This window comes from Polaromonas sp. CT11-55, assembly GCF_047303325.1.
GTDB lineage: Bacteria > Pseudomonadota > Gammaproteobacteria > Burkholderiales > Burkholderiaceae_C > Polaromonas.
Genome location: NZ_JBKBEX010000001.1, coordinates 109016 through 164073, shown reverse-complemented (window position 1 = coordinate 164073; position 55058 = coordinate 109016). Strand labels below are relative to the sequence as shown.

59 protein-coding genes (2 of these 59 running past the window's edge) are annotated in these 55058 nt (G+C 65.4%); 35 read left to right on the top strand and 24 right to left on the bottom strand.

What is annotated here, in order from left to right; all coding sequences use genetic code 11:
- The 6 genes in view from ACEN8I_RS00915 to ACEN8I_RS00890 are tightly spaced (at most 49 nt apart) and all read right to left on the bottom strand, a layout consistent with a single transcriptional unit that may run on beyond the window.
- A protein-coding gene (locus tag ACEN8I_RS00915) for a translocation/assembly module TamB domain-containing protein (RefSeq protein WP_413325318.1) crosses the window boundary here: on the bottom strand, positions 1–2995 show its 5' portion. Its footprint begins 974 nt before the window's first position; only the first 2995 of its 3969 coding nucleotides appear in the window; the start codon lies at positions 2993–2995; its stop codon lies off the left edge, out of view.
- A gap of 7 nt (positions 2996–3002) precedes the next feature.
- Positions 3003–4997, bottom strand: coding sequence for an autotransporter assembly complex protein TamA (locus ACEN8I_RS00910; RefSeq protein WP_413325316.1), 1995 nt, complete (start codon positions 4995–4997; stop codon positions 3003–3005).
- 49 nt (positions 4998–5046) lie between these two features.
- Positions 5047–6261 (bottom strand): vWA domain-containing protein, encoded by a 1215-nt coding sequence (locus ACEN8I_RS00905; protein WP_413325314.1) that lies wholly within the window; start codon positions 6259–6261, stop codon positions 5047–5049.
- A gap of 28 nt (positions 6262–6289) precedes the next feature.
- Positions 6290–6877 carry a GNAT family N-acetyltransferase gene (locus ACEN8I_RS00900; protein ID WP_413325312.1) on the bottom strand — a complete coding sequence of 196 codons (588 nt, stop codon included), beginning with the start codon at positions 6875–6877 and terminating at the stop codon, positions 6290–6292.
- Between the two features lie 2 nt (positions 6878–6879).
- Entirely contained in the window at positions 6880–7107 is a 228-nt protein-coding gene (locus tag ACEN8I_RS00895; protein WP_413325310.1) for a hypothetical protein, read from the bottom strand.
- A gap of 16 nt (positions 7108–7123) precedes the next feature.
- A complete protein-coding gene (locus ACEN8I_RS00890) occupies positions 7124–7978 on the bottom strand; it encodes an AAA family ATPase (protein WP_007863108.1) in 855 nt (284 codons plus the stop codon).
- A 136-nt stretch (positions 7979–8114) separates the two neighbouring features.
- Here ACEN8I_RS00890 and ACEN8I_RS00885 point away from each other — a divergent pair, with 136 nt between their 5' ends.
- Positions 8115–8768 carry a c-type cytochrome gene (locus ACEN8I_RS00885; protein ID WP_413325307.1) on the top strand — a complete coding sequence of 218 codons (654 nt, stop codon included), beginning with the start codon at positions 8115–8117 and terminating at the stop codon, positions 8766–8768.
- Between the two features lie 55 nt (positions 8769–8823).
- Here the strand turns inward: ACEN8I_RS00885 and ACEN8I_RS00880 are convergent, their stop codons facing one another.
- Positions 8824–9258, bottom strand: coding sequence for a DUF1841 family protein (locus ACEN8I_RS00880; protein ID WP_074576501.1), 435 nt, complete (start codon positions 9256–9258; stop codon positions 8824–8826).
- Between the two features lie 191 nt (positions 9259–9449).
- Here ACEN8I_RS00880 and ACEN8I_RS00875 point away from each other — a divergent pair, with 191 nt between their 5' ends.
- Positions 9450–9671 carry a hypothetical protein gene (locus ACEN8I_RS00875; RefSeq protein ID WP_007863113.1) on the top strand — a complete coding sequence of 74 codons (222 nt, stop codon included), beginning with the start codon at positions 9450–9452 and terminating at the stop codon, positions 9669–9671.
- Positions 9672–9677: 6 nt separating this feature from the next.
- Here the strand turns inward: ACEN8I_RS00875 and ACEN8I_RS00870 are convergent, their stop codons facing one another.
- Positions 9678–10481, bottom strand: a complete 804-nt coding sequence (locus ACEN8I_RS00870; RefSeq protein ID WP_413325304.1) for an IclR family transcriptional regulator — start codon at positions 10479–10481, stop codon at positions 9678–9680.
- 116 nt (positions 10482–10597) lie between these two features.
- On the opposite strand from ACEN8I_RS00870, the gene ACEN8I_RS00865 reads away from it, so the two are divergent.
- The 6 genes from ACEN8I_RS00865 to ACEN8I_RS00840 all read left to right on the top strand — a co-directional run bounded on the left by ACEN8I_RS00865 (position 10598) and on the right by ACEN8I_RS00840 (position 17654).
- The gene (locus ACEN8I_RS00865; RefSeq protein WP_413325302.1) at positions 10598–11314 is read left to right on the top strand and encodes a 3-oxoacid CoA-transferase subunit A; all 717 of its coding nucleotides are present in this window, start codon (positions 10598–10600) and stop codon (positions 11312–11314) included.
- A complete protein-coding gene (locus ACEN8I_RS00860; protein WP_413325300.1) occupies positions 11311–11958 on the top strand; it encodes a 3-oxoacid CoA-transferase subunit B in 648 nt (215 codons plus the stop codon). The genes ACEN8I_RS00865 and ACEN8I_RS00860 overlap by 4 nt, the downstream gene beginning before the upstream one ends.
- A 50-nt stretch (positions 11959–12008) precedes the next feature.
- Positions 12009–13211, top strand: a complete 1203-nt coding sequence (pcaF, locus tag ACEN8I_RS00855; protein ID WP_413325298.1) for a 3-oxoadipyl-CoA thiolase — start codon at positions 12009–12011, stop codon at positions 13209–13211.
- A 106-nt stretch (positions 13212–13317) separates the two neighbouring features.
- On the top strand, positions 13318–14073 hold the full coding sequence (locus ACEN8I_RS00850) for a sulfite exporter TauE/SafE family protein (RefSeq protein WP_413325296.1): 756 nt from the start codon (positions 13318–13320) through the stop codon (positions 14071–14073).
- A 163-nt stretch (positions 14074–14236) separates the two neighbouring features.
- Positions 14237–15127, top strand: a complete 891-nt coding sequence (locus ACEN8I_RS00845) for an adenylate/guanylate cyclase domain-containing protein (RefSeq protein WP_413325294.1) — start codon at positions 14237–14239, stop codon at positions 15125–15127.
- Positions 15128–15326: 199 nt separating this feature from the next.
- On the top strand, positions 15327–17654 hold the full coding sequence (locus ACEN8I_RS00840; RefSeq protein WP_413325292.1) for a protein kinase domain-containing protein: 2328 nt from the start codon (positions 15327–15329) through the stop codon (positions 17652–17654).
- A 41-nt stretch (positions 17655–17695) separates the two neighbouring features.
- Here the strand turns inward: ACEN8I_RS00840 and kefC are convergent, their stop codons facing one another.
- Together kefC and ACEN8I_RS00830 are read right to left on the bottom strand one after the other, a co-directional pair.
- Positions 17696–19546: a glutathione-regulated potassium-efflux system protein KefC gene (gene kefC, locus ACEN8I_RS00835; protein ID WP_413325290.1), complete on the bottom strand. Its 1851-nt coding sequence runs from the start codon at positions 19544–19546 to the stop codon at positions 17696–17698.
- A complete protein-coding gene (locus tag ACEN8I_RS00830; RefSeq protein WP_413325288.1) occupies positions 19546–20250 on the bottom strand; it encodes an NAD(P)H-dependent oxidoreductase in 705 nt (234 codons plus the stop codon). Before ACEN8I_RS00830 ends, kefC begins: the two co-directional genes overlap by 1 nt.
- Positions 20251–20297: 47 nt before the next feature.
- Between ACEN8I_RS00830 and ACEN8I_RS00825 the strand changes: the two genes are divergently transcribed.
- Both ACEN8I_RS00825 and ACEN8I_RS00820 read left to right on the top strand, forming a co-directional pair.
- Entirely contained in the window at positions 20298–20915 is a 618-nt protein-coding gene (locus ACEN8I_RS00825; protein WP_007863135.1) for a ParA family protein, read from the top strand.
- 51 nt (positions 20916–20966) lie between these two features.
- Positions 20967–21422, top strand: coding sequence for a MaoC family dehydratase (locus ACEN8I_RS00820; protein ID WP_413325286.1), 456 nt, complete (start codon positions 20967–20969; stop codon positions 21420–21422).
- Positions 21423–21443: 21 nt separating this feature from the next.
- Here ACEN8I_RS00820 and ACEN8I_RS00815 read toward each other — a convergent pair whose 3' ends face one another.
- The 3 genes from ACEN8I_RS00815 to ACEN8I_RS00805 all read right to left on the bottom strand — a co-directional run bounded on the left by ACEN8I_RS00815 (position 21444) and on the right by ACEN8I_RS00805 (position 23241).
- Positions 21444–21764 (bottom strand): hypothetical protein, encoded by a 321-nt coding sequence (locus ACEN8I_RS00815; RefSeq protein ID WP_413325284.1) that lies wholly within the window; start codon positions 21762–21764, stop codon positions 21444–21446.
- Between the two features lie 177 nt (positions 21765–21941).
- Complete coding sequence (gene trmL / locus ACEN8I_RS00810; protein ID WP_413325282.1) at positions 21942–22418, bottom strand: tRNA (uridine(34)/cytosine(34)/5-carboxymethylaminomethyluridine(34)-2'-O)-methyltransferase TrmL; 477 nt, start codon at positions 22416–22418, stop codon at positions 21942–21944.
- Between the two features lie 31 nt (positions 22419–22449).
- Positions 22450–23241: a ComF family protein gene (locus tag ACEN8I_RS00805; protein WP_413325280.1), complete on the bottom strand. Its 792-nt coding sequence runs from the start codon at positions 23239–23241 to the stop codon at positions 22450–22452.
- Between the two features lie 47 nt (positions 23242–23288).
- Between ACEN8I_RS00805 and ACEN8I_RS00800 the strand changes: the two genes are divergently transcribed.
- The 8 genes from ACEN8I_RS00800 to ACEN8I_RS00765 all read left to right on the top strand — a co-directional run bounded on the left by ACEN8I_RS00800 (position 23289) and on the right by ACEN8I_RS00765 (position 29919).
- Complete coding sequence (locus ACEN8I_RS00800) at positions 23289–24191, top strand: class I SAM-dependent methyltransferase (protein ID WP_413325671.1); 903 nt, start codon at positions 23289–23291, stop codon at positions 24189–24191.
- 189 nt (positions 24192–24380) lie between these two features.
- Entirely contained in the window at positions 24381–24881 is a 501-nt protein-coding gene (locus ACEN8I_RS00795) for a DUF2244 domain-containing protein (RefSeq protein ID WP_036836849.1), read from the top strand.
- Between the two features lie 137 nt (positions 24882–25018).
- Complete coding sequence (gene coxB, locus ACEN8I_RS00790; protein WP_413325669.1) at positions 25019–26194, top strand: cytochrome c oxidase subunit II; 1176 nt, start codon at positions 25019–25021, stop codon at positions 26192–26194.
- A gap of 91 nt (positions 26195–26285) precedes the next feature.
- Positions 26286–27920 carry a cytochrome c oxidase subunit I gene (gene ctaD / locus ACEN8I_RS00785; RefSeq protein ID WP_074576535.1) on the top strand — a complete coding sequence of 545 codons (1635 nt, stop codon included), beginning with the start codon at positions 26286–26288 and terminating at the stop codon, positions 27918–27920.
- A gap of 24 nt (positions 27921–27944) precedes the next feature.
- Positions 27945–28058, top strand: a complete 114-nt coding sequence (locus ACEN8I_RS00780) for a cytochrome oxidase small assembly protein (RefSeq protein WP_217631815.1) — start codon at positions 27945–27947, stop codon at positions 28056–28058.
- Between the two features lie 41 nt (positions 28059–28099).
- Positions 28100–28711 (top strand): cytochrome c oxidase assembly protein, encoded by a 612-nt coding sequence (locus ACEN8I_RS00775; protein WP_413325277.1) that lies wholly within the window; start codon positions 28100–28102, stop codon positions 28709–28711.
- The gene (locus tag ACEN8I_RS00770; RefSeq protein ID WP_074576540.1) at positions 28708–28923 is read left to right on the top strand and encodes a DUF2970 domain-containing protein; all 216 of its coding nucleotides are present in this window, start codon (positions 28708–28710) and stop codon (positions 28921–28923) included. The genes ACEN8I_RS00775 and ACEN8I_RS00770 overlap by 4 nt, the downstream gene beginning before the upstream one ends.
- 78 nt (positions 28924–29001) lie before the next feature.
- A complete protein-coding gene (locus ACEN8I_RS00765) occupies positions 29002–29919 on the top strand; it encodes a cytochrome c oxidase subunit 3 (protein WP_413325275.1) in 918 nt (305 codons plus the stop codon).
- A 95-nt stretch (positions 29920–30014) separates the two neighbouring features.
- Here the strand turns inward: ACEN8I_RS00765 and ACEN8I_RS00760 are convergent, their stop codons facing one another.
- Complete coding sequence (locus ACEN8I_RS00760; protein WP_413325273.1) at positions 30015–30251, bottom strand: twin transmembrane helix small protein; 237 nt, start codon at positions 30249–30251, stop codon at positions 30015–30017.
- 18 nt (positions 30252–30269) lie between these two features.
- On the opposite strand from ACEN8I_RS00760, the gene ACEN8I_RS00755 reads away from it, so the two are divergent.
- The 5 genes from ACEN8I_RS00755 to ACEN8I_RS00735 all read left to right on the top strand — a co-directional run bounded on the left by ACEN8I_RS00755 (position 30270) and on the right by ACEN8I_RS00735 (position 34586).
- The gene (locus ACEN8I_RS00755) at positions 30270–31031 is read left to right on the top strand and encodes an SURF1 family protein (protein ID WP_413325271.1); all 762 of its coding nucleotides are present in this window, start codon (positions 30270–30272) and stop codon (positions 31029–31031) included.
- A complete protein-coding gene (locus tag ACEN8I_RS00750; protein WP_413325269.1) occupies positions 31028–31744 on the top strand; it encodes a hypothetical protein in 717 nt (238 codons plus the stop codon). The genes ACEN8I_RS00755 and ACEN8I_RS00750 overlap by 4 nt, the downstream gene beginning before the upstream one ends.
- A 139-nt stretch (positions 31745–31883) precedes the next feature.
- Entirely contained in the window at positions 31884–33017 is a 1134-nt protein-coding gene (locus ACEN8I_RS00745; RefSeq protein WP_413325267.1) for a COX15/CtaA family protein, read from the top strand.
- 9 nt (positions 33018–33026) lie between these two features.
- On the top strand, positions 33027–33947 hold the full coding sequence (gene cyoE, locus ACEN8I_RS00740; protein WP_413325265.1) for a heme o synthase: 921 nt from the start codon (positions 33027–33029) through the stop codon (positions 33945–33947).
- Positions 33948–33953: 6 nt separating this feature from the next.
- Positions 33954–34586 carry an SCO family protein gene (locus ACEN8I_RS00735; protein WP_413325263.1) on the top strand — a complete coding sequence of 211 codons (633 nt, stop codon included), beginning with the start codon at positions 33954–33956 and terminating at the stop codon, positions 34584–34586.
- A gap of 9 nt (positions 34587–34595) precedes the next feature.
- Here ACEN8I_RS00735 and ACEN8I_RS00730 read toward each other — a convergent pair whose 3' ends face one another.
- The 3 genes from ACEN8I_RS00730 to ACEN8I_RS00720 all read right to left on the bottom strand — a co-directional run bounded on the left by ACEN8I_RS00730 (position 34596) and on the right by ACEN8I_RS00720 (position 38556).
- A complete protein-coding gene (locus ACEN8I_RS00730; RefSeq protein ID WP_413325261.1) occupies positions 34596–36395 on the bottom strand; it encodes a 7TM diverse intracellular signaling domain-containing protein in 1800 nt (599 codons plus the stop codon).
- 213 nt (positions 36396–36608) lie between these two features.
- Positions 36609–37571, bottom strand: a complete 963-nt coding sequence (rpoH, locus tag ACEN8I_RS00725; RefSeq protein ID WP_074576556.1) for an RNA polymerase sigma factor RpoH — start codon at positions 37569–37571, stop codon at positions 36609–36611.
- A gap of 208 nt (positions 37572–37779) precedes the next feature.
- Positions 37780–38556, bottom strand: coding sequence for an IclR family transcriptional regulator (locus ACEN8I_RS00720; RefSeq protein WP_413325259.1), 777 nt, complete (start codon positions 38554–38556; stop codon positions 37780–37782).
- 95 nt (positions 38557–38651) lie between these two features.
- Here ACEN8I_RS00720 and ACEN8I_RS00715 point away from each other — a divergent pair, with 95 nt between their 5' ends.
- The 9 genes from ACEN8I_RS00715 to ACEN8I_RS00675 are packed head-to-tail and all read left to right on the top strand — an operon-like array spanning position 38652 to position 47368.
- On the top strand, positions 38652–39623 hold the full coding sequence (locus ACEN8I_RS00715; RefSeq protein ID WP_413325256.1) for a Bug family tripartite tricarboxylate transporter substrate binding protein: 972 nt from the start codon (positions 38652–38654) through the stop codon (positions 39621–39623).
- 44 nt (positions 39624–39667) lie between these two features.
- Entirely contained in the window at positions 39668–40351 is a 684-nt protein-coding gene (locus tag ACEN8I_RS00710; protein WP_413325254.1) for an RraA family protein, read from the top strand.
- Positions 40348–41286 (top strand): NAD(P)-dependent oxidoreductase, encoded by a 939-nt coding sequence (locus tag ACEN8I_RS00705; RefSeq protein ID WP_413325252.1) that lies wholly within the window; start codon positions 40348–40350, stop codon positions 41284–41286. Before ACEN8I_RS00710 ends, ACEN8I_RS00705 begins: the two co-directional genes overlap by 4 nt.
- 11 nt (positions 41287–41297) lie before the next feature.
- Positions 41298–42377 carry a cyclase family protein gene (locus ACEN8I_RS00700; protein ID WP_413325250.1) on the top strand — a complete coding sequence of 360 codons (1080 nt, stop codon included), beginning with the start codon at positions 41298–41300 and terminating at the stop codon, positions 42375–42377.
- Between the two features lie 42 nt (positions 42378–42419).
- Positions 42420–43415, top strand: coding sequence for a Bug family tripartite tricarboxylate transporter substrate binding protein (locus ACEN8I_RS00695; RefSeq protein ID WP_413325248.1), 996 nt, complete (start codon positions 42420–42422; stop codon positions 43413–43415).
- A gap of 30 nt (positions 43416–43445) precedes the next feature.
- Positions 43446–44432 carry a Bug family tripartite tricarboxylate transporter substrate binding protein gene (locus tag ACEN8I_RS00690; protein ID WP_413325245.1) on the top strand — a complete coding sequence of 329 codons (987 nt, stop codon included), beginning with the start codon at positions 43446–43448 and terminating at the stop codon, positions 44430–44432.
- On the top strand, positions 44433–45407 hold the full coding sequence (locus ACEN8I_RS00685) for a Bug family tripartite tricarboxylate transporter substrate binding protein (protein WP_413325243.1): 975 nt from the start codon (positions 44433–44435) through the stop codon (positions 45405–45407).
- 25 nt (positions 45408–45432) lie between these two features.
- The gene (locus ACEN8I_RS00680; RefSeq protein ID WP_413325241.1) at positions 45433–46422 is read left to right on the top strand and encodes an amidohydrolase family protein; all 990 of its coding nucleotides are present in this window, start codon (positions 45433–45435) and stop codon (positions 46420–46422) included.
- 28 nt (positions 46423–46450) lie between these two features.
- Positions 46451–47368 (top strand): SMP-30/gluconolactonase/LRE family protein, encoded by a 918-nt coding sequence (locus tag ACEN8I_RS00675; protein ID WP_413325239.1) that lies wholly within the window; start codon positions 46451–46453, stop codon positions 47366–47368.
- A 74-nt stretch (positions 47369–47442) separates the two neighbouring features.
- Here ACEN8I_RS00675 and ACEN8I_RS00670 read toward each other — a convergent pair whose 3' ends face one another.
- The 7 genes from ACEN8I_RS00670 to ACEN8I_RS00640 form a co-directional block, all read right to left on the bottom strand.
- Positions 47443–47736 carry a hypothetical protein gene (locus ACEN8I_RS00670; protein ID WP_413325237.1) on the bottom strand — a complete coding sequence of 98 codons (294 nt, stop codon included), beginning with the start codon at positions 47734–47736 and terminating at the stop codon, positions 47443–47445.
- Between the two features lie 69 nt (positions 47737–47805).
- Positions 47806–48288 carry a DUF962 domain-containing protein gene (locus ACEN8I_RS00665; RefSeq protein WP_413325235.1) on the bottom strand — a complete coding sequence of 161 codons (483 nt, stop codon included), beginning with the start codon at positions 48286–48288 and terminating at the stop codon, positions 47806–47808.
- Positions 48289–48400: 112 nt separating this feature from the next.
- Positions 48401–49375, bottom strand: coding sequence for a Bug family tripartite tricarboxylate transporter substrate binding protein (locus ACEN8I_RS00660; RefSeq protein ID WP_413325233.1), 975 nt, complete (start codon positions 49373–49375; stop codon positions 48401–48403).
- Positions 49376–49396: 21 nt separating this feature from the next.
- Positions 49397–50422 (bottom strand): Ldh family oxidoreductase, encoded by a 1026-nt coding sequence (locus ACEN8I_RS00655; protein WP_413325231.1) that lies wholly within the window; start codon positions 50420–50422, stop codon positions 49397–49399.
- On the bottom strand, positions 50423–51349 hold the full coding sequence (locus ACEN8I_RS00650; RefSeq protein ID WP_413325229.1) for a hydroxyacid dehydrogenase: 927 nt from the start codon (positions 51347–51349) through the stop codon (positions 50423–50425).
- Positions 51350–51362: 13 nt separating this feature from the next.
- Positions 51363–52538, bottom strand: a complete 1176-nt coding sequence (locus ACEN8I_RS00645) for a UxaA family hydrolase (RefSeq protein ID WP_413325227.1) — start codon at positions 52536–52538, stop codon at positions 51363–51365.
- 148 nt (positions 52539–52686) lie between these two features.
- A complete protein-coding gene (locus tag ACEN8I_RS00640; RefSeq protein WP_007862870.1) occupies positions 52687–52968 on the bottom strand; it encodes a UxaA family hydrolase in 282 nt (93 codons plus the stop codon).
- Between the two features lie 112 nt (positions 52969–53080).
- Here ACEN8I_RS00640 and ACEN8I_RS00635 point away from each other — a divergent pair, with 112 nt between their 5' ends.
- From ACEN8I_RS00635 to ACEN8I_RS00625, 3 genes are all read left to right on the top strand, one after another.
- On the top strand, positions 53081–53881 hold the full coding sequence (locus tag ACEN8I_RS00635; RefSeq protein ID WP_413325225.1) for a GntR family transcriptional regulator: 801 nt from the start codon (positions 53081–53083) through the stop codon (positions 53879–53881).
- A gap of 2 nt (positions 53882–53883) precedes the next feature.
- Positions 53884–54663, top strand: coding sequence for an inositol monophosphatase family protein (locus tag ACEN8I_RS00630; RefSeq protein ID WP_413325223.1), 780 nt, complete (start codon positions 53884–53886; stop codon positions 54661–54663).
- A gap of 68 nt (positions 54664–54731) precedes the next feature.
- Positions 54732–55058 carry the start of a YeiH family protein gene (locus ACEN8I_RS00625; RefSeq protein WP_413325221.1) on the top strand. 678 nt of this gene lie beyond the right edge of the window, so only the first 327 of its 1005 coding nucleotides appear in the window; it begins with the start codon at positions 54732–54734; its stop codon lies off the right edge, out of view.

The window sequence follows — 55058 nt, the reverse complement described above, 5'->3', positions numbered from 1 at the left end:
TGGCGCTGAGCTGCACCTGCGGCTTGCCGTCCACCCAGCCGGCTTCGCCTTGCGCGCTAAGAATGCCGCCCGTGCCCTTGTCGCCCGCGCCCTGCAGCGTGAACTCGTTGATGCGCATGCGGGTGCCGTCGAGTTTGGAGCGCAGCCGGCCGTTGCCGAATTCAATGCCGTCGACCACCGAGCGCAGCGCCAGGTCGTCGGCCTGCAGGTCGCCGGCCAGCTGCGGCGCGGCGCGTGTGCCGCTGATGGCGACGTCGGCACCCAGCGAGCCGCGCAGCCGCCAGCCGGGCGGTGCCAGCACCGACCACACGCCTATGCGCGGCAACTGGGCGCGCAATTGGCCGGCCAGGGGCGCGTCCGCGGGCCAGAGCCAGCCGCCGCCGGCCGCGGCGGGCGCGCGTGCCAGGCGTGTGCGCAGCTGGCCCTCGGCCGTGCCCGCGCGTTCGCTGTCCCAGCGCAGCGCCACAGTGACAGCCTCACCTTCGCTTTGCAAGGAGAGCCGCGCCTCCTTGACGCCGGCCGCAACGCGCGCCGAGGTGCCTTGCGCGGTTTCGGCCTGCACCGTGATGTCGCCGCTGCTGCGCGCCAGGCTGGCTTTGAGGCGCAGGGTGTCGCCCAGCGTGGCGTCCCAGTCGCCGTCGAGCAGCAGGGTGCCGCCCAGGCCGGCGCCGGCCATTTGCGGGCCGGCAAAAAGTTCTATCCAGGCCAGGGGCAGGCCGCTGAGTTTGCCGGCGGTGACGAGTTCGCGGCCCGGCCGCCAGCGCAGGGGCTGCCAGGCCAGTGTGGCTTGTGAGGGTGTGGCGGCGCCCGAGGTGCCGGAAGCACCCGAAGCCGGCGCGATCAGCAGCGCCTCGCCGGCGCCGCTTTCAAACGCGCCGCCGCTGCGCGCCGGTGTCCATTTGAGCGGCACGGCGCCTCGTGTCTTGAGCTGCCAGGCGCCTGTGCCGAGCGCGGGGTCTTGCACGCCGAGGCTCAGTTGCTGCAGCAGGCCTTGCCAGGGCGACTCGGCCAGCGGCGTGTTGCGCGCCGCGCCGCCGCGTCCGCCTTGGGCCGCCAGTTGCAGGGTGTAGCGGCGCGTGCCGGCTTCGGCGCGGCCTTGGGTGTTGAGCTGCGCTTCGCTCAAGCGGCCCGAGAGTGTGGCCTGGAAGGCGCGGATCTTGAGCAGCCCGGCGTCTGCCGTTGCGGTCGTCGTTGCGGCGGCGGGCGTTGGCGTTGCCATGATGCGCCAGTCCAGCGAGGGCAGGTCCAGCCGCGCCTGCAGGGCCGGGTCCTGCCAGCCGCCTTGCCAGCTCGCCTGCAGCTCGGCGCTGCCGGTGGCTGAGGCGGACTTGAGCGCATCTGGCATGCCCGGCAGCTTTTGCAGCCAGCGCAGGGCTTGTGCCATGTCGCGGCCGCGCAGGCTGATATCGCCCTTGCCGCTGGCGGGGCGCAGCTCGCCCTGCACTTGCGCGTCCAGCCCGGGCGCGGTGAGTGTGAGCTTGCCTTTGCCGGCTTGGGCTGCGGGTTGGGCTTCCAGGTTTCCGCTCAGTTCGGCGTCATCGCTGCGCACGCGCAGGGCCGAAAGCAGCAGGGTGCCGCCGGCCTGCTCGCCATTCCAGCTGCCGCTGGCGCTGGCGTCGCGCAGGCGCAGTGCGCCCAGGGGATTGTTCTTCGTAGCCGCATCGTTGCGCGCGGCCTGCAGGGTCGCGTCGAAGGCGATGGCCTTGCCACTGTCCCCCTGGCTGTGGGCCTGGGCCTTGCCGTCTAGCGGCAGCGGCGCGAGCTGGCTGTGCAAGAGGGCGGGGTTGACCTGTTGCAGGCTGGCCTGCATTTTCCAGGCGGGGGGTTTGGCCGTAGCAGTTCCCGCGGGCGCATCGGCCCATTCACCGCTGGCCAGCAGCTCGCCGCCGCCCAGCCTGGCCTTGAGTGTGCGCACCAGGGCCGCGCCGCCGCGCCATTCGCCTTGGGCCTCGAGGCGTTCCAGCGGCAGCTTGTGCTGGTCCCAGGGGCCGGGCTGGCTGTTGGCGAGCTGCAGTTGCAGGCCCCATGCGGAAGCGGATGACACCGGCGCGCTGTCCGCCGGCCGCACGCTGGCGCTGCCTGTGAGCTGGGTTTGTGGGCCGTCGGGCCAGAAGGCGGCGACGTCAAGGTCGCGAAAGCTCGCATCGGCCTGCGGCAGCGGCTGCGCGGCCCAGGGCATGACGCGGGCCGTGGCGCTGGCCTGGGGACGCGGCTGGTTTTTTTGCGCGGCGGCGTTTTCCATTTGCAGCTCGGCCTTGAGCAGCAGCTCGGTGAGCGGGCCTTTGGCTGTGGCCTTGAAGGCCAGCGGCACCCTGGTCTTGCCTCCGGGCAGGGCTGCGTCAAGCGCGCCGTTGAGGCTGGCATCGAGCTGCAGCTTGCCGTGCGCTGCCAGCGTGGCCTTGCCGCTGTAGCGCCCTTGCGCGACCTGCGCGCCCAGCAATTCAAGCTGGTGCGAAAAGCCGTTGAAAGAATAGTTTCCGCGTATGCCCGACGCGGAAAACTCTGCGCCGCCGTGCCATTGGAATTGCCCGATGGAGAAACCTTCGAGCAGCACCGGCAGCGGCAAGCCGAGTGCCGAGGGCGGCACCGAAGGCTCGGTGGAGGGCGGTCGCTGGTCGTCGACCTGCACACTGGCCGCGGCCAGGCGATTGACCTTGAGTGTGCCGTGCAGCAGTGACCAGGGCTGCCAGGCCAGTGTGAGCTCGCGCAGGTCCACACGCAGGCCGTTTTGTTGCCAGACCAGTTGCTCAATGCGGCCGCCGGCGCGCAGCGAGCCTGTGACACCTTCGGCGCCCAGCGGTTGCGAGCGCGCGATCCAGCCCAGCGCGGTGGCCAGCGAGCCATCGGTGCCGGCCCACCACCAGGCCCCGCCCGTCGCGGCAACGGCCAGCGTGACGACGCTGCCCGCCGCCCAGGCCGTGGTGCGCAGCCAGCGCCGCGGCGGGCGTGAGGGGACCGGCGGGGTGCGCGGGGTGGGTGTGTCTGGCGTGTCCATCAGGAAATCAGAAAACAAATCCCACGCTGACGTGCAGGCGCAACTGCTTGGGCTTGACGCCATAAGCCACATCCATTTGCAGCGGGCCTATGGGGCTTCGCCAGCGCACGCCCGTGCCTATGCCGACGGAGGGCTTCATGTCCTTGGGGTTGTCGGCCACGGCGCCGGCGTCGATGAAAAAAGTGTTCTCCCACTCGCTGGGCCTGCCGTCGCGCAGCAGGGGGCGCTGGTATTCGACGCTGCCCACGGCCATGTAGCGGCCCGGCCCTGTGACGCCGTTGTCCAGCTTGATGCCGATGTCGCGGTAGCCGTAGCCGCGCACGGTGGTGTCGCCGCCGGTGCGAAACAGCAGGGTGCCGGGAATGCGGGCCGAGTCTTTCGCAATCACCGCGCCGCCCTCGGCGCGCATCGCGATGCGGCCGCGCTCCAGCGGCACAATGCCCAGCCAGCGACCCACGGCGCGTGTGAAGGGCAGGTGCTGCGTGCCCATGGTGCTGCCGCCGCCGAGTTCAAAGCCCAGGCCGTAGCCCTTGTTCGGAAAGGGCAGGCTGTCGAAATAGCGGCCTGTCCAGACGTAGTTGACCGACAGGGCCGAGCCGTCGCCGATGTCGGCGGCGCTGCTGTTGAGCTGGCCGCTGCCGCTGACGCTGGCCCTGTCGTACTGCACATACATGTTGCGGTCTATGCGATCGCCGGCCTGGGTGCGGCCAAAGCGCAGGCGGCTCGAGCGTGTGACGAGGTCGTCGTCGTCGACGCGCTCGGTGCGCGCCAGCGCCACCCAGCGCCAGTTGGATTCGTCGGGAATGGACGTCCATTCGGTCTGCGCAAAGGGAGCCTTCTTCTCAAGCTGCAGCTTGGTGACGGCGCGCCAGTTGGTGCCCGGCACGCGCTGGTGGGTGTGCTCGACAGAGGCGCGCGGGCCGCTGTCGGTGGTCACGCCCACACCGAGGATGATTTTTTGCAGCCTGGCTTCGCGCACCTGGACCTGCACGGGCGCGGCGTTCGGGTCGCTTTCGGGATCGACAAAGATATAGGCCGAATCGAAGTAGCCGCTGGAGGCCAGGCGCAGCTGCGCTTCGTTCAGCTGGTTCTGGTCGTAGGGCGTGCCCGGTGTCAGGCGCGCCAGGCGCGGCACCAGCACCGGGTCGTAGCGCTCCACGCCGCTGACCTGCAGCGGGCCCAGGCGGTAGAGCGGTCCGGAGTCCAGCTTGAGGCTGAGCGCCGCGCTGTTGGTGGGCGCGTCCACGTCGGCCAGGCTGCCGGCCAGCTTGCCGGCCGGGTAGCGGCGCGCCACCAGCTCGCGCAGGGCTTGCGTCTTGGCGCCGTCCCAGGCGTCCTGGGTGAAGCGCTGGCCCGCGGGCAGGCGCCAGTCGCGCTCGATTCCCTCGCGCTGGGCTTTGGCGTCCGGGTCGGAGGAGTCGGCGATGTCGCCCGCAAAATTCATCGCCACCCCGCCCACGATGGTGGCCTGGCCGGGCTCTACGGCCACCACAATGGTCGGCTTCTGGTTGGCGCCGCCTTCGCGCGTGATGTTGATGCTGGGGCTGAAGTAGCCCAGCGTGCCGGCCAGGTTGCGCACATTGCGCTCGGCCAGCACGATAAGGCGCGCGAGTTCGGCCTCGTCAAGGTCGGTCACGGCGCGGTAGCGCTGCAGCTCCAGGTGTTTGTCGAGCAGGTCCTTGAGGGGTTGGGGGGCGCGCACCGCGATGTCAAAGGCCGTGACTTCGGGCTGGGCGCTGGTGGGGCCTGTGGAGCCCTCGGGCGTGGGCCCGGGAGAGACTTTTTCAGGCGGCGGTGGCGGGGCAGGTGCGGTCTGCGTGACGCTGGAAGGCGGTGTTGTGCTGCCGCTGTTGTCCAGGGGCGCAGCCGTCTGCGCGCCGGCCAGGGGCGCCAGCAGGATCGCAAAGAGGGCGAAAGCAGGGGTGAAACCGGCGCTGGGAATCCGTCCTGCCGGGGTGGCCTTCCGTGCGCAGTGACGACTGTGAATGCTGGGAGGGGTCACGAAGGCAGTTTACTTGAGCACCCTGGCACTCAAGCGTAGGAGGCCAGCGCTATTTGGACAGCAGGCGCATGGCCTCTTCGAGACCCTTGATCGTCAGCGGGTACATGCGCTGGTTGACCAGCTGCTGGATCACGCCAATGCTTTGCCGGTATTGCCAGACGCCTTGCGGCTCGGGGTTGATCCAGGCGAACTTGGGAAAGGCGTTGGTCAGGCGCTGCATCCATTCGGCGCCGGCTTCCTCGTTGTTGTATTCCACGCTGCCGCCGGGCTGCAAAATTTCATAAGGGCTCATGGTCGCGTCGCCGACGAAGATGAGCTTGTAGTCCTTGTTGTACTTGCGGATGATGTCCCAGGTCGGGAACTTTTCGCTGAATCGGCGGCGGTTGTTCTTCCACATGAAGTCATAGACGCAGTTGTGGAAGTAGTAAAACTCCAGGTGCTTGAACTCGGCCTTCACGGCCGAGAACATTTCCTCGACGCGGTGGATGTGCTCGTCCATGGTGCCGCCCACGTCCATGAGCAGCAGCACCTTCACGTTGTTGTGGCGCTCGGGCACCATCTTGATGTCCAGCCAGCCGGCGTTGGCCGCGGTGGAGCGTATGGTGTCGTCCAGGTCCAGTTCTTCGGCATTGCCCTGGCGCGCGAATTTGCGCAGGCGGCGCAGCGCGACCTTGATGTTGCGTGTGCCCAGCTCCTGGGTGTCGTCGTAGTCCTTGTAGGCGCGCTGGTCCCAGACTTTCACCGCGCTCTTGTTGCGGCTTTTTTCCTGGCCTATGCGTATGCCTTGCGGGTTGAAGCCGTTGGCGCCGAAGGGCGAGGTGCCGCCCGTGCCTATCCATTTGCTGCCGCCTTCGTGGCGCTCTTTCTGCTCTTCAAAACGCTTTTTGAGCGTTTCCATGAGCTCGTCCCAGCCCATTTTTTCGATCTTGGCCTTTTCCTCGGGGCTCAGCTCAAGCTCCAGGTTTTTGCGCAGCCATTCGAGGGGGATGTCTTTCGTGAAGTCAGCCAGCATCTCGACGCCCTTGAAGTAGGCGGCGAAGGCGCGGTCGAACTTGTCGTAGTTTTTTTCGTCCTTCACCAGCACGCAGCGGCTCAGGTAATAGAAGTCGTCGATCTTCCAGGCGCCTTCACCCTGTTGCCCCTCGAGCTTGTCGCTGTTGGGCCCAACCACGCCGGCCTCCAGCGCCTCGAGCAGCATCAGGTATTCCTTGACGGAGACCGGCAGCTTGGCCGAACGCAGGGTGTAGAAAAAATCGATGAGCATGGTGAGCTACTCCTTGGCGGTCGGCGCTTCAGGCTCGAGGTTTGTCCAGTAGATAGAGCAGCTGTGCCTTGACTTCCGGCCACTCACCGGCCGCCAGGCTGTACATCACGGTGTCGCGTATGGTGCCGTCGCGGCGCAGCGCATGGCCGCGCAGCACGCCGTCCTTGCGCGCGCCCAGGCGCTCGATGGCGCGCTGCGAGGCGTGGTTGAAGTTGTCGGTGCGCCAGCCCACGATGTTGCAGCCCAGGGTCTCGAAGGCATGCGTGAGCATCAGGAGCTTGCAGGTGGTGTTGACATGGGTGCGCTGGCAGCGCGCGGCGTACCAGGTGTAGCCGATCTCGACGCGCTTGAGGTTGGGCACGATGTCGTGGTAACTCGTGGAGCCCAGCACCTCGCCGCTGGCGGCATCGGTCACCGCGAAGGCGAAGCGGTTGGCCGTGGCCAGCGCCGTTTCGATGTAGCCGCGGGTTTCATGCGGCTCGGGCACGGAGGTGATGCGCAGCTTCCAGAGCTCGCCGTCGGCGGCCGCGGCCTTCAGGCCTGCTTCGTGTTCCAGCGCGAGGGGCAGCAGGCGCACGCCGCGCGCCTGCAGTGTTACGGGTTCGACAAAAGCCATTCTCAGTTCTCTCCTTCGGGTTTTTGCCGCTTCCTCCAGCGCCTGGCCAGCTGCAGGCCCAGGCCGCCGCCCAGGCCCACCAGCACGATGCCGCCTATGGCGGCGTTGCCGTAGCCGTCCGCAAAAATATCCAGGCCCAGCAGCCGGCCGGCCCAGAAGCCCAGCAGGGCGCCGCCGACAAAACCGACCGCGTCGGACAGGCCTTCGAGCAGCAGGGATTTTTGGTTCATCAAGAGTGCCCCGCGTTCAGCGATTGTTGCGCTGCATGAAAACCAGCTTCTCGAACAGGGTCACGTCCTGCTCGTTCTTGAGCAGCGCGCCCACCAGCGGCGGCACGGCGACCTTGTCGTCCTTGCTTTGCAGGGCGTCCAGCGGGATATCCTCGGCGACCAGCAGCTTGAGCCAGTCCAGCAGCTCGCTGGTGGAAGGTTTCTTTTTGAGGCCGGGCAGGTTGCGCACGTCGTAAAACGTTTTCATCGCGGCGGTCAGCAGTTCTTTCTTGAGGTCGGGGAAGTGCACGTCCACGATCTGCTTCATGGTGTCGGCGTCGGGGAACTTGATGTAGTGGAAGAAGCAGCGGCGCAAAAACGCGTCGGGCAGTTCTTTTTCGTTGTTCGAGGTGATGAACACCAGCGGGCGGTGCCTGGCCTTGATGAGTTCGCGTGTTTCATACACATAGAACTCCATGCGATCGATTTCGCGCAGCAGGTCGTTGGGAAATTCGATGTCGGCCTTGTCGATCTCATCGATCAGCAGCGCTACCGGGGTTTCCGAGGTGAAGGCCTGCCACAGCACGCCCTTGACGATGTAGTTGTGGATGTCCTTGACCTTCTCGCCGCCGTCCACGGTGGACAGCTGCGAGTCGCGCAGGCGCGACACCGCGTCGTATTCATAAAGGCCCTGCTGCGCCTTGGTGGTGGACTTGATGTGCCATTGCAACAGCGGCAGGCCCAGGGACTGGGCCACTTCCTCGGCCAGCATGGTCTTGCCGGTGCCGGGCTCGCCCTTGACCAGCAGCGGCTTTTTCAGGGCGGCGGCGGCGTTGACCGCGAGCATCAGGTCCTGGGTGGCGACGTAGTTTTTTGAGCCTTGAAATTTCATGTTCTTGGGTCAGGGAGGTGAAGGTGGAGCGGGCTTTTGTGGGGCCTGGCCGGCAACGGGTGCCTGGCCGCGGCGGGCCCAGATATAATCCAGGGTTGTTTTATACGATGAATCCCCACCTGATTGTGCGCGCAAAATGAATAAGCTGTTCACCACGATATTCGCCGTTGCTGTCTCTTGTGCGACGGCTGCCAGCCTGGCCCAGGAGATCAAGGGCGACGCCAAGGCCGGCGAAACCAAGAATGCCATGTGCATAGGCTGCCACGGCATCAAGGGCTACCAGGCCTCTTTCCCCGAGGTCTACAAGGTGCCCATGATTTCCGGCCAGGGCGCCAAATACATCACCGCCGCGCTCAATGAATACAAAAAAGGCGAACGCAAGCACCCGACGATGCGCGCTATCGCCGACTCCCTGACCGACCAGGACATCGCCGACCTCGCCGCCCACTACAGCGCCGACGGCGCGGGCGAGCCGGCCAAGGCCGCCACGGAGCCCAGCACCGAAGTCAAGGCCCTGCTGGCCAAGGCCAATTGCGCCTCCTGCCACGGTGACAATTTCAGCAAGCCCATTGACCCGGCCTACCCCAAGATCGGCGGCCAGCATGCCGACTACCTGTTCGTGGCGCTCAAGGCCTACAAGACCGAGAACAACCCCAAGGTCGGCCGCGGCAACGCCATCATGGCCGGCATGGCCAAGCAGTACACCAATGCCGAACTCAAGCAGCTGGCCAACTACCTGGCCTCTGTGGATGGCGAGCTGAAGACTATTCCGCAGAAGAAGTTCCGCTAAGCCGGATTTTCCCGCCCAAACAAAAAGCCGCTTCATCAAGCGGCTTTTTTATTGTCTAGTCGCGAGTTGCGCGGCGCTGCACGCAGTCGATATAAGCCGCGCCATCGGGCGGTCGCCCCGCGCGCTGGCTTTCCCAGACCATCTGCCCCAGGCAGTCCATGGTTTCGTGGTGGGCGTCATGCAGGGAGTTGCGCCTGGCCGTCAGCAGTTCCACGGCCTGGCGTATGCCGCGCGGCTGGTCTATGGAGCATTGCTCGCTGATGGACAGGTGCATGGACAGGTGCAGGAACGGGTTGGTCTTGCCGGCCTCCACGTCGTACATTTTTTCGAGCGCGGCGTCGGCATCGGCAAAATCCGCGTGGTACTCGGGGTGCTCTTCGATCCACTGGCTGGCGATGGTTTCAATCGCCTCCATGGGCTGGCCGGCGCGGGCCTTGGCATAGACGGAACAGAAGAAGCGCCGGACGTCGGCTTGGGAGGGCGTGAACATGGGCGAAAGCGTATCACGCAGGGGTTTTCCATGGCCGGCGTGTGCCTGTTATCAGCGCTTGGGCCACAGGGGCCGCGGGCTGCGTCCTACAGACAGTTTGCGCGTCCCTGCCTACGCTGCTACCAGCGAGTGGCGCAGTTCCGGGGCGGGGCCACTCCCACCATTCACAGCCCGGCGAGGAGATCAACACCATGAACGCAGCACGCATCACAGGCATAGTCCTGATTGTTTTGGGCCTGGCCGGGTTTTTCACCGGCGGCTTCAGTTTCACCAAGGACACCACGGCCGCCAAGATAGGCCCGATACAGCTGACCGTGAAGGAAAAAGAGTCGGTCAATATTCCGCAGTGGCTGAGCCTGGGTGCTGTGGTGCTTGGTGCGGTGGTCCTGGTCCTCGGTTTTAAAAAGTCCTGACCGACCCTAGCTGCGTTGAACGCTGAGCATGCGCGAGATTGCCTGAGCCGCCTCTAGCAATTGCGGCAGCATGGTCTCCTGCATGGCCTTGGCGCTGGTGCGGTTGGCCTGGCCGCTGATATTGAGGGCGGCCACGGTTTGGCCGGCGCGGTTGGTAATGGGCGCCGCCATGGATACCAGACCCTCCTCGAGTTCCTGGTTGACCAGCGACCAGCCCTGCTTGCGCGCCTGGGCGACCTTGGCCGCGAGTTCTTTCACGTCAGTCACGGTGTATTTGGTGCGCGCCTCCAGCGTGGAGGCCTGCAGGCATTTCATGAGTTCGACCTCGGGCAGGGCCGACAGCAGCATGCGGCCCATGGAGGTGCAATACGCCGGCAGGCGCGAGCCCACGCCCAGGCTGATGCTCATGATCTTGTGTGTGGGCACGCGCAGCACATAGACGATGTCCGTTCCGTCCAGCACGGCGGCCGAACACGATTCCTTGACCTCGGCGACCAGCGCTTCCATGACCGGCTCGGCCAGGTTCCAGATCGGCATGGACGACAGATAGGCAAAGCCCAGGTCCAGGATGCGCGGCGTGAGGCTGAAGAGCTTGCCGTCGCTGCTGACATAACCCAGCGTTTCCAGCGTCAGCAAGATGCGGCGCGCGCCCGCGCGGCTCAGGCCGCTGCGCCCGGCGACTTCGGTCAGCGTCTGGCGCGGCGCGTCGGCGCTGAAGGAGCGTATGACCTCCAACCCGCGCGCGAAGGACTGCACATAGCCGTCACCCGGCTTGTGGGCTGTGATGGGCGTGGATGCGGCGTTTGCCATGGTGCGGGAAATCTCCTAAAATTCATTATACGAACTCTTGTTCTAATGTCGAACAATATTTGGTGCTCGCCCATGTTCTGTTCATGGATGCGGCCGCCGTACCTGGAGACGATTCAATGATCAACAAGATTGCCGCTTCCGTCGCCGACGCGCTGGCGGACGTGAAAGACGGCGCCACGGTGCTGATAGGCGGCTTCGGCACCGCGGGCATTCCCAATGAGCTGATCGACGGCCTGATAGAGCAGGGCGCCAAAGACCTCACGGTGGTGAACAACAACGCGGGCAATGCCGAAGTGGGCCTGGCCGCGCTGCTCAAGGCCGGGCGCGTGCGCAAAATCATCTGCAGCTTTCCGCGCCAGGCGGACAGCCAGGTGTTTGACGGCCTGTACCGCAGCGGCAAGCTCGAGCTGGAACTGGTGCCGCAAGGCAACCTGGCCGAGCGCATACGCGCGGCGGGCGCGGGCATAGGCGCTTTCTTTTGCCCCACGGGCTATGGCACCGAACTGGCCCGCAATGCCGACGGCAGCGCCAAGGAGACCCGCGAAATCAACGGCAGGCAGTATGTGCTCGAGATGCCGATCCATGGCGACGTGGCGCTGATCAAGGCCGAGCGCGGCGACCGCTGGGGCAACCTGACCTACCGCATGGCGGCGCGCAACTTCGGCCCGGTGATGGCGACGGCGGCGAAGAAAACCGTTGCCACCGTGCATGACATTGTTGAGCTCGGCGAGCTTGACCCTGAAACCATCGTGACGCCGGGCATCTTTGTCCACCACATCGTGAAGATTCAACGCACCGCTACGCAAGCGGGCGGTTTCAAGAAAGCGGCATGACCATGACTTACCAACGCCGCAGCAAGGACCAGCTCGCCGCCCGCGTCGCGCAGGATATTTTTGACGGGGCTGTCGTCAACCTCGGCATTGGCCAGCCCACCCTGGTGGCCAACCATTTGCCGGCCGGCCGCGAGGTCATCCTGCAAAGCGAAAACGGCATACTGGGCATGGGCCCGGCGCCCGCCGAGGGCCAGGAAGACTACGACCTGATCAACGCCGGCAAGCAGCCGGTGACGCTGCTCAAGGGCGGCGCCTTTTTCCACCACGCCGACAGCTTCGCGATGATGCGCGGCGGCCACCTTGACATCTGCGTGCTGGGTGCCTTCCAGGTCTCGGCCACCGGCGACCTGGCCAACTGGAGCACCGGCGAGCCCGGCGCGATTCCGGCCGTGGGCGGCGCCATGGACCTGGCCATAGGTGCGCGGCAGACCTGGGTCATGATGGACTTGCTGACCAAGCAGGGCGCCAGCAAGCTGGTGAGCCAATGCACCTATCCGCTGACCGGCATAGGCTGCGTCAAGCGCGTGTATTCCGACCTGGCGACACTTGAATGCACGCCGCAGGGCCTGAAGCTCATCGACACCGTTGAAGGCCTCACGCACGCCGAACTCGAAAAACTGGTCGGCCTGCCGATCGCGGCCTGACGCCTCACATCCGACGCCTGATATTCCCACCCTCTTCGAAAAGACACACCATGACCCAAGCATTTATCTGCGATGCGATACGCACCCCCTTCGGCCGCTACGGCGGCGCGCTCAGCAGCGTGCGCACCGACGACCTGGGCGCGATCCCGCTCAAGGCGCTGATGGCGCGTAACCCCAAGGTGGACTGGCAGGCGGTGACCGATGTGATCTACGGCTGCGCCAACCAGGCCGGCGAGGACAATCGCAACGTGGCGCGCATGGCGGCCCTGCTGGCCGGCCTGCCCATGGATGTGCCGGGCGCCACCATCAACCGCCTGTGCGGCTCGGGCCTGGACGCGCTGGGTACGGCTGCCCGCGCCATCAAGTCGGGCGAGGCCACGCTGATGATCGCCGGCGGCGTGGAAAGCATGAGCCGTGCGCCTTTTGTGATGCCAAAGGCCGAAAGCGCCTTCAGTCGCGCCAATGCGGTCTACGACACGACGATTGGCTGGCGCTTCATCAACAAGCTGATGAAGGAAAAATACGGCGTCGACGCCATGCCCGAGACCGCTGAGAACGTGGCGACCGACTACAAGATCAGCCGCGAAGACCAGGACAAGATGGCGCTGGCCAGCCAGCTCAAGGCCGTGGCCGCGCAAAAAGCCGGTTATTTCGACGCCGAAATCACGCCGGTGACGATCGCCCAGAAAAAGGGTGACCCCATCGTGGTCGGCAAGGACGAGCATCCGCGCGAGACTTCGCTGGAGGCACTGGCCAAACTCAAGGGGGTGGTGCGGCCCGACGGCACGGTGACCGCCGGCAATGCCAGCGGCGTGAACGACGGCGCCTGCGCGCTGCTGCTGGCTGATGAAGCCACGGCCGCAAAGAATGGCCTCACGCCGAAGGCGCGAGTGGTTGGCATGGCAACTGCCGGCGTCGCGCCGCGCGTCATGGGCATAGGCCCTGCGCCCGCAACGCAGAAAGTGCTGGCGCTGACCGGCCTCACGATGGCGCAGATAGATGTGATCGAACTGAACGAAGCCTTTGCCGCGCAAGGCCTGGCGGTGCTGCGTTTGCTGGGTGTGCAGGACGACGACCCGCGCGTCAACCCCAACGGCGGCGCCATCGCGCTGGGCCACCCGCTGGGCGCTTCGGGCGCGCGGCTGGCCACCACGGCGGTCAACCAGCTGCACAAGAGCGGCGGGCGTTATGCGCTGGCCACCATGTGCATAGGTGTGGGGCAGGGCATCGCGGTCATCCTCGAGCGCGTCTGAGCGGCGGCGTGAGGCGCTGCTGCCGGATTTCCGGCCGGCGGATAACATGGCGCCTTTCTTTCCTTGCGCCTGCACGCCACGGCCTGGGTAAACCGAAAGACACGCCGTGAGCTTCCCGCTGATCACCGACCCCTTTTTCTACGCCGTGGCGATTCCCGCCGTGCTGATGCTGGGCATCAGCAAGAGCGGCTTCGGCGCGGGCTTTGGTTCGCTCGCGGTGCCGGTGATGGCGCTGGCCGTCACGGTGCCGCAGGCCGCCGCCATCCTGATGCCGGTGCTGCTGCTGATGGACCTGCTGGGGCTGGCGGCCTTTCGCCGCGACTTCGATTTCAAGTTCCTGAAGTTCCTGGTTCCTTTCGGCCTGCTGGGCACGCTGGTGGGCGCCTTGCTGTTCAAAGTGCTGGACGCCAAGGTCGTCGCGGCCCTGGTGGGAATATTCACCTTGTTGTTTTTGGCGCAGCGCCTGCTGTTCCCGCCCCGGCCCGACAGCCCGCCGCCGCCGCGCTGGCTGGGCGCGATCCTGACCGTGACTTCGGGCTTCACCAGCTTTGTGTCGCATGCCGGCGGGCCGCCGCTGAGCGCCTATGTGATCCCCATGCGCCTCTCCCCGGTGAAGTTCACCGCCACCATGGCGGCGTTCTTTTTTGTCATCAACCTGTCCAAGTGGATTCCTTACGCCTGGCTGGGCCTGCTGGACCTGCGCAACATGGCGACCTCGCTGGCCCTGCTGCCGCTGGCGCCGCTGGGCGTGTGGATGGGCGTGCGCATGGCGCGCAGCATCAGCCCGGTGCTGTTTTACCGTTTGCTCTATGTGGGCATGCTGCTCACCGGGTGCAAGCTGCTCTGGGACGGCTTTCGCTGAGGGCGCCCATAGCGCGATTCGCCTGCCGCGTCCAGCCAGCCCCCTTGGCCCCGCGGGGTTTTGGGCCCAGACCCGGGACTTTTACCCGCCTTCATTCCGCGAATTTCTGTGAGAATCGCGAGCATGAGAACAATATGCTTACTCCGCGGCTGACCTTTCTTTCATGACCACTGTTGTTTTCGCCGATCTTGTGGGCAGCACCAGCATGTTCGAACGGCTGGGCGATGAGACCGCGTCGCGTTTCGTGACGCAGCTCATAGGCGTGCTCAGCCAGGTCTTTGAACAGCACCACGGCCGTGTCGTCAAGCTGCTGGGCGACGGCCTGTTCGTGGTCTTTCCCAACGAAGGTGACGCGCTCTCGGCCTGCATCAGCATCCAGAAGCGCCTGCAGGAAAAACCCATCAAGCCCGGCGGCAGCGGCGCGCCGGTGCAGATGCAGATGGGCATCGAATCGGGCGAAGTGGTCGAGATCGACGGCGACTGCTTCGGCGACACCGTGAATTCCGCTGCCCGCCTGGCCGACCTGGCCGGTGCCGCGCAAATCCTCACCACCGAAAACGTCTGGACCGCGCTGTTGCCGGTGCAAAGGTCGGCCCTGCGCAGCATGGGCCCCATGTACCTGCGCGGCCGGGCCGAAGCCAGCCACGTCTACCGCGTCGAATGGATGGCCGGGCGCGACGAGGACGCCACCATGGCGGGCCGCTCCATGTTCGCCTCGCCCAGCCAGGCTTTCCTCGAACTCAGTTTTGCCGGGCAGACGCTGAGGCTGGACGCCAAAAGCAGCAAGCTGGCGCTGGGCCGGGGCGCCGATGCCGCGTTGAACCTGAACGACCCGCGGGTCTCGCGCATGCATGCCACGCTGGAGTGGCGCGGCGGGCAATTCGTGCTGACCGACGCCTCCAGCTATGGCACCTGGGTCTACCTGGGCAACCAGAGCGAAGCCGTGGTGCTGCGCCGCACCGAGTGCTACCTGGTGGGCAGCGGCCACATCGTGCCGGGCTGCGACCGCACGGACGAGAACGCGCCGCTGGTCGCATTTGCCATCCGTACCTGAAAAGCTGCTCATGGCCGCGTATGCGGGCCGCAACAGGCGCGGCGCATCGGGAAAAGTTACGCTTTCCAGAGGCTTGTCCGTCCGGCGATGCAGGCTAGAATCGATTTTTGTTTCAAGACGTAGCCGGGCCGCTGGGTAGCCCGCAGGCCATCCCGCCTTTTATGCCTCTTCAGCCCATCTCGCCCAATTCCACCTCCTCATGAGTCTCAAGAAGCTTGGCCGATACGATCTGATCAACGTCCTCGGCAAGGGTGCGATGGGGCTGGTGTACGAGGGGCGCGACCCCAACCTGGATCGGCGCGTCGCCATCAAGACCATCAAGGTGGAAAACCTCTCCGAGGAGGCCGCCGCCGAATACGAGGTGCGCTTTCGCACCGAGGCCCGCTCCGCCGCGCGCCTGCAGCACCCGCACATCGTGAGCGTCTATGACTCCGACCGCGACGGCGACATCGCCTTCCTGGTCATGGAATTCGTCGACGGCGACGACCTCAAGCACCACCTGGACAAGGGCAACCTCTACACGCTGGAGCAGACCCTGGGCATCATGGGCGACCTGCTGTCGGCCCTGGAGTACGCGCACCGGCAAAGCATCGTGCACCGCGACATCAAGCCCGCCAACCTGCTGATAGAGACCAGCGGGCGGGTCAAGCTGACCGACTTCGGCGTGGCGCGCATCCAGGATTCGGGCGAGGCCACGCGCACGCAGGGCTCCATGGTGGGCACGCTCAAATACATGTCGCCCGAGCAGGTGCAGGGCCGCCCGATAGACGCCCGGGCCGACCTGTTCGCCGCCGGCATCGTGCTGTACCAGCTGCTCACGGGCAAGCGGCCCTTTGACGGCGACACCGATTTCGCGACCATCCAGCAGATCGTGGGCCACACGCCCGCGCCGCCCAGCAGCTTCAACCCCAAGCTGCCCGCCGCGATCGACGCGGTGGTGGCCAAGGCCCTGGCCAAGTCGCGCGACCAGCGCTACGCAAACGCGCAGGACTTCCTCGCGGCGCTGCAGGCCGCGGCCCGCGAAGCGGCCGACACCACGGTGCAGCCGCCGGCCATACCGGTGGGGCCGGGCAGCAACTCGACCTGGACCTCCACGCTGCTGGCCGGCGAAGCGCTGGTCGGCCTGCAGTCGGGCACCAGCGCCGACATCCCCATGGTGACGCAGGAGCTCGAGCTGGTTTACTGGAAAGAGATCAAGGAGTCCATGGATATCGAGGACATCCAGGGCTTTCTCGCCAGGTTCCCGTCCGGCATCTATGCCGACCTGGCCCGCCGTCGCCTCAAAAAGATGGGCGTGCCGGGCGGGGAGGATTCCGACATCGGCAGGCGCCTGGGCACCGGCACCCTGATCGTTCCGCGTCCGGCCGGCCAGGACACGGCCGGTGCGACCAACCCGGGGGCGACCAACCCCGGCGTGACCAACTCCGGAATCACCAACCCAGGGATCACCAATCCCGGGACGACCAACCCCGGTATCGCTCGTCCCGCTGTGACCAATCCCGGGGCGACAAATCCCGGGGTGACAAATCCAGGGGTGACAAATCCCGGCACGGCGACCGACCTGGCCTGGAAGGCGCTCGAGGAAGCCGCGGCGCAGGCGCCGGTGGTGCCCCCGCCCCCGTCCTTGCCGGCCGCCCCCGCAGCCGACGACCCGGATGCCACGCGAATGGGCGCGCCGGCCATGGCCGTGCCGCCGGTGCCGGCCGTGCCGCAGCCGCAGAGCGAGCCTTCCGAATGGCCGGAGACCGTGTTCAGCGATGCCGGACCGGTGACGGTCCAGTTCGAGGCCGCCGAGGCAAAAGCCAAGGCAGAAGCCGCGCCTGCCGCTGCTGCCGCAAGTGCCGCGACCGCTGTGCCCGAGGCCAGGCCGGAGTCCTCGCGCAAGCGCCGCAGCGCAGAGCCGGGCGCGGGCGCGAAGGCGTCCGCAGCCTCTCCGCCTCCTTACCTGGTGTGGGGCGGGATCGCCTTGGTGGCTTTGGTCATCATGGGTGTAGGCGTGAGGCAACTGTCGAAACCGAAGGCGCCGGCACTGGCGGCTGCCCAGCCGGCTGCTGCGGCGGCCGATGACGGCCCGGCGCGGCCCGCGGCGGCGCCAGCCGCTCCCCAGCCGGCAGTGCAAGCGGCGCAGGCCCAGCCCGCGGCGGCGGCCGCACCGGCTGCGGCGGCGTCGACGGCGGCCGTGGCCGCGCCCTTGTCCCCGGCTTCCAAGGCCGCCGCGGCGCAGGCCGTCGCGGCCAAAAAGGCTGCCCTCGAGAAAGAGCGGCTGGCCAAACAGCAGGCAGCGCAGGCCAAATCAGGCGGCAGTACCAGCGCGCCCGCGACCTCGGCCGCCGAGCACGCCCCTGCACCGGCGCCGTCCGCGAATGCCGGCAATCCGCGTCAGGCCTGTGAAGACCGCGTGCTGATCGGCTTCCAGATCTGCATGAACGAGCAGTGCGCCAAGCCGGCCTTCACCAACCACCCGGTCTGCGTGGAGCGCCGCGCGATGGAGCAGCGCCGGCGCGAGGCCGAGCAGCTCAGGCGCTGACCCGCGGTCGGCCCGCCAAAGGGGCACAGGCGCCCTCCGGTTTACTCCTCGTCCGTCGACTGCTGCTGGCCGTACCAGCCGGCGGGCCGGCGCTGTGCCTGCTGCTGGCGTTCCTGGGCGAGCTGCTCCTCAAGCTGCAGCCGGCCCTGCGTGGCCACGGCGATGACCTTGGTGCGGTCCTTGCGGTGCGGGTACATGCGTTCGAACAGCTCGAGGTTGTGCCGGCGAAAACGCATGGCGGCCTGGCGCGCCTCGTGCGGCGGCTGGCCCAGCAGTTCCAGCACGCTGCGCGCGCTGCGCAGGCTGGACTCGAAGACTTCGCGTTCGACCAGCATCACGCCGCGGTCGCGCAGCGCGTTCCAGTGCGTGACATCGCGCGCGCGCGCCACGATCTGCATCTGCGGAAAGTTCTCGCGCGCGATGTCGACGATCTTGAGCGACTGCTCCATGTCGTCCACCGACAGCACCAGTATCTTGGCCGTGGCCGCGCCGGCGGTGCGCAGCAGGTCCAGGCGCGTCGCGTCGCCGTAGAAGACGCGGTAACCGAAGGCGCGCACGGTTTCTATCATCTCGGCGTCGTGGTCCAGCACCGTGGCCTGGACGCCCTGGGCCAGCAGCATGCGGCCCACGATCTGGCCGTAGCGGCCGAAGCCGGCGATGATGATGGGCGCTTCCTGCTGCTCGGAGATTTCCTCCATCTGCGGCAGGTTGCAGTTGGCGTAGCGCGGTACCCAGAGTTTGTCGACGGCTACCAGCAGCAGCGGGCTCAGCAGCATGGACAGCGCCACCGCGCCTATCAGCAGCGAGGCGGTTTCGGCGGAAAACACCTGGGCCCCGGCGGCCGCCTGGAACACCACAAAGGCGAACTCGCCGCCCTGCGCCAGCAGCACCGCGAACACGGGGCGTTCCTGGAAGGGCAGCTTCATGAGCTTGGCCAGGCCGTAGATCACGCCCAGCTTCAGGCCCAGAAAGCCCACGAGGATGACGGCCATCAGGCCGGGCGAGCGCCACAGCACGCCGAAATCGATGCTCATGCCCACGGCGATGAAAAACAGGCCCAGCAGCAGGCCCTTGAAGGGCTCGATGTCGGTCTCCAGTTCGCGCCGGTATTCGCTTTCCGCCAGCAGCACGCCGGCCAGGAAGGCGCCCAGCGCCATGGACAGGCCCACGAACTGCATCAGCGCCGCGATGCTGACCACCAGCAGCAGCGAGGCCGCGGTAAAGATCTCGGGCGTGCCGCTGTTGGCGATCCAGCGCAGCAGCGGGCGCAGCAGCAGCCGGCCGCCCAGGATGATGGCGGCGATCGCGCCGACGATCTTCAGCGCCTCCAGTGCCCGCCCGCTGTGGCTGGCGGCCTCGTTGTCTCCGGCCATGGCGCCCAGCAGCGGCAGCAGCGCAAGGATGGGAATGGCCGCCACGTCCTGGAACAGCAGGATGGAAAAGCCCGCCTGCCCGCTCGACGTCGGCAGCAGGTGGCGCTCGCCCATGGCCTGCAGCGCGATCGCGGTGGACGACAGCGCCAGGCCCAGGCCGGCGACCAGCGCCGTCTGCCAGCCCACGCCGAAGGCCATGGCCACGCCGGTCAGCAGGGCGGCGCAGCCCAGCACCTGCGCGCTGCCCCAGCCGAAGATGGGCCGGCGCAAATTCCACAGGCGCTTGGGCTCCAGCTCCAGGCCGATCAGGAACAGCATCAGCACCACGCCGAACTCGGCGAAATGCAGGATGTCCTGCACATTGGTGACCAGGCCCAGGCCCCAGGGACCTATGGCGATGCCGGCGGCCAGGTAGCCGATGATGGAGCCCAGGCCGAGTTTTTTGGCCAGGGGCACCGAAATGACGGCAGCCGCCAGATAGATAAAGCTGTTGACCAGCCAGGTAGGCGCGTGCTCCATCAGGCAGCTCCCCCGGCATTGGCCGCAGCTGCGTGCTCGACCAGCCGGTCCCTCATGGGCACGACGCAGGCGGCGCATTGCTCCAGGTCTTCGAGTTCGGGCCAATCGGGATAGCTTTGCAGGCGCTGGCTGAAGGTGGCGACGTGTTCGTCCACGGCCTGCCGGCCTACGCTGTGGGCGCCGTGCAGCATCAGCGGCGGCAAAAAGCGCATGCCGCACAGGGCCGCGCTCTGTTCATAGGGCGGCAGGAAGGCATCGAAAAAATACCGGTTGTAGCCTTGCGGGTGGTAGGAGTCCTCGGGGCCGCCCGTGGTGGCGACCAGCCACAAGTCCTTGCCCTGCAATGCCCGGCCCCGGCCGCCTTCATCGCCGGCCTCGCCTTCGCCGTAAGCCCAGCCGTAGCTGAACACCTCGTCGAGCCAGAGCTTTTGCAGCGGTGGCATGGAATACCACTGGATGGGGTGCAGCAGCACTACCAGCTGCGCGCGTTCCAGGGCGGCCTGTTCCTTCGGAACGTCGATGGCGTAGTCGGGATAACTCGAGTAAAGGTCTTGTACCTGCACACGCGGCAGGGCCCGCGCGGCTTCCATCAAGGGGCGGTTGACCCGCGATTCGCGCCAGGCCGGATGGGCCGCAATGACATAAATGTCAGTGTTGGCCGCGTCGCCCGTGGGTTTGTCAGTGGTTGTGATAAGGCTGTCCATGCCGTTACCATAGCGGAAAAGCAAGCTTCCATAACAAGGAGATTCGCATGCCCGTGGTTGTGATCGCCAATCCGAAGGGGGGCGTCGGCAAGACGACGCTGGCCACCAATGTTGCCGGATTTTTCGCCAGCCAGGGCCATACGGTCATGCTGGGGGACGCCGACCGGCAACAGTCCTCACGGCTGTGGCTGGGCCTGCGCCCGCCTGCTGCCCGGCAGATCGCCACCTGGGATGTGAATGCCGACCTGATCGTCAAGCCGCCCAAGGGCACGACGCATGTGGTGCTGGACACCCCCGGCGGCCTGCACGGCTGGCGCTTCAACGACGTGCTCAAGCTGGCCGACAAGGTCATCGTGCCGCTGCAGCCCAGCGTGTTCGACATCTTCGCCACGCGCACCTTCCTGGACCAGCTCGCCGAACACAAGCACGCCGGCAAGATGCAGGTGGGCATTGTCGGCATGCGCGTGGACGCTCGCACCATCGCCGCCGACAAGCTGCGCAGCTTCGTCGAAGGCCTGGGGCTGCCGGTGCTGGGCTACCTGCGCGACACGCAGAACTACATCCACCTGGCGGCCCGCGGCCTGACCCTGTTCGACGTGGCGCCCAGCCGGGTCGAAAAAGACATGGAGCAGTGGAAGGGCATCTGCGAGTGGCTGGAACGTTGACTTGTCGCTGAGCCGACAAGGACCAGGCGGCCGGGCCGCTACAGTGGCGGCATGAGAATCTTCGCAACACTGGCCGAGTTGGCCGCCTGCACCGGCCAGGAAGTCGCCGTCAGCGACTGGATCACCATCACCCAGCAGCAGGTCAACCTGTTTGCCGAAGCCACGGGCGACCACCAGTGGATACACGTCGACGTGGAAAAAGCCAAGGCCGGGCCCTTTGGCGGGCCTATCGCGCACGGCTTTTTGACCTTGTCGCTGCTTCCGCGCTTTTTTGAATCGTCCTTTGACATCACCGGCTCGCGCATGGGTGTGAACTACGGCCTCAACAAGGTGCGCTTCACCGCGCCGGTGCCGGTGGGCAGCCGCCTGCGGGCACGCATGAAGCTGCTGGCGGCCGAGGCGATTGACAACGCCGGCATGCAGATGACCTGGGAAGTGACGGTGGAGCGCGAGGGTTCGGCCAAGCCGGTGTGTGTGGCCGAGTCGCTGGTGCGGCGCTATCCCTGAGCGGGTGGGGAGTTCGGGCGCCTAGATGCGCAGCAGCTGGCCGGCTGGCAGCCAGCCTTCAAATACCTCGATCAGGCTGTTGATGCGTTCGGCAGCCTCGCTCTGGCTGTGCGTCTGGGCGATGCACTGGTGCAGGTCGCTGCGCAGCAGCCACAGGTCGGCTGGTGTCTTGGCGACATTGACCTTGTAGATGAGCCGCTGGGTGCGCATGTCGCGGCAGTCGTGCAGCAAGGCCAGCAGGCTTTCCCGGATCTGTTCCACCGGCACACGGTTGACCGGCCGTCCCGAGTCGGAAAAAGCGGGCGCCGCAAGGCCCAGGATACGCTGGATAACCGTGTTCACAGAAGGCTCCTGCCAGTCTTGTGAACTGGGCGATGGGGAAGGGGTAAGGCTGGGATGGCCGGGTATCGGCATCCGCTCGCTTAAGTTTGAAGGACGAATAATAGGGTTTTCACCTAGCTTCTGGCAAGGAATTTGGGCCGGCGGCGGATGGGCGGTCGCCGGGCCGTCAGCCGGTCGTCAGCTTTGCGCCGCGCCGCCAAAACCGTTCTGCCGCCAGGCCTCGAACACCGTGACGGCCACGCTGTTGGACAGGTTCAGGCTGCGCTGGCCGGGCCGCATGGGCAGTTTCAGGCGCTGGCCCGGAGCGAACGATTCCCGCAGTTCGGGCGCCAGGCCGCGGGTTTCCGCGCCAAACACCAGCCAGTCGCCGGGCTGGAAGCGCGTCTCATACAGGCTGGCCGAACCCCGGGTGGTCATGGCGAACAGGCGGTCTGCCGGTGGTTGCTCACTTTCGAGCAGGGCCTGCCAGCTGGCATGGCGCAGCAGCTGCGCGTACTCGTGGTAGTCCAGCCCGGCGCGGCGCATGTGCTTGTCGTCCATCGAAAAGCCCAGCGGCTCCACCAAGTGCAGCCGGCAGCCGGTGTTGGCCGCCAGCCGGATCACATTGCCGGTGTTGGGCGGGATTTCGGGTTCGACCAAAACGATATTGAACATGCGGGAGAGCGGTAAGGCGGAGCCCGGGATTCTAGGCGGGGGCCGTTCTGGCAAATACCACGGCGGTGATATGCGTAGCGCCCGCATCGCGTAAAGCCTGCGCGGCGGTGTACATCGAGGCGCCGCTGGTCATCACGTCGTCGACCAGCAGCACGCGCCGGCCCCGCAGTTGCGCCGCGCGCAGCGGGTCGACCTGGAAGGCGCCTTTGACATTGGCCAGCCGTGCCTCGCGCTTGAGCTGGCTTTGCGGGCGGGTGTGCCTGACGCGCAGCAGCAGTTGGGCGTCGGGGCGGGCGGCGGTCCGCGTCTGTTGGGCCAGCGCTGCGCAAAGCTCCCAGGCCTGGTTGAAGCCGCGTGCCCGCAGGCGCTCGGTCGACAGCGGTATCGGCAGCAGCCAGTCCTCGGGCCCCAGTTCGCCCAACACCCGCACCAGGCCAGGCGACTGCAGCAGCAGGCCCGCAAAAAAGCCGGCCCAGCCGTGCCGCTCGCCGAATTTGTAGCCGGCGACCAGCGTGGACCAGGGGTAGGCGTAATCAACGCCGGCGAAGGCGCGGTCCAATGGCGGCGGCTCGACGGCGCAGGCGCCGCACAGCGGCGGGCCTGCTCGCAAGCCCATGGAAAGGTCGGCGGGCAAGGCCAGCGCGCAGCGGGTGCAGCGCGCCTTTGCTTGCGCGAAGCGGGCCACGCAGGGCTCGCACACCTGGCGCGCGGGCCAGCTGCGGCAGACCGCGCACTGGCTGGCGATCCCCGCCTTGATGCCGCGAGCAAAGCCGCCCCAGCGGGGCAGGAATGCGGAAGGGGCAAGCAGGCGTGTGAACACCATGCCAATATACTCGCCTACCTTTTGAACGAGACGCCTTGCCTTCTTCCATGACCCCCACCGAGCGCCCGCCCACGCTGGACCCGATCGCCGTCAGCCGGTGGGAGCGCAGCGCGCCCCTGGCCTCGCCCTGGCTGCATGAGGAAGTGGCGCGCCGCATGATGGACCGCCTGCAGTGGATCAAGCTGCAGCCCCAAAGCTGGGTGCACTGGGGCGCGCTGCGCGGCGGGCTGCAGGCCCATGCGCAACTGGCCAAGACCTATCCGGGCGCCGCGGCCTTTGTGCTTGAAAACAGTCCGCGGCGCACGCGCGAGGCCATGAAGGGCATCGTGCAGCCGTGGTGGACGCCGCGGCGATGGACGGCCGCGCCGGTGCGTTTTGAAGCGCCGCCGCCCGGCAGCGCCGACATGCTGTGGGCCAATATGACGCTGCATGAGTCGGCCGACCCGCAGGCCTTGCTGGCGCAGTGGCGCGAGGCGCTCAAGGTCAACGGTTTCCTGATGTTTTCATGCCTGGGCCCGGACACCGCGAAGGAGTTGCGCGAGGTCTACGCGCAACTGGGCTGGCCGCCCGCGGGCCACGAGCTGACCGATATGCACGACTGGGGCGACATGCTGGTGCAGACTGGTTTTGCCGAGCCGGTGATGGACATGGAGCGCATCACGCTGACCTATGCGACGCCTGCGCGCCTGCTGCAGGACCTAGCCGAGCTGGGCCGCAACTTCCACCCCGCGCGGTTTCCCGCCTTGCGCGGACGTGCCTGGAAGATGCGGCTTGAAGAGGCGCTGGCAAGCCGTCTTGCCAAAGATGAGGACGGGCGTTTGTCCTTGACCTTCGAGGTCATCTACGGCCATGCACTGAAGGCGCCGCCCAAGGTGAAGGTCAGCGCGCTCAGCGCGGTGTCAGTGGCCGACATGCGCAGCATGCTGCAGGGCGGGCGGCCCGGCGCCTGAGTGCCGGCCCTGGGTGCCGGGGCTGTTGCGCGGGTGCCCATCCGGCCCGCCGCGAGCACTGGTTTGGGGGCTTTTTCAGGGGAACGGCAGGGCAAACCGGCTACAATTCAACACAGATTTTGGGGATGTTCCCAAGCCTCGCGCGGCCCGTGCCCGGCATGGACCGCTGTTTTTTTGGGGGGTTGCCGCATGCTGCAGCCAACGCCAGCGTTTCGTTTTGCCACCTCGCCCGCGCAGGGTACCCACAGCCACGGTGCTGTGCTGTGGCTTCTCAAGCGTCACTGTTCACTCACCCCGGCCCAGCTCGGGTGGCTTTACGTGTCGCTGTGCGGCGTTTCGCTGGGGATCGCGGCATTCTTCTGGGCCCAGGGCGCCACCATGGTGATGCCTTTTGCCTGGGCTGAATTGCTGGCGGTGGGCGCGGCCTTTGTGGTGTATGCCCGCCATGCGGGGGACGGTGAAAAAATCGTCCTCGAAGGTGGGCAACTGGTGGTGGAGCTTGAAACGGCGGGGCGCACCGAGCGCGCGGAATTCAACCGCGAATGGGTGCGTATCGAACCCAAGGATGGGGATGGCTCGCTGATTGAAGTGTCCGGGCAGGGGCGGTCGGTGCAAGTGGGGCGGCATGTGCGGCCCGAGTTGCGTCCCGCGCTGGCCCGCGAGATACGGATGGCGTTGCGAGGCGGTTGAAGAGGCGCTGAAAGTCTCGCGTCAGTTCAGGTGCGGCGGGGGGACCCGCCGCTAACTTTATAATCAGCCGGTTAATTTGGTCGGTAATTGAAGCAGAAAAAGTGATCACGATGAACGTAAGCAACACCATGAGCAAAATGACACGGCTTGGCATGCAGCATGCAAGCGCAATTCTGGTATCTGCGGCCGCCTGGGTCAGCACCGCCGCTTACGCCGTCAACGACCTGAAGGGTGGCCCCGCAGTCAACCAGCTGAACCTGCACCCGGCCGTGACCAAGATCGCCGAAGAGCAGCAGTGGTTGCACTGGTTCATGATGGCCATCTGCCTGGTGATCTTCGTGGCGGTGTTCGGCGTGATGTTTTATTCCATCCTGAAGCACCGCAAGTCGGTGGGCCACAAAGCGGCCAACTTCCATGAGTCCACCGCCGTGGAAATCGCCTGGACCATCGTTCCCTTCCTCATCGTGATCGGCATGGCGCTGCCCGCCACCAAGGTGCTGGTCGCCCAGAAGGACACCACCGGCGCCGACCTGACCATCAAGGCCACCGGCATCCAGTGGAAATGGGGCTATGACTACATCAAGGGCGAGGGCGAAGGCATAGGCTTTGTCTCTACGCTCGACAACACCCACCGCGAAATGTCCGACAACGGCGGCCCCAAGGCCGGCGAAGCCCCCGACAACTACCTGCTCAAGGTCGACAACCCGCTGGTTGTTCCCGTCAACAAGAAAATCCGCATCATCACCACCGCCAGCGACGTGATCCACGCCTTCGCGGTGCCGGCCTTCGGCATCAAGCAGGATGCGATTCCCGGTTTTGTGCGTGACACCTGGTTCCGCGCCGAACAAGTGGGCGACTTCTACGGCCAGTGCCAGGAACTCTGCGGCAAGGAACACGCCTACATGCCCATCCACGTGAAGGTCGTCTCCGCCGCCGACTACAGCGCCTGGGTCGCCGTCAAGGCCAAGGAAGCCGCCGCCAAGGCAGATGATCCTTCCAAGGTCTGGACCCTGGTCGACCTGAAAGCCCGCGGTGAAAAGGTGTACGCCGCCAACTGCGCCGCCTGCCACCAGCCCAACGGCAAGGGTGCCGGCCCGATCAAGCCGCTGGACGGCTCGGCGATCGTGCTCGATGCCGACCACGGCAAGCAGATCCACACCGTGCTCAACGGCGCCGCCGGCGGCGCGATGCCATCGTGGAAGGCTTTGAGCGACACCGATCTCGCTGCCGTTATCAGCTACACCAAGAACAACTGGTCCAACCAGACCGGCCAGATCGTGCAGCCCGCTGAAGTGCAGGCTGCCCGCAAGTAAACCGATCCGCCCCACGACCAGAATTCGCCGGCGCCCTGCGCGCCGGCCGCCAAGATAAAGCTACAGGCCAAAGCCACCAAAGGAAGCCAAGATGAGTGCAGTTCTAGACCATCACGACCACGCGCACGACGACCACCACGACCATGCCCCGGCGGGCTGGCGTCGCTGGGTCTTCGCGACCAACCATAAAGACATCGGAACGCTTTACCTGCTGTTCAGTTTCTTTATGTTGATGTTCGGCGGCGTGCTGGCCTTGCTGATCCGCGCCGAGCTGTTCCAGCCCGGCCTGCAACTGGTGAACCCTGAGCTGTTCAACCAGCTCACCACCATGCACGGCCTGATCATGGTGTTCGGCGCCATCATGCCGGCCTTCGTGGGCTTCGCGAACTGGATGATTCCGCTGCAGATCGGCGCAGCCGACATGGCTTTCGCCCGCATGAACAACTTCAGCTTCTGGTTGATGATCCCTGCCGGCATCATGCTGGCCGGCTCCTTCTTCATGCCCGGCGGCGCGCCCGCCGCGGGCTGGACGCTCTACGCGCCGCTCACGCTGCAGATGGGCCCGTCCATGGACGCCGGTATTTTCGCGATGCACATCCTGGGCGCCTCGTCCATCATGGGCTCGATCAACATCATCGTGACCATCCTGAACATGCGCGCTCCCGGCATGACGCTGATGAAGATGCCGATGTTCTGCTGGACCTGGCTGATCACCGCCTACCTGCTGATCGCCGTGATGCCCGTGCTGGCTGGCGCCATCACCATGACGCTGACCGACCGCCACTTCGGCACCAGCTTCTTCAACCCCGCCGGCGGCGGCGACCCGGTGATGTACCAGCACATCTTCTGGTTCTTCGGCCACCCCGAGGTCTACATCATGATCTTGCCGGCTTTCGGCATCATCAGCCAGATCATTCCGGCCTTCTCGCGCAAGCGCCTGTTCGGCTACGCCTCCATGGTGTACGCGACCGGCTCCATCGCTATCCTGAGCTTCGTCGTGTGGGCTCACCACATGTTCACCACCGGCATGCCGGTCACGGGCCAGCTGTTCTTCATGTACTCCACCATGCTGATCGCCGTGCCCACGGGCGTGAAGGTGTTCAACTGGATCGCCACCATGTGGCGCGGTTCCATGACCTTTGAAACCCCCATGCTGTTCGCGGTGGGCTTCATTTTCGTGTTCACCATCGGCGGCCTGACAGGCGTGATTCTGTCGGTCGCGCCGATCGACATCCAGCTGCAGGACACTTATTACGTGGTGGCCCACTTCCACTATGTGCTGGTCGCCGGCTCGCTCTACGCCCTGTTTGCCGGCTACTACTACTGGTCGCCCAAATGGACCGGCGTCATGTACAACGAAACCCGCGGCAAGATCCACTTCTGGTGGTCGCTGATTTCCTTCAACGTGACTTTCTTCCCGATGCACTTCCTGGGTCTGGCTGGCATGCCGCGCCGCTATGCCGACTACCCCATGCAGTTCGCCGACTTCAATGCGGTGGCCAGCGTGGGCGCCTTCTTCTTCGGTTTCGCGCAGCTCTATTTCTTCCTGTTCATCGTGGTGCCCACGATGCGCGGCAAGGGTGCACCGGCCAAGCAGAACCCCTGGGTCGATGAAGGCGGCAAGGGCGCTGAGGGCCTGGAATGGGAAGTCCCATCCCCCGCGCCTTTCCACACCTATGAAACCCCGCCCAAGCTGGATGCCTCGGCAACCCGCGTGATTGGCTGATTCAAACTCCATCGGTAAACAGCCATGACGACACCTGAACAAAAGAAAAGCAACCTGAGGTTGGCCCTGATACTGGCCTCGGTCGCGCTGGTCTTTTTTCTGGGCTTCATGGCCAAGATGATTTTCCTGGCGCACTGAACCGGTCCGTTCGGCTCCAGGCTCAAACCGATACCACTGTGATGCGGCTCAAGCGCGAAAACTTCAAGATGATGGGCAAGCTGGGCGTGATCGTGCTCGGCATGTTCGCCTTCGGTTATGCGCTGGTGCCCCTTTACAAGGCGATCTGCGAGATGACCGGTATCAACGTGCTGGCCCTGTCCGACCGGCAGATTCCCGGGGCGACTTCCAGACTGCCGGCCAATACCCAGGTGGACTTCAGCCGCACCATCACCGTCGAGTTCGACGCGAATTCGCGCGGTCCCTGGCAATTCAAGCCCGCGACAAACACGCTGCAGGTGCACCCCGGCGAGCTGACCACGGTGATGTACGAATTCCAGAACGTGCAGAACCGGACCATGTCGGCCCAGGCCATTCCCAGCTACGCGCCCGCCCAGGCCGGCGCGCACTTCAACAAGCTGGAATGCTTCTGCTTCAGCCAGTACACCCTGGCGCCCGGCGAGAAAAAGCAGTGGCCTGTGGCTTTTGTCATCGATCCGAAGCTGTCGAAAGACGTGAGCACCATCACGCTGTCCTATACCTTTTTTGAAGTCGGCGGCAAGACGCCGGCCGCACCGGCCACGCCCAAGGCGACGACGGCCGCCGCGGTACCCGAAAAACAGGCAGGCGCATGAGCAGCATGGCCGCCGCACCCGCCAAAAAACCTTCCTTCTGGCGCACGGTCAAGGCCGTGGCCTGGTCCTTCGTGGGGCTGCGCGCGCGTGGCGACTACGAGGAAGACGTGAAAAATTTGAACCCCCTCCACATCATTGTGGTCGGGCTGATTGCCGTGGTGGTATTTGTCGCAGTCTTGGTGCTGCTGGCGAAGTGGATGGTCGCGCGCTGAGGCCGCGGCAGTTTCCGGCACATCACGGTGTGAATTAAAAGATTATTGGAAATTCGAGAGAAAAACAGGAGTCCAGCGATGTCATCAGCAACCCACGGGTCTACCCCCCACTATTTCGTTCCCAGCCCATCGAGCCATCCGGTGATGGCGTCTATCGGCCTGTTTTTTGTCATTCTCGGTGCCAGCCAATGGATCAACGGCCACGACTGGGGCAAATGGTCGGTCGCCTTCGGCATGATCTGGTGGCTGACGACGCTGTATCGCTGGTTCAGCCAGTCCATCGCCGAAAGCGAAGGCGGCATGTACGGCCGCAAGATCGACATGTCCTTCCGTTGGAGCATGAGCTGGTTCATCTTCTCGGAAGTGATGTTCTTCGGCGCCTTCTTCACCGCCCTGTGGTGGGCCCGCGCGCACTCGCTGCCCGCGCTGGGCAGCCTGGACAACGCCCTGCTTTGGCCCGACTTCAAGGCCGTCTGGCCCAGCCTGGCCGCCGGCGTGACCGCTTCGCCCGCTGACATCATCGAGCCATTCACCGCCATGAAGCCGCTGGCCATTGGCGGCGGCATCTGGGCCAGCATCATGGGCTCCCTGCCGACGGTCAACACTGCGCTGCTGCTGAGCTCCGGCGTCACCATCACCATCGCCCACCATGCGCTGATCGAAGGCAAGCGCGCCCGCACCATCGCTTTCATGTGGGCAACGGTTCTGCTCGGCGTGGTCTTCCTGTTCGTGCAGGGCTATGAGTACTTCCATGCCTACCATGAGATGAACCTGAAGCTGTCGTCCGGCGTGTACGGCTCGACCTTCTTCATGCTCACGGGTTTCCACGGCTTTCACGTGTTCGTCGGCATGCTGATGCTGCTGTTCATCACGCTGCGCCTGCAAAAAGGCCATTTCACGCCTGAAAAGCACTTCGGCTTTGAAGGCGCCGCCTGGTACTGGCACTTTGTGGACGTGGTGTGGCTGGGCCTGTACATCCTGGTGTACTGGCTCTAAGAACCTGGTCTCAGGAACCAATCGCGGCTAAGGCCGCTCAACCAAAGGCCGCTTGATGCGGCCTTTGTTCTTTATTTCGCCAATGAGAGTGGCGTCTATTTACCTACTGGGATACCGGTAGGCTGGATATAACCGAGTTTCCAGGCGACCAGAATGCAGATGAACAGCAGCACCGAGAACCCGATACGGAAGGCCAGCGCGCGCGCCATATTGCTGGCTTTGCGCTTGCCGTCCTTGTTGTCGCCGCTGCTGTTGCCCCTGAGCATGAAAAAAAGCGCGGAAGCCAGGCTGGCCAGGATGGCGATAAACGCCAGTGCAACGAGGTAGTTCATGAACAGGATTATCGACGCATGACACCGGTTTTGCATTCCCCGCGCTTCTGGCTGCTGACTGCGGCCGCCGTGCTGGCGGCCGGCACCACCTTCTCGCTGGGGCAGTGGCAGCTGCGCCGCGCCGCGCAGAAGGAAGCCCTGCAGGTCGCCGTCGAGTCCAAGGGCCGCCTGCCTGCGCTCGATGCGCGCGCGCTGCTCGCCGCCCCGAACATGGCGGACGAGATACACAGGCCGGCCGTGCTCAAGGGCAACTGGCGGCCGGAACACACGGTCTATCTCGACAACCGTCCCATGGCCGGCAAGACCGGTTTTGTGGTGCTCACGCCGCTGGTGCTGGAAGGCAGCGCCCAGGCCATCGTGGTCCAGCGCGGCTGGGTACCGCGCGATTTCGCCGACCGTACGCGCCTGCCGCAGGTGGCGACGCCCGCCGGCACTGTCACCGTGGAGGGCCGCCTCGCCGCCTCGCCCTCCAGGCTTTATGAGTTCCAGGGCATAGAGACGGGCCGGATACGGCAAAATCTCGACTTGCCGGCCTACCGGGCGCAAACCGGCCTGCCGCTGCTGGAGGTCTCCCTGCTGCAGACCGGTGCGGCCAGCGAAGGCCTGTTGCGCGAATGGGCCGCCCCCAATCTCGGCGTCGACAAGCATTATGGTTATGCCTTCCAGTGGTTCGGCCTGTGCGCCCTGGTGTTCATTCTTTATGGCTGGTTTCAGCTGGTTCTTCCATTTCGTGCCCGTATCCACTCACGCCGCCCAACAAGCCGCGATCAACTGCCGTGACCACTACGCCTGATACCTCTCCCAACGCCGCCGCCGTGCCCGCCCCGCAGGACCAGCCCCTGGGCCTGACCGTGCACGCCATGCCTGTGCTGGACCAGTCCAGCACGCGCGAGCCGAACACCGTCGCCGGCCGCTGGAAGATGCTGGCCGTCCTGCTGGTGTGCGCCGCTCCGGTGGTCGCCTCCTATTTCACTTACTACGTGGTCCGGCCTGAAGGCCGTCGCAACTTCGGCGAGCTGATAGACCCGCAGCGCCCGTTGCCACCGCTGGCCACACGCGCGCTCGATGGCCGCACCGGCACGTTGACGGAGCTCAAGAACCAGTGGCTGCTGATCAGCGTGGCCGGCGGCGCCTGTGATGCGCGTTGCGAGCAGAACCTGTATTTCCAGCGCCAGCTGCGCGAGTCGCTGGGCAAGGACAAAGAGCGTGTGGACCGCGTCTGGCTGGTCGCCGACGACGCGCCTGTGCGTGATGCCCTGCTGCCGGCACTGGCCTCCTCGGCCGTGCTGCGCGTGGCGCCGGCCGAACTCGCGCAGTGGCTGGAGCCGGCCGTTGGCAAGCGCCTGGAAGACCACCTCTATCTGGTCGATCCCATAGGCAACTGGATGATGCGTTTCCCGGCCGACATGGATACCGGCGCCGCAGCCAAGGCCAAACGCGACCTGGAGCGACTATTGCGCGCCTCCAGCAGCTGGGATAAAGAAGGCCGATAGTGGCCCCCACGCTTTTCACTGCGTGTAATACGCTGCCCCCCCGAGGGGGCCGCCCGCCTGTGGCCCGGCAAAGCCGGTTCCACGGCTCATGCTGGACTGAAATCCCGGTGCGCATAGCAGTGAGTGCTTAGCTTTAAACATGAATCCACAAAATCTCTACGACCTGAGCCCCGCCCTGCGCCTGATGATCATGGGCCTGGTGGTTGCGCTCGGGCCGCTGGCCTGGGTGTGGGCGCACAACAAGAACGCGCCGGTGGCGCAGCGCCTGCGCGTGCTGACGCTGGTCACGCTGTTCCTCACTTTTGACCTGGTGATCTTCGGCGCCTTTACTCGGCTCACTGATTCCGGCCTGGGTTGCCCTGATTGGCCCGGCTGCTACGGCAGCGCGAGCCCGGTGGGCGCGCAAATGCATATCGAGGCCGCGCAGACCGCCATGCCGACCGGGCCGGTCACGCATTCCAAGGCCTGGATCGAGATGGTCCACCGCTATCTCGCGACGGGCGTCGGTGTGCTGATCCTCACGCTCACGGTCACGAGCTGGCTGGAGCGCAAGCGCATAGCCGTCTCGCCCTGGTGGCCCACCGTGACCTTGGTGTGGGTGTGTTTGCAGGGCGCATTTGGCGCACTTACCGTCACCATGAAGTTGTTCCCGGCCATCGTCACCATGCACTTGCTGGGCGGCCTGGTGCTGTTGGCCTTGCTGCGCGCGCAGTCGCTGCGTTATGCCGGGCTGCAGGCGCCGCCGGCCCAGGGTTTGGGCAAGGGCCTGCGCCTGGCCGCACTGGCTGCATTTGCCTTGCTGTGGCTGCAGATTGCCCTGGGCGGCTGGGTCAGCACCAACTACGCGGTGCTGGCCTGCACCGACTTTCCGGGCTGCCAGAACTCGCTGTGGCCGGCCATGGACTTTCGCCAGGGGTTCACGCTGTGGCGCGAGCTGGGCGCGGGCCACGACGGCGCCAACATCAGCTTCCAGGCGCTCACCGCCATCCACTATGTGCACCGCCTCACGGCCTACCTGGTGTTTGCCGTGTTCCTGGCGCTGGCTTTCTTTCTGCACCGCGTGCCGGCGTTTCGCGCGCCTGCGCGCTGGCTGGCCGGGCTCATCGTGCTGCAGGCCGTGACCGGCATCAGCAACGTCGTGCTGGGCTGGCCTTTGCTGGCCGCCGTCATGCACACCGGCGGCGCCGCGGCCCTGGTCATTTTGCTCGGCGGCGTGGTCTTTTCCGGCCGCGGCGGGCCCTCTGCGCCACATGCGTCAAAATTGAATGCCTAGCGACTCCCCATGAACCCCAGTACTCCGTCCGCCGCCCCGGCTTCCGCCGCGCCCCACGTTCCGTCGAAGTTCGCGCAGTTCTATGCGCTGACCAAGCCGCGTGTGGTGCAGCTCATCGTGTTCTGCGCGCTGATCGGCATGGTGCTGGCCGTTCCCGGCGTTCCCACCTGGTCCGACATCAGGCTGGCGCTCATCGCTTGCGCCGGCATCTGGCTGGTCGCCGGCGCCGCCGCGGCTTTTAACTGCCTGGTCGAGCAGCAGATCGATTCGCGCATGCGCCGCACGGCCTGGCGCCCCACGGCCAAGGGCGAGCTCAGCAACCCGCTCACGCTGGCGTTTTCGGCCGCGCTGTGCGCGCTGGGTTCCTGGATCCTGTACGTGTGGGTGAACCCGCTCACCATGTGGCTGACCTTTGCCACCTTCATCGGTTATGCGGTGGTCTACACCGTGATCCTCAAGCCCATGACGCCGCAGAACATCGTGATTGGCGGCGCCTCGGGCGCCATGCCGCCGGTGCTGGGCTGGGCCGCGATGACGGGCTCCGTCGGCCCCGAGGCGCTGATCCTGTTCCTGATCATCTTCCTCTGGACGCCGCCGCATTTCTGGGCGCTGGCCTTGTACCGCGTCGAGGACTACCGCAAGTCCGGCCTGCCCATGCTGCCCGTCACCCATGGCAATGAGTTCACGCGCCTGCAGGTGTTTTTGTATACGCTGGTGCTGTTTCCCGCCTGCCTGATGCCTTTTATCTTCAAGATGAGCGGCTGGCTTTACCTGGTGGCGGCCGTTGCGCTGAGCATTGGCTTCAGCTGGTACGGCTGGCGCCTGTGGCGCAATTACTCCGATGCGCTGGCGCGCAAGACCTTCCGTTTTTCGCTGATCCATCTTTCGGTCTTGTTCGCGGCGCTGCTGCTGGACCACTACCTTGTCTGACACCGCATGAAAACCCCCAACACCTTGCCGTCCACACGCCGCGGCGCGATTCGAACCCTGGCCGGTGCCGCCGCGCTTGCGGCCACGGCCGGCCTGCTGGCGGCCTGCGCGCCCGACAAGCCGCAGTTCAAAAGCATAGACCTGACCGGCGCCGACTATGCCCAGGGCTTCACGCTGGCCGACCACAACGGCCAGATGCGCACGTTGAAAGATTTCCCCGGCAAGGTGGTCGTGGTTTTTTTCGGTTTCACGCAATGTCCTGATGTCTGCCCGACCTCCATGGCCGAGTTGGCCCAGGTCAAGAAGCTGCTGGGCCCCGACGGCGACAAGCTGCAGGCCATCTTCATCACCGTCGACCCCGAACGCGACACGCCCGAGTTGCTCAAGGCCTATATGGCCAACTTCGACCCGGGCTTTCTGGCGCTGCGCCCCACCATGGCCCAGCTGCCGGAAGTCGCCAAGGACTTCAAGGTCTATTACAAGAAGGTCGACGGCAAGACCCCCGGCAGCTACACCATGGACCACTCCGCGGGCAGCTATGTCTTCGACGGCAAAGGCCGCATACGCCTGTACAACCGCTACGGCGGTGGCGCGGAAGCGCTGGCGTCCGACATTCGCCTGCTGCTCAAGAATTCCTGAGCGGTCTGATTAAAAGTTCACCGTCTTGATGGACTTGCGGGTGTCGGCAGGCATTTCGTGAAGTGACTTGAGCATATAGGCTACGTGCAGCGCCGCGTCCGGTTGCGTGCCGCAATGCGCGTCCGGCACCATGGCGATCGCGACGTGCAGCTTCAGGTGCGAGCCCACCGGCAATAAATCCGAGGGTTGCAGCGCGCGCGCCACCAGTTGGGTGGCTGCGGCTACGGCCTGCGCGGCAGTCACCGGCCCTTCTATCAACAAGGCAAACTCGCTGTCACCGACGCGCGCGGCGATGTCAATGTCGCGCGCCAGTTTGCGCAGGCATGAGCCCGTCAGCACCAGCGCGTAATCGGCGATCTGCCGCCCGTGCTCCCTGGCGAACCAGCCGTGGTTGGAGAGTTCAATCATCAGCAGCGCGCTGCGGTGTCTGTAGCGGCTGGAGCGCAGCAAGGCCTCCTGCAGCCGCGCCTCGAAGGTGTGCAGGTTGCTCAGGCCCGTGAGTGGCTCGGTCTGCGCCAGCGCGGCGGCGCGCGCCCGGGCTTCGCGGCGCTGCGCGCCCCGTCGCAGCAGGCCGTAAAACAGCAGCGGCGTCTCCAGGGCCGCGCCCAGGGTGAGGCCGTACTGGGTGAGGAAGCTGGTCGGGATCAGGCCCAGGTCGCGCAGTATGGGAAAAGGCACAGCGACCGCGACCGGCACAAAGCCCAGCGCGATCCAGCGCATGGTGGGCTCGCCGCTTCGCCAGGCGATGAACACCATCACGCAGATCAGCACCAGGGCCGCAACGATCAGGGCCGTGACGGCGATAAAGCCCGCGCGTGTCGGCAGCGCCGTGTCCAGCAGCGTCAGCAGCGCCAACACGGCGATCAGCCTGAGCGACAGCCAGTCCAGCATGGCCGAAAATTGCCGCGGGCGGGTCACCACACGGGCAAACCAGAGGCCGCTGCAGGTTGCCAGCACCGGCAGCAGAAAGGCCGAGAGGTCGTTCCATGTCGGCCAGTCCGGCCAGAGGTATTGCCCGCCTATGCCCAGCAGTGCGGCTTGCGCCGCCGCCAGCGCGGCGATGTAAACGGCATAGGCCGCAAAACTCCTGTCCCTGAATGCCACGGCATTGGCGGCGGCCACCAGAGCCATCAGCAGCGCGAGGCCGAAGTAGGCGCCCAGCAGAAACTGCTCCTGCATGCGCTGCGCCAGCAGGGCTTGGTGCTTGTAGATATAGAGCGGCGCTGAAAACGGCCTGCGCGCCTGCTCTATGCGTATGAAATAGGTGACCGGCCGGGTCTGCTCGCTGTCCAGGTCGAAGACCGGAAAGCGGTCGGGGCGCGGCCATTGGCTTACCGGAATCCTGTCGCCCGCCTTTTGTTCGACCCAGTTCCCGGCGGCGTCGCGGTAATGCAGGCTCACGCGGTCCACGCCCGCGCTGCTCACCTCCAGCGCCCAGCGCTGCGACAGGTCGGGTTGCATGGCGTTAAAGCGTATCCACATCACCTGGCCCTCCAGCATGGCGCTGTGGCCGGCCGGGCGCATCGCAAACGGCAGGTCGTACTCCCAGGCTTCCACCTGTTCCAGCACGGCCATGCCGGTCGCATCGATCCAGAACTGGCTGTGTTCGGCCAGCTCGATCTGGCCGTCGGGCGCATTGAGCTGAAGCACCGGCAGCCGCGCGTCGGCGCCTTGCTGCGCCCATCCCGGCATGGCGGCCAGCAGGCATGCCGCCAGCACTCTTCCCCTGATGCCCTTGCCGCAGAGGATGGCGCGCACGAACTGCTGAAAGCGTCCGGGCTTGCCGGTGAGCGCGTGAAAAATCAGCACAATTTCATTGTGCGACTGCGCGCGGGCAAAAGCTTTTTAAATTTGCACCGGCATGGCGCGCCCCGGCCAAGTGGCGTGCGCGCGCAACGGTAATTTATTGCCGCAGGAACCTAAAAGAGGCTGCCACGGCCCACAAAAAAGCCCGCACCTGGGAGGGGGCGGGCTTTTGGGGAGCACGGCGCAGGCTGCCGCGCCGGGTTTATGCGTCTTCGCTTATGCGTAAGCCGCAAGCACCTTTTTCATCTTCTTCATGGCCGCCACTTCAATCTGGCGAATCCGTTCGGCGCTGACCTTGTACTCGGCAGCCAGGTCGTGCAGCGTCATGCCGCCTGAACCGTCGTCGTTCACCTTGAGCCAGCGCTCTTCCACGATGCGCCGGGCACGCGGATCCAGTTCTTCCAGCGCGGCCGTGATGCCGTCCGAAGCCAGGTTGTCGCGCTGGCGCGATTCCATCAGCGCGGTCGGCTCCTGCGTCGCGTCGGCCAGGTAGGCGATGGGGCCGAAAGCGTCCTCGCCGTCATCACCGGGGCTGGGGTCCAGCAGCACGTCGCCGCCCGACATGCGCTGCTCCATCTCGATGACTTCTTCGCGCTTGACGTTGAGCGTCTTGGCCATGGAGTCGATCTGGCCTTCGGTCAGCGTGTCGCGGTGCGTCGCCACGTCGGCGTCGTCCTTGAAACCCTGCTTCATGGAGCGCAGGTTGAAAAACAGCTTGCGCTGGGCCTTGGTCGTGGCGACCTTGACCATGCGCCAGTTCTTCAGGATGTACTCATGGATCTCGGCTTTGATCCAGTGCATGGCATAGCTCACCAGGCGCACGTTCTGGTCCGGGTCGAAGCGCTTGACAGCCTTCATCAGGCCGATATTGCCTTCCTGGATCAGATCGCCGTGCGGCAGGCCGTAACCCAGGTATTTGCGCGAAATCGATACCACCAGGCGCAAGTGAGAGAGCACTAACTTACCGGCCGAGTCCAGATCGTTGTTTTCCTTGAGGTTTTTGGCGTACTCCTGCTCCTGCTCCAGGGTGAGCATGGGCAGGCGGTTGACGGCGGAAATATAGGCGTCCAGGTTGCCCAGTGGGGGAACCAGCGACCAAGGGTTGACGGCTGCGACGGCGCCCGATGGGGGCACGGCCACGGCAGCGGTCAGCGATTGGGGGGAAAGAGCATATGACACTGCAGAACTCCTTTTCTCTAGTGCTAAATATTAGCACTCTGTTAGAGAGAGTGCTAAGCAATAGGTTCAATGACTCGGATAGCGCAAGGCTAATAAGTAATAACCCTTGGTCCCCAGTATGAGCGCGGCGTCCGGGTTTGGTTCGGGCGCCGTTGGTTTCCGGGATGTAAATGCGGGTAATTCTTCCAATTACCAGGGCATAAGACGATCAAGGGTGCCAGGCGGCGGGAACGGCGGTTGGCCCGGGTTCCTTGGGGTTGCGGCTTCCCGCCAGCGCATAGGACAGCTGGTTGGCCGCCCGGATCACGGTTTGGGCCAGCTCCTTCAGGCGCGGCTCCGTCAGGCGCGAGGTGGGCCCTGAAATGCAGACCGAGCCCAGCAGCCGCCATCCCATGCTGAACACCGGCGCCGACACGCTGGACACCTCCGGTTCGCGTTCGCCCAGCGACAGGTGGTAGCCGCGCTGCCGGATCGTTTCATAGGGCTCGCCGGGCTCGCCCGAAAAGGCCAGTATCACCCGGCCCGGCGCGCCCAGGTCCAGCGGCAGCCCGATGCCGACACGCACGTGGTGGCGGATGGTGCGCGGCCCGTCAACCCGGGCCAGGCAGGTGCGCTGGTTGCCTTCGCGCACATAAAACGAGGCACTTTCGCCGGTCTCTATGGTGAGTTCCCGCAGCACGGGCTCCACCACTTCATGCACATTGAAGGTTGCCTGGTAGCAGGCGCCCAGCCAGCCGGCGGCCCGGCCCAGCCGCCAACTGCCGTCTTCCTTTTGCACCAGGTAATGGTCCGTCGCCAGCGTGCGGGCGATGCGCAGCGCCGTGGTCTTGTGCATCCCGGTGCGGCGGCTCAATTCAGCCAGGGTCAGCTGGGCATCGCTGGTGCCGAAGGCCTCCAGCAGCCGCAGCGCGCGGGTGACGGCGCTGACACCCGTGGATTCTTCATCGGCCGCCGGCCTGGGGGTGCTGGGCGAGGATGGGTTCATGCCATGGAGTTCGTTGCGACAGATGAAACTGTATTTTAACAAACGGAACGTTGCATGACAATTTGCGGGCGAGTTCATAACAACGGAGACATTTCATGATTTTTCTGCGCCGCGGCCTGTTGGCTGCCCTGCTTGCCATCCTGGCGATTCCCGCGCTGGCCCAGCAGGCCTACCCCAACAAGCCGATCCGCCTGGTCGTGCCGTTCCCGGCGGGTGGGGGCACGGACATCATTGCGCGGGAGGTGGCCCAAAAGCTGTCCACCACGCTGGGCTGGACTTTTGTCATCGACAACAGGCCCGGCAGCGGCGGCAACCTGGGTGTGGATACCGCGGCCAAGGCGGCCCCCGATGGTTACACGCTAGCGCTGGGGCAAACCAGCAACCTGGCCATCAACCCCGCGCTTTACAGCAAGATGCCCTACGACCCGGTCAAGGACCTGGCGCCGGTCGGCCTGGTGGCCAGCGCGCCGCTGGTGCTGGTGGTGGCCGCCGACTCACCCTACAAAACGCTGGCCGATGTGGTCAACGCCAGCAAGGCCAAACCTGGGTCCCTCAACTTCGCGTCCCCCGGCAATGGCACCGTGGCCCACCTGGCCAGCGAGCTGCTGCAGAAGACGGCCGGGGTCAAATTCATCCACGTGCCCTATAAAGGCATGGCCCAGGCGGCAACCGACGTCATAGGCGGCCAGGTGCAGCTGTATATGTCATCGGTGCCCACGCTGCTGGGCCACATCAAGAACGGCAAGATGCGCGCCATCGCCGTCACGTCTCTCAAGCGCGTGGACGACCTGCCGCAGGTGCCGACGGTGGCCGAGTCGGGCTACAAGGGTTTCGAGGCGGTGACCTGGTTTGGCGTGGTGGCCCCCGCGGCCGTGCCCAGGGACATCGTGCTGCGCCTGAACACCGAACTCAACAAGGCGCTGCAGACCGCCGACGTCAAGAAAAAACTCGGTGACCAGGGCGCCGCCGTGCTGGGTGGAACGCCCGAACAGCTGGGCGCGCTGATCAAGGCCGAAATCACGCGCTGGGCACCGGTCGTCAAAGAATCCGGCGCCAAGCTGGACTGAGCACGCTAGCAAATTTTTTCCCACACTTCTTATTGAACACACCCATGAACCAGCGCGACATCATTAAAAACTTCGACCGCGTACCCGCCGACATCGTCGCGCAGGCCGCGCAATACCAGCCCGCCATCCTGGCCGACGTGGCGGGCCGGCGCGGCGCACTGCACGGCCGCATCAAGGCCCTGCGCCCGCGCATGAAGTTCGCCGGCACGGCCTTCACCGTCGAGGTCCGTCCGGGCGACAACCTCATGATTCATGCCGCCATGGCGCTGGCCCGGCCGGGCGACGTGCTGGTGATCGACGGCAAAGGCGACCAGACCAGCGCACTCATGGGCACCATCATGATGACGGCATGCCGGCAACTGGGGCTGACCGCTGTGGTGATCGATGGCGCGGTGCGCGACAGCCTGGAGATCGACGAGATGGACTACCCGGTGTTCTCGGTCGGCACCAATCCCAACGGCCCGACCAAGCAGGCCGGCGGCCGCATCGGCCACCCGGTGTCGGTGGGCGGCGTGACGGTCCATCCCGGCGACTTCATCTGCGGCGACGGCGACGGCGTGGTCGTGGTCGAGCGCGAAAAGATTGAATCGCTGCTGCCGCTGGCGGCGCACAAGGTGGTGGCCGAGGCCAAACGCATCGCCCAGATCAAGGAAGGCAAAACCAGCGCGCCCTGGTTGAATGAGTCATTGGTGGCCGCCGGCGTGCTGCAAGCGGGGGAAAGCCTGTGAGCGCCAAGCCCGCCATCCTGGTCACCGCCGCCGACCTGGCCCCCCAGGCGCTGGCCTTGCTCGAGGACTTTGAGGTTGTTTATGCCGGCAGGGCGCCGCAGGTGGACGACCTGGTGGCCCTGTGCAGGCGCCACAACCCGGTGGCCATCATCGTGCGCTACAGCAGTATCACGCCCGAGGTCATGGATGCCGCGCCGGCCCTCAAAGTCATCTCCAAACACGGCAGCGGCACGGACACCATCGACAAGGCGGCGGCGGCCGCGCGCGGCATAGCGGTCACTGCTGCCGTGGGCGCCAACGCGGCCGCGGTCGCCGAGCAGGCGCTGGCCCTGCTGCTGGCCTGCGCCAAGTCGGTGGTTCAGCTCAACGCCCGCATGCACGCGGGCCACTGGGACAAGGCCACGCACAAGAGCATGGAGCTGGGCGGGCGCAGCATAGGCCTGATCGGCCTGGGCGCCATAGGCCTGCGCTTCGCGAAGATGTGTGACGCCATGGGCATGCGCGTGCTGGGCTTCGATCCCTTTGCGAAGAATCTGCCCGCCTATATTCAGCCCATCGACCTGGACACGCTCTGGCGCGAGTCCGATGCCATTTCCCTGCACTGCCCGCTGACGGCCGACAACAAGCAGTTGCTCAACGCGAACACCTTGGCGCAGTGCAAAAAAGGCGTGATCGTGGTGAACACCGCGCGCGGCGGGCTGGTTGACGAGCCCGCGCTGCTGGCGGCTGTGCAGTCGGGCCAGGTCGGCATGGCCGCGCTCGACAGTTTTGCAGTGGAGCCCATGACGGCACCACACATCTTTCACCACCAGCCCGGTTTCATCCTCAGCCCGCACATAGGCGGCGTCACCAGCGATGCCTACGTCAACATGGGCGTCGCCGCCGCGCACAACACGCTGGCGGTGCTGCAAAGCCGTTCACCCGTCGCGGCCTGAGACTCGGCACCATGGCAAGCCAACGCTGGAAAAACGCGCCACCCGGCAGCCATTGGGGCGAGTTCGGCCCCGACGACCAGCGCGGCCGCATGAATCTTGTGGATGCCGCCAAGGTGCTGCAAGGCGTCGCTGAAGTGCGCGAGGGCAAGACCTTTTGCCTTTCGCTGCCGCTCGATGTGCCCGGCGGCCAGCGCATGAATCCGCGCCGCCTGCCGCCGCGCCGCTACAGCGTGCTGCGCGACGGCCAGAGCGCTGGGCAGCAGGGCTTTTGCTGGTCCTACCAGTCGGAAGACCCCGAGCTCAGCGATGTGGTGAACGACGATGTGGTGCTCATGAGCCTGCAGTACTCCACGCAGTGGGACAGCTTCGCGCACGTGGGCAGCCATTTTGACGCCGATGGGGACGGCGTAGCCGAGGCGGTGTTTTACAACGGTTTTCGCGCCGGCGAGCATATCCGTCCCGGTGTGGAAGACCCGGAGCCGGCCGAACCCTGGGCGCGTTATCCGGAGCCCAGGGCCGATGCCTTGAGCATTGCCGTGCTGGCCGAACATGGCGCGCAGGGCCGGGGCGTGATGATAGACCTTGAGCACCATGTGGGCCGCCAGCGGCGGGCGATCGGTTATGACGCGCTGATGCGCGTCCTGGAGGCCGACCGCGTGGAGGTGGAAGCGGGCGACATGGTGTGCCTGCACACCGGTTTTGCGGACACCTTGCTGGCCATGAACCGGCAGCCCGATGTGGCGCAGCTGCACGCCAGCGGCAGCGGCCTTGACGGCCACGACGCCAGGCTGCTCAACTGGATCACCGACACCCGCCTGGCCTGCCTGCTGGCCGACAACCCGGCGGTGGAACTGGTGCTACCCAAGCTGGCCGGCGCGGCGCGAGCCGGCACGCCGCTGCGGCAAGCGCGCCTGCCGCTGCACGAGCACTGCCTGTTCAAGAACGGCATCCACCTGGGCGAGCTCTGGTACCTCACCGAACTCGCACGCTGGCTGCGTGCCCATGGGCGCAGCCGCTTCCTGCTGACCGCGCCGCCGCTGCGATTGCCGGGGGCGGTGGGGTCACCGGCCACCCCCATCGCGACGGTATAGGGCAGGCGCAGCAAACCCATAAATAAATAAACGGAGACAGACATGCCACAGAAATTTCAAGGACACCGCCGCCGCCTGGCCCTTGCCGCCGCCGCCCTGGCGGCCGGCAACTTCATCACCTTCAGTGCCCGGGCCCAGGCCGCCTGGCCCGACCGCCCGGTCAAGCTGGTCGTGCCTTACCCCGCGGGCGGCGCGGCCGACCAGACGGCGCGCCTGGTCGCCATCGCGCTGGGCGAACGGCTCAAGACACAGGTCGTCGTTGACAACCGCCCTGGCGCGAATGGCGCGATAGGCGCGGCGACTGTCGCCAAGTCTGTCCCCGACGGCTACACCTTGCTGCTCGATGCCACCGGCTTTACCGTCAATCCCAGCCTGCAGGGGCGCATGCCGTTTGACCCGGCCAAGGACCTGGTGCCGGTGTCCCTGCTGATGCAGGTGCCCATGCTGCTGGTGGTGCCGGCCAACTCACCCTACCAGACGATGGCCGACCTGTTGAAGGCCGCCAGGGCCAACCCTGGAAAGCTGTCTTTCGCCTCGGCGGGAAACGGCAGCGCGCAGCACCTGGCCGGCGAGCTGTTCAAGCAGGGGCACAAGCTCTTCATCACCCACATCCCTTACCGCGGTGGCGCACCTGCCTTGACTGACCTGATGGCCGCACAGGTGGACCTGATGTTCTCGGCCATGCCCGCGTCCTACCCCCTGGTCAAGAGCGGCAAGCTGCGCGCGCTGGCCGTGACTTCGCCCAAAAGAGCGGAGCTGGTCAAACAGTTGCCCACGGTGGCGGAGTCCGGCTTGCCGGGATTTGACGCGCAGGAATGGAACGGCCTGTGGGCGCCGGCAGGCACGCCCAAAGCCGTGCTGGACCGGCTGGAGGCCGAACTGCACGCGGTCATGGCCTTGCCTGATATCCGCCAGCGGCTGGCTGCCAACGGCGCCGAGGCCATAGGCAGCAGCCGAAACGAGTTCGCCCGGTTCACGGCTGCCGAAACGACCAAGTGGGCCCGCGTCATCAGCGCCGCCGGAATTACTTTGGACTGATTGTTGATTTCACAAAAAAAGGAGACAGACATGTTTTTGACTTTCACCCGCCGGGCCGCCCTGGCCGGCTGCACGCTGGCCGGCCTGGCGCTCATGCCTGCCTTGGTGCAGGCCCAATCCGCCTGGCCCGCCAAACCCGTCAAGATCGTCGTGCCTTACCCGCCCGGCGGCGCGGTGGACCAGGTGACGCGCAAGATCGCGCAGAAGCTCACCGAACAAACAGGGCAGTCCTTCTTCGTGGAGAACAAGGCCGGTGCCACCGGCACCATAGGCGCCTCGCAAGTCGTCCAGTCGCCGGCGGACGGCTACACCCTGCTGGCGAACGACACCACTTACTCGATGCTGCCCCACGTCTTCAAGAAGCTGCCGTGGGACTACGAGCGGGACCTGGTGCCGGTCGCCGGCTTCAATTTCGCGCCGGTGACGCTGGCCGTGGCGGCCGACTCGAAGTTCAAGACCCTGCAGGAGCTGCTGGCCTTCGCCAAGGCCAACCCTTCCAAGCTGTACTACGGCACGGGTGGTGCCGGTTCCATGCCGCATTTCGCCACCGAGGCCTTGCGCAGCGCGGCCAGGATAGACATCACCCATGTTCCCTACAAGGGCGCCGGCGAGGCCACGCTGGCCCTGCTGTCGGGCACCATCGATTTCCAGATGGCTTCGACGCCCGGTGTCATGAACCAGGTCAAGGGCGGCAAGATGCGCCTGCTGGCCGTGAGCGGCGACAGGCGGCTGAAGGCCCTGCCCGATGTGCCCACCTTCAAGGAGCTCGGGCTCAAACAATACGGTGTCATCAATTTCACCGGCCTGTGGGCACCCAAAGGCACGCCGCCGGCTGTCATGGCCCGCCTGCAAAAGGAAATCGAGGTGGCCATGGCTTCGGCGGATTTCCAGACCTTTGCCGACAACCTCGGCGCGGTTCCGATCAGCGTGGGCGGCCCGGTCTTCGCAAAGATGTTGCGTGACAGCACGCAGCAATGGGCCAAGGTGGCGGCAGCCGCGGATATCGAGAAGCAATAAATGCTGCGCCGGTTCTTCCTCGGAGGCTGCCTGATAGCCTGGGTCTTTGGCGCGGCGCCGGCGCGGGCGCAGGCTCCTGGGTGGCCGGTGCAGCCGGTCAGGCTGGTGATCGGCTTTGCCGCCGGCGGCCCCACCGACATCGTGGCGCGAAGTTTTGCCGAACACGCGGCCAAGGGTTTGGGCCAGCCCATGATCGTGGACAACAAGCCCGGCGCCAACACCATCATCGCGGCGGAAGCCGTGGCGAATGCGGCGGATGCGCACACGCTGCTGCTGGCGGCCACCAACCACACCATGATTCCGGCGCTCTACAGCGGCCGGGTCAAGTTTGACGCGCTCAAGTCCTTCAAGCCGGTGTGCATGCTGGCATCGGCACCCACGGTGCTGGTGGTGGGACCTTCGCTGGGCGCCAGGACGCTGGCGGAGTTTGTGCAGAAGGCCAAGGCCAGCCCGCTGGCCATCACCTATGCCTCACCGGGCATAGGCAGCTCGGTGCACTTTGCCGGCGAGGTTTTCGCCCGCCAGGCGGGCGTGAAGCTGACGCACATTCCCTACAAGGGCGCCGCACCCGCCGTGGCCGACGTGATGGCCGGGCAGGTCGACGCCTCGTTTGCCACGCTGGGCTCGGTGCTGCCGATGATCAGGTCCGGCAAGCTCACGGCGCTGGCCATTGCAAGCAGCCAGCGCTCGGCGCAGTTGCCCGGTGTTCCCACCTTTGACGAAGCCGGTGTCAAGGGTTATGCCGCCGACGCCTGGTATGGCCTGCTGGCCCCGGCCGCCGCGCCCGAGGCCGTGGTCAAGCTGCTGCAGCGCGAGGCGCTGGCGTACGCCGCTTCGGCCGCCGGTTCCGAAAAACTGCGCTCGCTCGGCATGGTGCCCCAGCCGCTGTGCGGCGAGGCCTTTGCGAACCAGATGGCGCGTGAGGTGGCGACCTACAGCCAGGTGGCGAAAGAACTGAACCTCAAGGCGGACTGAGTCCCCAACAACACGGATGACCCGCATGACCTCATTGCCGCTTTCCGCACTTGAAGCAAGCCGCCGCCGGTTTGTCGCCGGCCTTGGCGCCGCTGCGTCCCTGGCCGGCCTGGGCGGCTGTGCCGCCACCGCAACATCGCCCGCTGCGGAGCCGCCCAAACCCCAGCCCACACCGGTGCCGCATTCCGCGGGATCGGCCGTTCCGCGCTTTGCCATGCCCGCCTTGGCCTGCGACTGCCACCACCATATTTACGACCGGCGTTACCCGGCCCATCCCTCGGCCACGCTGCTGCCCGATGACGCCACCGTGGCCGGCTACCGCTTGCTGCAGCAGCGCCTGGGCCTGCAGCGCAACGTGATGGTGCAGCCGTCCACCTATGGCGTGGACAACCGCTTGCTGGCCGACGCGCTCAAGGCGTTTGGCGGGGCATCGCGCGGTGTCGCCGTTGTGGACACCAGTGTGACCGATGCGCAGCTGCAGGCCCTGCATGCGGCGGGGGTGCGCGGCGTCCGTTTCAACCTGAGTTTTCCGGTCGGCATCACGGCGGACATGATGGAGCCGCTGGGCCAACGCATTGCGCCATTGGGCTGGCACATGCAGATCAACGGCACGGCGGACAAGCTGCTGGCAGCGGGTGACACGCTGGGGCGCCTGGCATGCCCGCTGGTGGTTGACCACATGGGCCAGTTGCCGCAGCCGCAGGGCCTCAGGCACCCGGCTTTCGCGCTGTATGCCGGCTTGCTGGACAGCGGCCGGGCCTGGTTCAAGCTGTCCGGCGCCTACATCACCAGCCAGAAACCGGATTTGTCCGACAGCGGCATGGTTGCGCGAGCCTTGATAGGCCTGGCGCCCGAGCGCATGGTCTGGGGCAGCGACTGGCCGCATCCAACCAAGAAGGCGGGCGATAAGCCCGACGACGCTGCCATGCTCAACCTGCTGGACGACTGGGCGCCCACGGCGGCCGTCCGCGACAGGATACTCGTCGACAATCCGGCCAGGCTGTACGGCTTTTGACCTCTGTAACTCCTTGGATGGGTGCGCCATGTTTCTTCTGAATCCACCCGAAGTTCGCTCCCTGGAGATATTCTCCACGCTGCCGCAGCGCTACCGCCAGCCCAGGCGCACCGTGTGGGGCGATGCCAACCAGGGCGGCCGCGAGACCGACTCCTTTCTGGAGGGACCGGTGTTCGACGATGCCGGCAACCTGTATGTGACTGATATCCCGTTCGGCCGCGTGTTTCGCATCGACACCCAGGGCGAATGGGAACTGATTGCGCAATGGGAGGGCGAGCCCAACGGCATGAAGTTTTTAAGCGCCACCGAACTGCTGGTGACCGACTACCTCAACGGCCTGATGGTGGTCGACGTCCGCAGCGGCGCGGTGCGCCCCTACCTGGGCCGCCGCAACACCGAAAGCTTCAAGGGTCTGAACGATCTCACCTTTGACTCACAGGGCAATCTGTATTTCACCGACCAAGGCCAGACCGGCCTGCACGACCCGACCGGCCGGGTGTATCGCCTGACGCCCGCAGGCAAGCTGGACTTGCTGCTGTCCAACGTGCCCAGCCCCAACGGCATCGTGTTGTCCCTCGATGAAAAATTTCTGTTCGTGGCCGTCACGCGCGGCAACTGTGTCTGGCGCATGCCGCTGCTGGCCGATGGGGGCGTCTCCAAGGCCGGGCAATTTTTTACCTCGTATGGCCCCAGCGGCCCCGACGGCCTGGCCATGGACGAGGCCGGCCGCCTTCTGGTGGCCAACCCGGGCTTGGGCTATGTGTGGGTGCTGAACCACCGGGCCGAGCCTATGCAGCTGCTGCGCGGCGCTTCAGCTGTCTCGCTGACCAACCTCGCTTTTGGCGGAGTGGATCGCAAGACCTTGTACTGCACGGAGTCGACCAGTGGAACCATCCTGCGCATAGGCATGGACGTGGCGGGTGCAAAGCTGCACATGCCGGGCTGAGGCCTTCGCCTTCAACCTAGCTGCTGCGCAGCGCGGCTATGTCGGAGACGCTTCCCCGGTGAGCGTGGGGAGCTTTATTCCAGGCGTTTGTCGTCGCGCACTTCACGCACCTCGACATCCACCACGTCGCCGGCGCGCCCTGCGTTGCCGGCCTCACGGCCTGCGCCGCCCGGCCACATGCCCTGCGGCGAGTAGCGCTGGAAGCGGCCAAACACCATGGCCGGCGCCGGCTTGCGGCCGGTGACCAGGGACTTCAGCAGGCTCAGCACCACGACGATCAGCGCGGCCGCCAGCAAGCTGAGGGCAAACACCGCCGCAAACAGGCCCAGCACCAGTTTGAGGAAAAAACGCAGAATTTTGCTGATCAAGCGAAACACCTGTGAAAAGGTTTAAACCTCGCAAGTGGAGACGAAAGGCGCTTTTTCAAGCTGGATGCATTACCAGCGTATGCCCAGCTTGCCGAACAGCTTGCTCAGCACAAACAGCGGGCCGACCCAGAGGTACTGGATGTCTTCGAAAAACGAGGGCTTTTTGCCTTCTATCTTGTGGCCAATGAATTGCAGGATCCAGGCGCCCACAAAAATGGCGATGCTGAGCGGCAACACCAGCGGCCCCATGGCGAACACCAGGGCGATGAACAGCACCGACCAGACCGCCATGGTCATAAAGAACACTGCCGACAGGCGGGCGTAATAGACCATGCTGGCCGCGACAAAGGCATAGGCCACATAGGGATGCAGCGCAAACAGCATGCCGACCAGGCTCAGCATGATGAGGGGAATGGCGATGAAGTGGATCAGCTCGTTGCGCGGGTTCTGGTGGCTTTCGCCGTAATGCGCGAGCAACTGGTCGACTTTGCGGGGTTCGGCCGGTGCGTCGGCAGTGCCGGGGGTATCGTGTGTGTGCGCCGTATTGTCCATGTCTGTCTCCTTTGGGAAAAAAGGCGCAATCAGCGCCTTTTTTCTTCCACTTTTCTTCCACTTTAATACAGCCGCGGTGTTTTACAAAGCCGGGCACGGCGCCCGGGCGACATCAGGTCGGCGTGATTTTCGCGGTCTTGATAATCCGGCTCCAGCGGTCTATTTCGCTTTTCAGGAAGCGGCCGAACTCGTCTGAACCCTTTTGTGAGACGCGAAAGCCTTGCTGCTTGGCGCGCTCTTCCACTTCGGCGCTGTACATGATCTTGATCATCTCGCGCGAGAATTTGTCCACGATGTCATCCGGTGTCTTGGCCGGGAGCATGGCGCCCGTCCAGTTTTCGACAAAGAGACCCGGCATGCCCGCTTCCAGGGCGGTCGGAACATCGGGCACCCCCGGGTGCCGGCCCAGGCTGCAGATGGCGATCGCGCGCAGCTTGCCGCCTTTGACGTGAGCGATCGATTCCGGATAGTTGGAAAAGACCACGTCCAGCTGGCCACCGATCAGGTCGACCATCGATGGCGCACCACCGCGGTAGGGGACGTGGATCATTTTCGTTTTGTTCAGCTCGTTGAACAAAGCCATGGTCAGGTGCGCGGGTGTGCCGTTGCCGCTGGAGCCCGCGCTCAGCTGCTTGGTTTTGGACACCGCCATCAGGTCCTTGAAGTCCTTGATCGGACTGGCGGTGGGGACAACAACCAGCATCGGCGAATTGGCCAGCAGGGCGACAGGACGCAAGTCCTTGGTGAAGCTGAAGGGGGCGTTGGGATAAAGGGATACGTTCGCCGCATGCGTCAAGGTGATGGCCAGCAGCGTGTTGCCGTCGGGTGGTGACTTGGCGACGAACTCGGCGCCAATTTGCGCGTTTCCGCCGGCCTTGTTTTCGACAATCACCGAAGTCTTCCACGCTTCGGAGAGCTTCTGGGCGACCGTGCGCGCCATGATGTCGGTCAGGCCACCGGGCGTAAATGGCACCACATACTTGATGGTGCTGCCCGGTTTGGGAAAGGTCTGTTGGGCCAGGCCCAGGCCCGGAACGCCCGTCAGGGCTGCACCTGCTGATGCCAATACGATGTCACGACGCTTCATGCCAATCTCCTTGAGTTTTAACTAAACAACTGATCCCTCACTGACTAACTGATCCAATTGAAACTTGAGCGCGTCGGGGATGGTGATCCCCGCCTGCTGTGCCTTGGCTTCCAGCGCGATGCGCCGCGCGCCGGCCAGGCGCACGCCGTCGTCTTGCAGCATTTCGGCGATCAGGGTTTCCATACGCTCAAAGTAGCTGTCGGCGCCGGCCAGGGCGCCCGGGTCTATCAGGATAAAGGCCTGGCCTATGCGCGGCTGGTTGCCTTCATCGACAAAAAAGGAGGATGCCTCAAAAGAAAAGCGCGCGCCTATCACGGCGGTGACAAGCAGCTCCACGACCAGCGCCAGCATCGAGCCTTTGGGGCTGCTCACCGCGCCCAGCGGCAGCATGGAGCCCTCCAGCGCCGCCTGCGCGTCCGTGGTCGGCCGGCCTTCGGTGTCCAGCGCCCAGCCCAGCGGGATCGATTTGCCTTCCTTGGCGGCCAGCATGACTTTGCCGCGCGCGACCTCGCTGAGCGAGAGGTCGATCATCAGCGGGTCGGCGTCGCGGCGCGGAAAGATCGCGGCCAGGGGGTTGGTCCCGAACACCGGGTGTTTGCCGCCGGCCGCCGGCATGGCCGCGGGCGCGTTGGCGAAACCCAGGCCCACCAGGCCGGCATCGGCCGCGGCGCGCAGGTGGTCTATCAACACGCCGCAGTGGTGGCTGTTGGTGATGCCCACAAAACACACGCCCATCTCGCGCGCCGTGGTGATCGCCGTGGCGATCGCCAGGTCGCAGGCCGGAAAGGCCAGGCCTTCGCCGGCATCGACCAGCACCGTCGCGCCTTTTTTGCGCGCCACCACGGGCACGGCCTGGCCGTCGGCGCGGCCGTTGCTCAGGTGGGTGGCGTATTGCGGCACGCGGCTCAGGCCGTGGGAGGCCAGGCCTTGCGCGTCCGCGCGCACCAGCGCCTTCGCGGTGCTCAGCGCCATTTCTTCGGACGCGCCCGCGCAGCGCAAGGCCTGCGCGCCAAGGCGGGTGGCTTCTTCAAGAGTCAAATGCGCCATTTACGAAAAACTTTCCAGAACCTTATCGGCGATCATCACCGATACGCGCTCATTGGACTGCGTACTGACGCCCGAGATGTGGGGGGTTAACAACAGGTTGGGGCAATCCTGCAACGAAGGACTTACAGGCAAAGGTTCCACATCGAAAACGTCGATCGCCGCGCCGCCCAATTGGCCTGTCCGTAGAGCGGCGGCGACCGCATCGATGTCGACGATATGCCCGCGTGAGGTGTTGATCAGTACCGCGCCTTTTTTCATCTCGCCGATGCGGGCCGCGTTGAAGAGGCCGCGCGTGGTGTCAAGCAGGGGAACATGCAACGTGATGGCGTCGGCGTTGCGCACGAGTTCGTCGAGGCCGACTCCTTCGACGCCTGTCTGTGCGAACACTGGTGCATCGCGCTGCAGCATTGCGTCGTACGCGATGACCCGCATGCCCAGGCCGCGCGCCAGGCGCGCCGTGGTCTGGCCTATAGAGCCGAAGCCTATGATGCCCAGCGTCTGCCCGGCGGTCTCGCGCCCATTGCCCAACGCCGCGCGCGGCCACTGGCCTGCGGCCACCGCCGCGCTGGAGGCGAAGGCGCCGCGCAGCAGCAGCATGGTGCTGGCGATCACGTATTCGGCCACGCTGAGCGCATTGGCGCCGGTGGCGGGGATGACCTTGATGCCCCGGGCCTCGCAGGCCGGCACGTCGATGTTGTCCAGGCCCACCCCCAGCCGGCCCACCACCTTGCAGCGCGTGAGCGCGGCCAGCAGTTCGCCGCGCACCTGGGTCAGGTTGCGCACGACCAGCACATCGGCTGTGGCTGCCTCGGCCCGGAGGCGGGCGCCATCGCCCACCAGTTGCGGGTCGTAGAGCACCTCGTGCGCGGCTTCAAGCCGCGCCACGGCGCGCTCGTCCATGAATTCGCAGATGACTATGCGCGCCATGCTTGTGCTGGCCTCAAGCGGATTCGAAGAGGCGCGTCAGCACAAACTCGCGGTGGCCCAGCGCTTCCGCCGCGGTCAGGCGGCCGTTGGCCGTGCGCAGCATGTTCTCCAGCAGCTTGTCGCCGGCCTGGTCCAGCGTGATCTCGCGCTGCAGCAGTCCCGAGGTGTCCACGTCGATGTGCTCGCTCATCAAGCGCACGGTGCGCGGGTTGGAGCAGATCTTGATCACCGGGACGATGGCGTTGCCGATCACATTGCCCTGGCCCGTGGGGAAGAAGTGCACCGCGTAACCGGAGGCTGCGCACAAGGTCACCATCTCGGCGGCGGCGCTCGACGAATCCATGAACCACAGGCCCGGGTGCGTGGGCATCTCGGCCTTGTCGATGACGCCGTCCACCGTGCAGACCTTGCCTATCTTCTGGATGTTGCCCAGGGCTTTTTCCTCGATGGTCGTCAGGCCCCCGGCGATGTTGCCCTTGGTCGGTTGCGAATCGGACAGGTCGCTGGTCTTGTGGCGGTTGATCATGTCCTGGTAGCGGTTGAACATGAACATGAAGCGCTCGCGCACCGCGTCGTTGGCGCAGCGGTCGGCCACGATTTTTTCGCCGCCGGTGATTTCCGAGGTTTCGCCGAAGCACAGGTAGTTGCCCAGTGGGTGCAGCTTGTCGAAAGCATTGCCCACCGTGGGATTGGCGCCGCAGCCCGACGTGGTGTCGGACTCGCCGCATTTGGTGGAGACCCAGAGTTCGGAGATGCTGCAGACCTCGCGCTGCTTTTCGCTGGCCCATTGCACATACTCGCGCGCCGCCCTGGAGGCCTTCATGATGGTCTCGTGGTCGCCGTGGCCCTCGATGCCGAACCCGATCACCGGCTTGCCGGTGGTCGCGATGCCGTCGACGACTTTTTTGGTCCAGCCGTCTTCAATGCCTATTACCACCACGGCCGCGACGTTGGGGTTGCAGCCCGCGCCTATCAGCGTGCGAAAGTGCAGCTCCAGGTCGGCGCCGAACTGCAGCCGGCCGTAGGGGTGCGGGATCGCCATGCAGCCCTTGATGTTGTGGGCCACGGCTTCGGCCGCCGCGTTGGACAGGTCGTCCAGCGGCAGGATGATGACGTGGTTGCGCACGCCGACGCGGCCGTTCTCGCGGCGATAGCCCAGAAATGTGGTGTCTTTGTTAATGACTGACATGAAAAATCCTTTAAAAGTCTTCTGAGTTGATGGTTTGGATGGCGTAGCGAGCGGGCGGCAGGCAAGGCGCAAACCGCAGACGGGCTACTGCCCGGCGAGGATTTGCAACGCAGCATTTCGCCCGCGCAGTAGCCAGGCAAGCCATCAACTACCACCTCTTTGTTTTGATGTTATGGACGTGCGCATGCTGGCCCGCCTTGATGTTGGCGACGACCTTGCCCATGTCGATGCCGTACTTGAGCACCGTATCGCCGACGGCCATGTCCTTGAGCGCCACCTTGTGGCCGATGGGGATGTCCTGCTGGGCCTGCACATTGATCATGCGGTCCTCGTCCATGATCCAGCCGGTCATGGCGGTTCCGGCCTTTACACCTTCCACCACCACGACGGCCACGGTGTCTTTGGCGTCATGCAATACAAAATGAATCATGGGTTCTCCATCAAGAGGCTGGGTTGAATCGAGCCGCCAGTTTTATGGAGGGTAGGGACCTTGTCAATTCACTCATATATATGACTTGTACGACCCGTCCATTGGTGTTTCAATGACGGCCGTGAACGCGAAAACCAGACCCACACCCCTGCGCCCGCTGGCGGGCGGGGACACCATGCCGCTGTACCGCCAGGTCAAGCGGGAGCTGCAAAAACTCATTGAAGCCGGCCACTACGGTCCGGGTAAACCCCTGCCCAGCGAGGCTGAAATTGCCACAAGCCTGCAGGTCAGCGTGGGCACCTTGCGCCATGCGGTGGATGAACTGGTGCATGAGCACGTGTTGCTGCGCCGCCAGGGCAAGGGCACGTTTGTGGCGCCGCACACCGATGCCCGCTTCATGTTCCAGTTTTTCCATGTGGAGCCGCGCTGGAACTTCGGCGACGACGATGAGGCGCGCGAGCGCGACTACCCCGAAATCGATTGCATCGCCTTCGCGCGCGAGCGGGCGAACGAGCTTGAGGCCGCGGCCTTGCGCATCAAAGCCGGCGAGCCGGTGTTCAGGGCCGAGAACCGGCTCGCGTTGCGCGGCCGCGTGGTGATGCATGACAGGCTGGCGATCTCGGCGGCGCTGTTTCGCAACCTCACCGAAAAGCGCTTTGTCGAAAGGCCCAGCACGATTTACGCGCTGTACCAGACCGACTTCGGCATCACCGTGCTGCGCGCGCAGGAGCGCGCGCGCGCGGCGGCGGCGGACAAAACCACGGCCCGCGTGCTGGGCGTGGCGGCCGGCGCGCCGGTGATGGAAGTGCACCGGCTGGCGCTGACCTTTGGCGACAAGCCGGTGGAGTACCGCATATCGACCATCAACACCCAGGCGCACGACTACGTCAGTGTGCTGTCCAAGAGAGCTTGAGCATGGACCTTGTTTTTTTACTGGAGAAGGCCAGGCTCGCCGGCATGGAAGCGGCCGCCCGCATCCAGCAGGCCCAGGCCGGCCTGAAACCGGCTGATGTCAGCCAGAAAGCGCCCGGTGACTGGGTCACGCGCTTTGACCGTGAAGTGGAGGAGGACCTGCAGGAAGCCCTGCAGCATGCGCTGCCGCAGGGCCGCTTTGTCGGCGAGGAGGGCGGCGGCGAGTTGACGGACGAACCCACGTGGTTGGTAGACCCGATAGACGGTACGGCGAATTTTGCGCGCGGCTATCCGCAGTACGCGGTGGCTATCGCCCTCTGCGTGGGCCGCGAACCGGTGCTGGGCGTGATCGTCGATCCTTCGCGCGATGAAGTCTTTACCGCCGCGACCGGGCTGGGCGCCCGGCTGAACGGGCGGGCCATCACCTGCGCCGGCGCGCGCCTGCCGGGCCAGTGCCTGGTCGCCACGGTGTTTCCCAAACCCGGGGCGGCCTTTATGGACGACTACCTCGCCGAATTTGGCCGCGTGCTGAAGACTTTCGGCCAAGTGCGCCGCAGCGGCGCGATGGCGTTGGAGCTGGCCTATGTGGCGGCCGGCAGGGTAGACGCTTTCTGGGAGCGCGGCATGGGCGCCTGGGACGCGGCAGCCGGCGCGGTGCTGCTGCGCGAAGCTGGCGCCGTGATGCGGGCGATGGACGGCCTGCCGCTGCTGGAGAGCCGGATGCTGGTGGCCGGCAGTCCTGCCGGCGCCGCCCTGCTCGAAGGCGTGCTCAAGGGCCCTTGAGACGGGGGCCTCACCCCGCCACTTTTTTCTGACATTTTTATTGGGTTCCAATGATTCAAAAATGGCGCATGCAGCTGGCTTCCTTGAGCACGTACTTCCCGGGTGTTCTGGTGTGCATGGTGATTGCATTGGCGGCCACTTTTGTGTCCGAGCATTACGGCGGGCCGCAACTGCTGTACGCGTTGCTGATAGGCTTGGCCTTTCACTTTCTTAACAGCCATCCGCAGGCGATCAAGGGCATAGGTTTTTGCGGCCGTGTGGTGCTGCGTGTCGGCGTGGCCCTGCTGGGCGCACGCATCACTTTTTCGCAGGTGGCCCAGTTGGGCCTGGAGACCGCGGCGGTCATCGTGCTGGCGGTGCTGCTCACGATAGGGCTGGGCGTGCTGCTGGCGCGC

Coding starts and splice junctions, on each gene's coding strand:
- ACEN8I_RS00760 (WP_413325273.1), bottom strand. CDS start 30,251: ATGAACTACCTCGTTGCACTGGCGTTTATCGCCATCCTGGCCAGCCTG.
- ACEN8I_RS00655 (WP_413325231.1), bottom strand. CDS start 50,422: ATGGCGCATTTGACTCTTGAAGAAGCCACCCGCCTTGGCGCGCAGGCC.
- kefC (WP_413325290.1), bottom strand. CDS start 19,546: ATGGAGCACGCGCCTACCTGGCTGGTCAACAGCTTTATCTATCTGGCG.
- ACEN8I_RS00765 (WP_413325275.1), top strand. CDS start 29,002: ATGTCATCAGCAACCCACGGGTCTACCCCCCACTATTTCGTTCCCAGC.
- ACEN8I_RS00845 (WP_413325294.1), top strand. CDS start 14,237: ATGACCACTGTTGTTTTCGCCGATCTTGTGGGCAGCACCAGCATGTTC.
- ACEN8I_RS00840 (WP_413325292.1), top strand. CDS start 15,327: ATGAGTCTCAAGAAGCTTGGCCGATACGATCTGATCAACGTCCTCGGC.
- ACEN8I_RS00770 (WP_074576540.1), top strand. CDS start 28,708: ATGAGCAGCATGGCCGCCGCACCCGCCAAAAAACCTTCCTTCTGGCGC.
- ACEN8I_RS00890 (WP_007863108.1), bottom strand. CDS start 7,978: ATGAAATTTCAAGGCTCAAAAAACTACGTCGCCACCCAGGACCTGATG.
- ACEN8I_RS00685 (WP_413325243.1), top strand. CDS start 44,433: ATGCTGCGCCGGTTCTTCCTCGGAGGCTGCCTGATAGCCTGGGTCTTT.
- ctaD (WP_074576535.1), top strand. CDS start 26,286: ATGAGTGCAGTTCTAGACCATCACGACCACGCGCACGACGACCACCAC.
- ACEN8I_RS00795 (WP_036836849.1), top strand. CDS start 24,381: ATGCTGCAGCCAACGCCAGCGTTTCGTTTTGCCACCTCGCCCGCGCAG.
- ACEN8I_RS00900 (WP_413325312.1), bottom strand. CDS start 6,877: ATGGCTTTTGTCGAACCCGTAACACTGCAGGCGCGCGGCGTGCGCCTG.
- ACEN8I_RS00780 (WP_217631815.1), top strand. CDS start 27,945: ATGACGACACCTGAACAAAAGAAAAGCAACCTGAGGTTGGCCCTGATA.
- ACEN8I_RS00885 (WP_413325307.1), top strand. CDS start 8,115: ATGAATAAGCTGTTCACCACGATATTCGCCGTTGCTGTCTCTTGTGCG.
- ACEN8I_RS00695 (WP_413325248.1), top strand. CDS start 42,420: ATGCCACAGAAATTTCAAGGACACCGCCGCCGCCTGGCCCTTGCCGCC.
- ACEN8I_RS00640 (WP_007862870.1), bottom strand. CDS start 52,968: ATGATTCATTTTGTATTGCATGACGCCAAAGACACCGTGGCCGTCGTG.
- ACEN8I_RS00775 (WP_413325277.1), top strand. CDS start 28,100: ATGCGGCTCAAGCGCGAAAACTTCAAGATGATGGGCAAGCTGGGCGTG.
- ACEN8I_RS00675 (WP_413325239.1), top strand. CDS start 46,451: ATGTTTCTTCTGAATCCACCCGAAGTTCGCTCCCTGGAGATATTCTCC.
- ACEN8I_RS00865 (WP_413325302.1), top strand. CDS start 10,598: ATGATCAACAAGATTGCCGCTTCCGTCGCCGACGCGCTGGCGGACGTG.
- ACEN8I_RS00700 (WP_413325250.1), top strand. CDS start 41,298: ATGGCAAGCCAACGCTGGAAAAACGCGCCACCCGGCAGCCATTGGGGC.
- ACEN8I_RS00860 (WP_413325300.1), top strand. CDS start 11,311: ATGACCATGACTTACCAACGCCGCAGCAAGGACCAGCTCGCCGCCCGC.
- ACEN8I_RS00660 (WP_413325233.1), bottom strand. CDS start 49,375: ATGAAGCGTCGTGACATCGTATTGGCATCAGCAGGTGCAGCCCTGACG.
- ACEN8I_RS00905 (WP_413325314.1), bottom strand. CDS start 6,261: ATGCTCATCGATTTTTTCTACACCCTGCGTTCGGCCAAGCTGCCGGTC.
- ACEN8I_RS00830 (WP_413325288.1), bottom strand. CDS start 20,250: ATGGACAGCCTTATCACAACCACTGACAAACCCACGGGCGACGCGGCC.
- ACEN8I_RS00755 (WP_413325271.1), top strand. CDS start 30,270: ATGACACCGGTTTTGCATTCCCCGCGCTTCTGGCTGCTGACTGCGGCC.
- ACEN8I_RS00630 (WP_413325223.1), top strand. CDS start 53,884: ATGGACCTTGTTTTTTTACTGGAGAAGGCCAGGCTCGCCGGCATGGAA.
- ACEN8I_RS00710 (WP_413325254.1), top strand. CDS start 39,668: ATGAACCAGCGCGACATCATTAAAAACTTCGACCGCGTACCCGCCGAC.
- ACEN8I_RS00635 (WP_413325225.1), top strand. CDS start 53,081: ATGACGGCCGTGAACGCGAAAACCAGACCCACACCCCTGCGCCCGCTG.
- ACEN8I_RS00875 (WP_007863113.1), top strand. CDS start 9,450: ATGAACGCAGCACGCATCACAGGCATAGTCCTGATTGTTTTGGGCCTG.
- ACEN8I_RS00665 (WP_413325235.1), bottom strand. CDS start 48,288: ATGGACAATACGGCGCACACACACGATACCCCCGGCACTGCCGACGCA.
- pcaF (WP_413325298.1), top strand. CDS start 12,009: ATGACCCAAGCATTTATCTGCGATGCGATACGCACCCCCTTCGGCCGC.
- ACEN8I_RS00690 (WP_413325245.1), top strand. CDS start 43,446: ATGTTTTTGACTTTCACCCGCCGGGCCGCCCTGGCCGGCTGCACGCTG.
- ACEN8I_RS00800 (WP_413325671.1), top strand. CDS start 23,289: ATGACCCCCACCGAGCGCCCGCCCACGCTGGACCCGATCGCCGTCAGC.
- ACEN8I_RS00715 (WP_413325256.1), top strand. CDS start 38,652: ATGATTTTTCTGCGCCGCGGCCTGTTGGCTGCCCTGCTTGCCATCCTG.
- ACEN8I_RS00805 (WP_413325280.1), bottom strand. CDS start 23,241: ATGGTGTTCACACGCCTGCTTGCCCCTTCCGCATTCCTGCCCCGCTGG.
- ACEN8I_RS00895 (WP_413325310.1), bottom strand. CDS start 7,107: ATGAACCAAAAATCCCTGCTGCTCGAAGGCCTGTCCGACGCGGTCGGT.
- cyoE (WP_413325265.1), top strand. CDS start 33,027: ATGAACCCCAGTACTCCGTCCGCCGCCCCGGCTTCCGCCGCGCCCCAC.
- ACEN8I_RS00645 (WP_413325227.1), bottom strand. CDS start 52,538: ATGTCAGTCATTAACAAAGACACCACATTTCTGGGCTATCGCCGCGAG.
- ACEN8I_RS00745 (WP_413325267.1), top strand. CDS start 31,884: ATGAATCCACAAAATCTCTACGACCTGAGCCCCGCCCTGCGCCTGATG.
- ACEN8I_RS00880 (WP_074576501.1), bottom strand. CDS start 9,258: ATGTTCACGCCCTCCCAAGCCGACGTCCGGCGCTTCTTCTGTTCCGTC.
- ACEN8I_RS00650 (WP_413325229.1), bottom strand. CDS start 51,349: ATGGCGCGCATAGTCATCTGCGAATTCATGGACGAGCGCGCCGTGGCG.
- ACEN8I_RS00870 (WP_413325304.1), bottom strand. CDS start 10,481: ATGGCAAACGCCGCATCCACGCCCATCACAGCCCACAAGCCGGGTGAC.
- coxB (WP_413325669.1), top strand. CDS start 25,019: ATGACACGGCTTGGCATGCAGCATGCAAGCGCAATTCTGGTATCTGCG.
- ACEN8I_RS00720 (WP_413325259.1), bottom strand. CDS start 38,556: ATGAACCCATCCTCGCCCAGCACCCCCAGGCCGGCGGCCGATGAAGAA.
- ACEN8I_RS00820 (WP_413325286.1), top strand. CDS start 20,967: ATGAGAATCTTCGCAACACTGGCCGAGTTGGCCGCCTGCACCGGCCAG.
- ACEN8I_RS00680 (WP_413325241.1), top strand. CDS start 45,433: ATGACCTCATTGCCGCTTTCCGCACTTGAAGCAAGCCGCCGCCGGTTT.
- ACEN8I_RS00735 (WP_413325263.1), top strand. CDS start 33,954: ATGAAAACCCCCAACACCTTGCCGTCCACACGCCGCGGCGCGATTCGA.
- trmL (WP_413325282.1), bottom strand. CDS start 22,418: ATGTTCAATATCGTTTTGGTCGAACCCGAAATCCCGCCCAACACCGGC.
- ACEN8I_RS00825 (WP_007863135.1), top strand. CDS start 20,298: ATGCCCGTGGTTGTGATCGCCAATCCGAAGGGGGGCGTCGGCAAGACG.